Raw genomic sequence first — 56,111 nt, 5'->3', positions numbered from 1 at the left:
GGTCCACAGCCGCTTGTCTTTCCGGTCGAAGTTGTGGCTGATCACCGCGTTCGCCGCCGACAGGATGTTCTGCGTCGACCGGTAGTTCTGCTCGAGGAGCACCACCTTCGCGCCCGGGAAATCGCGCTCGAACTCGCTGATGTTGCGGATGTCCGCTCCGCGGAACGCGTAGATCGACTGGTCGGAGTCGCCGACGACCGTCAGCGACGCGGCTTCCTCGGTCGCCGGCGCGTCGAAGATCATCATTCCGCCCGACGAAGCGATCGGGCCACCGTCGGATCCCGGCGCCCGCGTCAGCTCGTGGATCAGCGCGTACTGCGAGTGGTTGGTGTCCTGGTACTCGTCGACGAGGATGTGCCGGAACCGCCGGCGATACACATCCGCCACCTGCGGGAACGCCCGGAACAGGTACACCGTCTGGGCGATGAGGTCGTCGAAGTCGAATGCGTTCGCGCGCTGCAGCTCTCGCTGGTACGCCGCGAACACGTCGCAGAAGACGCGCTCGGCCGGGTCGTTCATGTTCGCCGACCGGGCGTACGACTCCGCATCGGCGAGCTCGTTCTTGAGCTTGGAGATCTTCCCCTGCACCGCCGACGGGGTCAGTCCGTAGGCATCCGCTTCATGCTCTTTCACCAGTCTCTTGACCAGCGCGCGCGAGTCGCCGGAGTCGTAGATCGTGAACGACTTGGTGAACCCGAACTGCTCGGCTTCACGCCGCAGGATGCGCACGCAGGCCGAGTGGAACGTCGAGATCCACATGCCCTGCGACCGGTCGCCCACGAGCTGGTGCACGCGCTCGCGCATCTCTCCTGCGGCTTTGTTGGTGAACGTGATCGCGAGGATCTGGCTCGGCCACGCCTCTTTGTTGCGCAGCAGCGACGCGATGCGCCGCGTGAGCACGCTGGTCTTGCCCGAACCGGCGCCGGCGACGATGAGGAGCGCCTGACCGCGGTAGGTCACCGCCTCGCGCTGCTCGGGGTTGAGGCCGGCGAGCAGGTCTTCGTCGACGCGAGCGCCCGAGCCCGGTTGGGGCCCGCGATCGCCGTCGACGATGAGAGGGACGGATGCCGCGGGGCGCGCGGCCGGAGAGACGTCAGTCATTGCCCGTCAAGTCTAGGTCGGGCCCCCGACACCCGCCCCTCCCGCGATCGGCTGCGCGGCGGCATCCGGTCCGGGAAGCAGTTGCCCGAGAAGGTCGTCGATCGTGACCACGCCGAGCAGGCGCTGACCGTCCACGACGATCGCCAGCTGCACGCGCCCACGGCGCATCCGCAGCAGCGTGTCGTACGCCGACGCGGCCGGCTCGACCACGAGCGGCTTCCGCGCGATCGCGGCCACCGGCGTCGTCGGGATGAGCTTCAGCGTGTCGCGCACATGCGCAACCGCGCAGTCGGTGGTCGACCCCACGAGGATGCGAAGGTGCCCCGACTCCGCGGCCACGCGCTGCAGGTCGGCGACCGTGGCGTCGGCGGGGACGGATGTCGGCGCCCGGTCGACCCGGACGATCTCCCCCACCGTGCGCGTGCTCATGGCGATCGCCTGCGCGATCGGCTCGGAGTACTGCCGCTCGAGCGTGCCCGCCTCGCGCGAGTGCGCGACGAGTTCGCGGATGGTGTCCGCGTCCTGGCCGCCCACCGCCGCCTTCTCGACGGGCTCGACGCCGGACGCCCTGACGAGGCGGTTGGCGATGTGGTTGATCCACAGGAGGAACGGTCGCAGCGGCCAGGTGAGGGCGCGCGCCAGGATGCCGGTGGCTTTGGCCGCAACCTCAGGATGCGCGATCGCCCACGACTTGGGGGCCATCTCACCGACCACGAGGTGCAGGAAGGTCACCAGGATCAGGGCGAGCATGAACGCGATCACGCCCGAGAGCACCGCGGGCAGGCCCCACGCCTCCAAGACGGGGGCGAGCGCGTAGTCGATCGCCGGCTTGGTGATCGCGCCCAAAAGGAACGTGCAGGCGGTGATCCCCAGCTGCGCGAAGGCGAGCATGACCGTCAGCTCGTTCATTCCTCTCAGGGCCGCGCGCGCCGACGCGCTGCGGTCGGCCTCCTGCTCCAGCCGGTGGCGGCGGGCGGCGAGCAGGGCGAACTCGACGATGACGAAGAACGCGCTGGCGATGATCAGCAGCGTCGTGATGAGAGCGACGGTCCATCCGTTCATCGGTCCGCCTCCGTTTCCGCGCTGTCATCCGCATCGTGCTCGGCGTCGAGATCCCGCTCGTGGAGATGGACGGTCAGACGCGACGGCACGTGCCGCTCGATCTCGAGCACCTCGATCTCGAGCCAGCGCTGGATGTTCAGCCCCTGCACGGCCTCGCCCGCCCGCTCGGGCAGGTCGACCCGCACGACGGCACCCAGGGGTGGGAGGTCGCCGTGCTCGCTGATCGTCAGTCCCGCGACCGTCTCCGCTCCGTCGCGCTCCAGATCGTGCCCGATGAGCCGCTCCAGCTCGTCGAGGTGGACGTCGCCCGGCACCGTCCACGACGCGTCGCCGTCGGAGGTCACCTCGTCGACCTCCAGGTCGTGCTCGTCGGAGATCTCCCCCACGACCTCTTCCGTCAGATCCTCCAGGGTGAGGATGCCGTCGAAGTTGCCGTATTCGTCGACGACGCAGGCCATCTCGTTGCGAGTGCGGCGCATCCGCTCGAGCGCGATCGGCAACCGCATGGATGTCGGCAGGACGACCGCCTCGCGCATCACGCTGGACACCGGCGCGGAGGGGTCGTAGTGCCCGCGGAGCAGGTCGATGAGATTGACGATGCCGACCGGGGTGTCCTCGTCGCCGATGACCGGGTAGCGGGTGTGACCGGTCGACATCAGCGAGAGCACCTCGGCGATCGTGGTGTCGGGGGCGATCGAATCGATGTGGGAACGCGGCACCATCGCGTGCTCGACATCGCGCTGCGGGAAGTCCAGGATGCGGTCGATGATGTTCGACAGGTCGTCGGGCAGGTCGCCACTCGCGCGGGAGTCCTCGATGATCGCTTCCAGGTCGCGGGCGGTCGCGCTCTCGTCGACGTCTTCGAGCGGTTCGATGCGCAGAAGCCGCAGCAGGGCGTTCGCGGCGAGATCGAAGACCGCGATCAGCCAGCCGAACAGCGTCAGGTAGATGCGCGTGGGGACGGCGAGGGCACGCGCGAGCGGATCGGGGTTCGCGATCGCGAGGTTCTTCGGATACAGCTCGCCGAAGATCATCGTCACGATCGTCGCCAGGAGCAGAGCCCCCGTGGTGCCGATGATCACCGAGACCGTCGGGTCGAGTCCGACGCCGCCGAGCAGCGTGCCGATCGACTGTCCGATGAGCGGCTCGGCGACGTACCCGATGAGCAGGCCGGTGACCGTGATGCCCAGCTGCGCGCCCGAGAGCATGAAGGAGGTGCGCTTGGTGATCGAGAGCACCCGCCCCGCCTGCACGTCGCCCTTCTCGGCCTTGGCCGCCATCCGCGAACGATCGACGGACATGTAGGCGAACTCCTGGGCGACGAAGAAGCCGCAGGCGACGATGATCGCCAGTGTGACGATGATCCCCAGCAGCAGGGTCAGTGTCGCCGCCAGCATCCGGATTCACCCCCTCGCGAATGGAGGGGGTACGAAGATCGACCCTCCTGGTCGGTGGAGGTTCGGTGGTGGCGCACGGATTGCTCCCGTGGGTCAGTGGCGGGGATGAATCCACGATACGGGGTCGTCGGCGACCGCCACTCGGCGCCGGCCGTGAATCGACCTACGATCGAGGCATGACCGACTCTGCGCTCGTGCTCGTTGCCAACGCCGGAGACGGCTCGATCAGCGTCTTCCGTCTCGACGGAGAGCGGATGACGCGTCTCGCCGTCACGGAGGGGCTCCCCGCGTGCTCGACCTTCGCCGTCGACGCCGCACGCGACCTCGTCTACGCGGGGGTGAAGGGGTCGAAGGAGGGCGAGCCCGCCGGCATCGTCACCCTCGTGCTCGACAGGCAGACCGGTCGACTGGAGCCGCGCTCGCGGCTCGACCTCCCCGACGGCGGCATGAACTATCTCGCGCTCACGCGCGACGGATCGGGTCTCCTCGGCGCCGCGTACAGCGGGGGGTACGGCATCTCGTGCCGGATCGACGACGGGGTCGTCGGCGAGCCGGTGAGCCGGGTCGAGTTCGCGAACCTGCACGCAGTGCTGCCGAGCGCCGACGGGCGCTTCGCGTACTTCGTCTCACTCGGCGACGACCTCGTCGCGCAGTACGCGCTCGACGACGACCTGGCGCTCGTCCCGCTCGACCCCGAGACCGTGGCGGCGCCCGCCGGCAGCGGCCCCCGTCACCTCGTCGTGAACGCCGCGCAGGATGCGGTGTACGTGTTGACGGAGTTCTCGGGCGAGGTTCTGCACTACGCCCGCGACACGGTCGACGGCGCACTGCGTCTCATCGGTGCGGCGACGGCATTCGACACGACGAAGAACCTCACGCACAGCACGTTCGGCGCCGACCCGATGGCGGGGCACCTCATCTGGGGCGCCGACCTGCACTTCGGGGCCGACGAAGCGTTCGTCTGGGCGACCGAGCGCACCGAGAGCACCCTCGCGGCTGTTGCGGTGGGCGCCGACGGAGGGGTCACGGCGCCGAGCCGGTTCTTCGTGACCGAGCCGCAGCCGCGCGGCTTCGCGCTGAGCGCCGACGGTCGCTTCCTCGTCGCCGCGGGCGAGCGCTCGAGGACCGTGTCGCTGTACGCGGTCGACGGCGACGCGCTCGACCTCCTCCAGCAGGTGGAGACCGGTCGCGGCGCGAACTGGGTCCGCTTCGTCTGACCCCGCGAGGGTGCACTCCCCACCCGCGAGGGTGCACTCCCCACCCGTCCGGGGTGCGCTCGCCCCCGCCGCGACCTCAGCGAAACATCGCTTCGTACTCCTCGAGGGGCACAACCCCGTCCGCTCCCGCGATCAAGAGCGCGTCCTGAGTCACGATCGCGTCGGCCTGCAGCTTCGCGACGGCGAGGTATTCGGCCGGTCCCGTGTCATCCCAGTTCCGCTCGCGTGCGAGCGCGAACGCCGTCGCCCGCGACACCCGGTCGGCCAGCACCCGCACCTTCTGCGATGCGAGCGCCTCGAGCGTCCGCTTTGCCGCACGGTCATCGAGCCGCCCGGCTCGAACGTCGGCATAGACGTGACGCAGGGCGTCGGACCGCATGATCGCGGGCGCGACGAGGGAGTGCCCGCTCCCGACATCCCTCCCGTCAGCAAGAAGTCGTAACGCTGTCGCCGCATCGATCGCGAATCTCATGCGCCGAGCCTGCCACCGGTCGCCGACGCCCGCGAGGGTGCACGAACGGACGCCGGGCCGCCGCGCTCTCCGCAAGACGCGATGTGTCGACCCCGTTTTCCTGCCGACGCCTCGCGGCGTAGCGTCATTCGAGGAGCATCCGGATCGCCGGAAGGCCTGGATCCTCGGAAAGAGAGACACGATGCACACACGCACCCTCGGTCACGGACTTCAGGTCTCCGCGATCGGACTCGGATGCATGGGGATGTCGCAGAGCTACGGCCCGAACCCCGGCAGCCGCGACGACATGATCGGCGTCCTCCGCTCGGCGGTCGACCTCGGCGTCACCCTCTTCGACACCGCGGAGGTGTACGGGCCGTACGTCAACGAGGAACTCGTCGGCGAGGCGCTCGCGCCGGTGCGCGAGCAGGTCGTCATCGCCACGAAGTTCGGATGGGACATCCAGGACGGCAAGAGCGTCGGGGTCAACAGCCGACCTGACCACATCCGGCGGGTCGCCGATGCGTCGCTGCGGCGCCTCGGCACCGACGTGATCGACCTCTTCTACCAGCACCGCGTCGACCCCGAGGTGCCGATCGAAGACGTCGCCGGCGCCGTCGCCGACCTCGTCGCCGAAGGCAAGGTGCGGCACTTCGGCCTCTCGGAGGCATCGGTCGGGACGATTCGACGTGCGCACGCGGTATACCCCGTCACCGCGCTGCAGAGCGAGTACTCACTGTGGACGCGTGACCCCGAGACCGATGTGCTGCCGGTCGTCGCCGAGCTCGGCATCGGGTTCGTGCCCTTCAGTCCGCTCGGCCGCGGGTACCTCACCGGCACGATGGACGCGGCGACGACGCTGGCCGACGACGACATGCGTCGCGCACTCCCCCGGTTCGAGAAGGAGAACCTCGCGGCCAACCGCGCGCTCATCGACCATGTCGCGAGGCTCGCGGAGACGAAGGGGGCGACGCCGGGGCAGGTCGCGCTGGCGTGGCTGCTCGCGCAGCATCCCTGGATCGTGCCGATCCCCGGTACCCGGCGGATCGAGCGCATCCAGGAGAACATCGCTGCGACGACCGTTGCCTTGTCCGCGGATGAGCGCGACGACCTCGACCGGCTCGCGCAGCGCATCGGGGTTCAGGGCGAGCGCTACAACGCGCAGCACTTCCGCTTCGTCGACCGCTGACCGCGCTTCCCGCCCGCCCCCTCGCGAGGGTGCACTCCCTCAGCGCGAGGGTGCACTCCCTGAGCCCGAGGGTGCACTCCTTCCGCCTGAAGGTGCACTCCTTGCGCCTGAGGGTGCACTTCGCGAGCGCAAGGGCGCATTCCCTCGGTCGAGCGCACTCTCCGAGATGGGGGTGCGATTCACGCTGGAGGGTGAGGAACGAGTGCACCCCCGCGGGAAACGAGTACACCCCCGCGTGGCAGGAGTGCACCCTCGCGGGGAACGAGTGCACCCTCGCGGGGAACGAGCGCACCCCCGCGGGAAACGAGTGCACCCTCGCGGCGCGGCGCGGGCGCTATGCGATACGAGTGCCCGGGGGGAGCCGCCGCGACGGCGTGTGCGTCCGCACCGCGGCGCGCCACATCAGCAGCGCCAGGAGCGCCAGCTGCACCCCGAGCCCCACGAACCAGCTCGGCACGGTGCCCGCGACCTGCTCCTCGGCCGTCGGGTACGCCTCACCGGGTTCCAAGGTGGCGGTCTCGCACTCGTCGTAGACCTGCTGCGTCTCCGGCGCGATCTGCGCGGTGCGCACCCCGACCTTGAGCGTCCCGAACGCATCGACCGGGTAGCCGTCGCGCCACACCGTCGGCGTCGCATCGGCGAGGATCACGAACGGGTTCGCCGACAGCAGCCACCACACGCGGTCGAACCGCGGCACGGTGTAGGTCGAGGTCATCCACTCGCCGCACACATAGTCGGGCTCCTCCACCCCGGGCCCGAAACCGAGGTCGACGCACTCCGGCGACGGCGAGGTCGCACCGGGCTCGGCCGTCATGCACTCCTCGGGCACCTGCATCGGCTCCTGGAACACCGGCTGCAGGTACCGCTGCCGCGACTCGATCTCGGTCGGGAAGGCCGTTCCCACGAGCCCGAACGCAATGGGCGTCCCCACGACGAGCGCGGCGACCGTCAGATAGGTCACCGCCACCGAGAAAAGTGGACGAGCGAGGATGCCGCTGAGCGCGACCCCCAGCCCCGCGACGACCGCCACCTCGATGATGAGGATCACCAGCGACACCAGCAGCACGTCGGGCCGCACCTCGCCGAACACGGCGGCGAAGATGAGGAACGGCGCCGAGACGACGAGGAACGCGAGCCCCGTGATCCACGCCGCGAGGAACTTGCCGATGATGATGTCGGTCGTCGTCGCGAGCGTCACCTGCACCGGCGCCAGCGTCGCCGCATCGCGGTCGCCGTTGATGGCGTTGCCGCTGAGGGTGGGCGAGACCAGCACCACCAGCAGCAGCACGAAGAACACGATGATCGAGTACGCGGTGCTCCCCGCCTGCTGGAACGCGTCGCGCGGCACCGAAATGAAGGTCAGGGCTGTCACCCCGAGCAGCAGCAGACCGAAGATCCCGAGCAGCACGTACCAGGCGACGCTCCGCACCCGCTGGGTCAGTTCCAGACGGATGATGGTGGCGATACGTTGAGCGTTCATCGGTCACCCTCCCCCGCGGTCGGGGTATCGTCCACGGCCACCGGCGCCGCCCCTTCCCGCAGGTCGAGCAGGGTCTGCTCGAGCCGGCCGGTCGACGGGGCGAACTCCGCCACCGCGATCCCCGCGCCGACGATCGCCGCGAGCCCCGCCGCAGCGTCGGCGTCGCTCGCGAAGGCGACGAGCGCACCGGCACGGTCGCCCGTGACATCCGTCCTCCCCAGCGCGGTCGCGATCGCTGCTTGCGCTGCGAGCACATCGCCGCCCGCGATCCGCACGCGCCAGTACCGCTGACGCTGCGCCGACGCGGCGACCCGCTCGGCCGAGACCGACTCGCCGGCGATGAGGAACGCCGCGTCGTCGACGAGCTCTTCGAGCTCGGAGAGGATGTGGCTCGAGATCAGGACCGTCCGACCGTCATCGGCGAGTCGGCGCAGGAGCGTCCGAAGGTGCACACGCGATTCGGGGTCGAGGCCCGAGGCCGGCTCGTCGAGCAGCAGCACCCGCGGGTTGTGCACGAGCGCGCGGGCGAGCCCCAGACGCTGCTTCTGTCCGCGCGAGAGCACGCGCGCCGGCGCGGCGGCGAGCGCGCGCAGGTCGAGCAGGTCGATGAGCGCCTCGGCGCGTTGAGCGGCCTCGTTTCGCGGCAGGTCGTACAGGCGCCCGGTCGTGACGAGGGTCTCGCGCACCGTGAGTGAGCCCCATGCGCCGAGCGCATCGGGCATCCACCCGATGACGGCGCGGGCACGCTGCGGCTCGGCGACCGGGTCGATGCCGGCGACACGGATCTCACCCGCATCGGGAGCCAGAAGCGATGACAGCATCAGCAGCAGCGTGGTCTTGCCCGACCCGTTGGGCCCGACGAGCCCGGTGACCTTGCCGGGGAGGGCGTGCAGACTCACATCGCGCACGGCGTGGACGTCGCCGAACGACCGGCGGACGTGCGTGGCGACGATCCCGTCCGAGACGACTCCGCCGGATGCGATCCCCTCCGGGGCGATCCCGTCGCCGCCCCCCGCGGCAGCAGGGTCGGGTGCGGCGCCGTCAGGCATGGTCACGGGCTGGCATCGTCACGGTCAGGCAGGTCACGCGGCTCAGCCTAGGGCGCGGCCCCGACAAACCCGAGGAACCCCGGATGTACGTTTTCCGGGAATCTCACTCAGGAGGCGCACCGGCGCCCGCGCGTCGTCCCGGGACCGCCAGCGCTCCGCCGACGACGCACAGCACGCCGCCGGCCGTCGCCGCCCACCACGCCGCTGCGACCGGGAACTCCAGCCACACGAACGGAGCAGGGGCGAGACCTCCGAGCGGAGCGAGCGACGTCGCCCACGCTTCCGCAACGGTCTGACCGCCGATGATCCCGATGACCAGCGCGGGCAGCGCAAGCCCCGCACCGATCGCCGCGAGCACGAACCCGGTGGCCGCCCTGGGCCCCACCTGCATCACGAGCGCCCATGCCGCCGCCACGAACACCCAGACGAACAGCACCGCCGCGACGAGTGCGTAGATCCAGCGCAGCACCGGCTCGGTCCACAGGGCCGACCACGCCGCCGCCGGCCCGCCGATCGCGACCGGGATGAGTGTCCACACGCAGCGCAGCACGACCGCGCCCCCCGCAGCGGCCAGCACCGGCCACGGCGACCGCGCGCCCACGAGCGCCCTCAGCACGAGGACGGCGACGCACCATCCGCTCATCACGATCAGGAGGTGCACCCACGAGAGGAACGAGGTCTGCACCGCCCGCGTGCCGAGCAGCAGGGCTCCCGGAACGAGGATGAGCAGCCACTTGTCCAGCTGCAGCAGGCCGAGTGTCGACTCCCGGGCCCGCCAGGGCCGGGTCGAGCCGAGCCAGCTGGCGCGTGCGGCCGCGGCTCCCGGCCGACGCACGAGCCGCGTACGTGCGGCGAACATGCCGATCACGCCCCAGACGAGGGCGAGAAGAAGGATGCCGCGGGCCAGCCACGCCATGGACGCGTCGCGTCCGGGGTCGGCAGCTGCCGCACCGGTCAGCTGCACCCCGATCGTGGTGTCATCGACCACCGGGCTCTCTCCGGCGGGAAGCACCTGAAGGGTGGTGAGCACGACCGCGGTCACCAACCCGACGGCCAGCACCCCGGCCACGGCGGCCGCGACACCGGCGAGGATGCCCCGCCGTGTCACCGTCGCCATCCGATAACGCTAACGGATGCCGCGGCCCACCCCCGACCTGTCGCGATCGGCCGCGCTGCGGCATCCTGGAATGAAACAGATGATTCATGCGTTTGCATAGACATCATCCGGCATCGGACTTCAGGAGAGATCATGACCGCCGCCACACAGGGTCTGCACCACGTTACCGCGCTCGCGGGAGACCCGCAGAAGAACATCGACTTCTACATCACCGGGCTGGGGCTTCGACTGGTCAAGAAGACCGTCAACTTCGACGCCCCCGGCACCTACCACCTCTACTACGGAGACGAGGCGGGCCGCCCCGGCAGCCTCATGACCTTCTTCCCGTGGCGCGGCATCGCGCCCGGCCGCATCGGGGCGGGCCAGTCGACTTCGACGGCGTTCTCGGTTCCCGCCGGGTCGCTCGGCTGGTGGGTCGACCACTTCGCATCGGTCGGGTCCGAGGCGAAGATCACCTCGACGAGCTCGAGCGAGGAGCGCCTGCTCGTCCGCGACCCCGACGGGCTGCAGATCGAGCTCGTCGCCACGAACGAGAACGACCCGCGCGACCCGTGGGACTCCAAGAGCGTGCCGGCGGAGTACGCGATCCGCGGGCAGCACTCCAGCGTTCTGACCGTCCGCGACGCCGAGGGAACAGTCGGGCTCATGGTGAACGACCTCGGCATGCGCATCGTCGAGCAGGAGGGCGGGCGCACGCGCCTCGCTGCCGGCCCCGGTGGGCCCGGCGCCCTCGTCGACGTGCACGCCTCCGGTCTCGCGCCCGAGGGTCTGACCGCCGGCGGCACGGTGCACCACATCGCCTTCCGAGTGCCCGACCAGGAGACGCAGCTGGCGTGGCGCAACGACCTCGTCTCACGCGGACACCAGGTGACCGAGATCCTCGACCGGCAGTACTTCACGAGCATCTACTTCCGTGAGCCCGGCGGAGTGCTCTTCGAGATCGCGACCGACACCCCCGGCTTCGACATCGACGAACCCCTGCTCGAACTCGGCCGCTCGCTGAAGCTGCCGCCGTGGCTCGAGCCCTCTCGCGAGGCGATCGAGGCGCGCGTGCAGCCGGTGACGCTGCCGACCGAGAACAACCCCGAGGTCGCCGCGTGAGCGGGGCCGGCACGGCGGTCGACCTCGACGGCTGGCCGCACCTGTTCGAGCCGGGCGACGCCGACGCCCCGGTGCTGCTGACCCTCCACGGCACCGGCGGCAACGAGCGCGAGATCACCGCGCTGGTGTCGCACCTGTGGCCGGGCGCCGGCGTGCTCTCGCCTCGCGGACGGGTGAGCGAGCAGGAGATGACGCGGTGGTTCCGTCGCAGGGGCGAGGGGGTGTTCGACGTCGACGATGTGATCGTGCGGGCGGGTGAGCTCGCCGGGTTCCTCGCCGTCGCGCGGGAGCGGTACGGGCTCGGCGACAGGCGGGTCATCGCGGCCGGATTCTCGAACGGGGCGAACATCGGGCTGGCGACCGCGCTACTGCATCCCGAGACCCTCGACCGGGTCGTGGCGTTCAGCGGGATGTACCCGTTCGCCGACCGCGACCCCGTCGGGGATGCGTCGGCGGTCGAGCTCGTGCTGCTGAACGGCGCCGCGGACCCGATGGCGCCGTCGTCGAGCGTCGACCGTCTGGTCGAGGTGGCGCAGGCGCACGGCGCGGCCGTCGAGCGGCACGTCCGCCCCGGAGGCCACGGCCTCGCCCAGAGCGACGTCGACGCGGCGCGGAAGTGGCTGGCGGCGCGCTGACACGCGTCGCCCCGCGCCCCCCGCATTCGCGGGAGGGCGCCAAGGAGTAGCGTGAGCGACGACGCGAGGAGGCACTGGTGGGCAGGCTCATCTACACGACGAATGTCTCCCTCGACGGCTTCATCGAAGATCCACGCGGGGGCTTCGACTTCCTCCCGCCCGGCGACGATGTCTTCGCCGCGCACACGGAGCTGATGCAGTCGATCGGCACGCTCGTCTACGGCCGGCGCCTCTACGAGAAGATGGCGGTCTGGGAGATCGATCCGTCCTTCGCCGCACAGTCACCCGCTCTCGCCGCGTTCGCGGCGGCGTTCACCGACACCGACAAAGTCGTGTATTCATCGGCCCTGGTCGAGACGCCGACGGCGCGCACCCGAATCGAGCGCGACTTCGATCCGGCGGCGATCCGCGAAAGGAAGGATGCCGCTGACCGCGACCTCCTCATCGGCGGCGCCGACCTCGCGGGGCAGGCGCTGCGCGCAGGCCTCGTCGACGAGGTGCAGCTCTACGTCGCGCCGGTCTCGGTCGGCGGAGGGAAGTCGGGCCTGCCCACCGGCATCCGACTCGACCTCGAGATCCTCGGCGAGCGTCGCTTCGGCAACGGCGTGATGCTGCTGCGCTATCGCCCGCGCCCCGTGTGACCGAGGGGGCGCCCGCTCTCTCCGCCACCGCGCCGCGCCTCCAGCCCATCGAGGATGAGGTCGAGTCCGAACAGGAACTCCTCCGACGGGTCGTAACCCGCGGCGGCCAACGTCGTGGCGGATTCGCTGAGGTAGGGGAACTGCTCTGCCGGAAGCTGCGGCAGGTAGACGTCGTCGATCGCCTCGGCGAAGTCATCCGGGGTGTCCAGCGACAGTCCCCCCGCCTGCAGCGCGTGACCGTACAGGTAGCTGTCGAGCACCCAGTTGGCGTGCGTGGCCATCGCGACCGAGAAACCGGCCTTCCGCAGGCACGCCGTCACGGCCTCGTGATGACGGAGGTTCGCCGGCCCCGGCGCGGTCCGCGTATCGAGCAACCCGATCGCCCAGCGGTGACGAGCGAGCACCCCCCGGGCCGACAGCGCCCGCTCGCGGATCGCTTGCCGCCACTCGACGTCTTCGCGTGGCAACGCGATCTCGTCGAACACGACGTCGACCATCGCGTCGAGCAGCTCCTCCTTGTTCGCGACGTAGTGGTAGAGCGTCATCGCCCCCGCATTCAGAACGGTCGCGAGCCGGCGCATGCTCAGCCCGTGGACACCCTCGGCGTCGGCGAGCCGGATCGCCTCGAGGACCACTCGACGCGTGCTCAGACCCGCGGATGCCGCGGCACCGCCCTCCTCGTCGACTGACACCGCTCTCCCTCCGCCGTCTTGACAACCGTACAGCGTACGGGTCATAGTACAGCGTACGACGTACGGTGTACGACTCACCGCCGTCGCTCATCCACGGGCCGTGAGGCCCGGATCCTCCCAGAGAGAGAAGACACCATGACCACATCGACCTCACCCCGGCCGCTGCTCGACAGCACCCCGATGCCCGTCCGCGCGAAGCTCACCGCCGCCTGGACGAGCTTCGTGTTCCTGTACGTCTACGTCGACATCTTGAACTTCTACAAGCCGGGCGTGATCGATGGGATCACCGATGGATTCATCTGGCGCTTCGACATCAGCTCGACACTGCTGACGATCTTCCTGGTGTCGGTGTCGATCCCCGCCGTGATGGTGATCCTCTCGATGACCCTGCCGGCCCGCGTCAACCGCACGCTGAACCTCGTCGCCGCCGCGCTCCTCATCCCCTACTCGATCTTCAACGCGGCCGGCTCGACCTGGGAGTGGGCGGCGTTCTACGCCATCTCGATCGGGGTCGAGCTGCTGATCCTGGCGTTCATCCTCCGCACGGCCTGGACGTGGCCCCGCGGCACGGCCGTGCCGGTCGCGACCCGAGGGGAGTCCTCCCTGATGCGGGACTCCGCTCGCCGCTGACCGCGGGGACCACGCGCCCCGGCCTCCGTCCTAACTCCTGCAAAATCGGCGCTGAGGAGCGCGAACAGCCCCGCCGGGGCGCCCGCCCACCGATTCTGCAGGAGTTGGGGACACGCCCCGGCTCAGCCGCTCTTGCGCATCCCCCGCACCCCGACCGCGAGCCCCACCGCAGCCAGCAGCAGCGCCGCGAGCCAGCCCCACAGCACGACCGGAGCCGCGAGGTCGCCCGAGAGGAGCGCCCGCTCGGCCTGGACGACCCAGTTGACAGGGTTGACGCTTGCGATCGCGCGCATCCATGCGGGCCCGTCGTCCAGGGGCAGGAGCACGCCGGAGAGGATCAGCAGCGGGAAGATCAGGGTCTGCTGCACCCCCCAGAACAGCCATTCCCGGTCTTTCGTCTTCAGCGCCAGCGCGTACGACAGCGACCCCAGACCGACACCGAACACCGCCAGCAGCCCGAGGCCGACCACGAGCCCCGGCACATTCACCGCGAAGCCGAACGGCAGCGCGATCAACACGATGATGATCGCCTGGATGACGATGGGCGCCACCTCCTTCAGCGCCCGCCCGACGAGCAGCGACCCGCGCGAGATGGGCGCGACGAGGGTTCGCTCGTGCGAGCCTGTCATCATCTCGTACTGCAGGTTCGACCCGGTCGCACCGGTGCCGAAGAGCACGATCATCACCAGCACACCCGGCACGAACCAGCTCAAGGTCTCGCCGACGGGTTCTCCCGACTGCCCGACGAGCAGGGGAGCGAAGAGCCCCAGGAACACCAGCGGTTGCACGAGGCTGAAGATGAGCGTGAACGGGTCGCGCACCGTCGGACGCAGCTCCCGGGTGAGCACGTTCCAGGTGTCGCGCGCCGGGTTGGGCTTGACCGCGGTATCGGGGCGGGGGGAGGTCTCGGCGATGTCCGTCTGCGTGCTCATCGCACTGCTCCTTCGGTCTCGGCTGTCACAGCATCGTTGTCGGGCGCGGCGCTCGCGCCCGCGTCATCCGTCTCTTCGACCGGGTGCTCGGCGTCGCGGAGGGTCCGCCCGGTGAGACTCAGGAACACGTCGTCGAGAGTCGGCGGCACACCGGTCGCCCGCACCACCTCGATGCCGGCGGCGTCGAGTTCGCGCACCGCCCGCGGCAGCAGCGCGTCGCCTTCCGGCACCGCGACGACGAGATCCACGCCGCCTTCGCGTCGCACTTCACGCCGGCTCAGCGTCGCCACCACCGGAAGCGCGCGCTTCGCGGCATCCGCGGTTCTGAACCCCAGGGTCAGCACGTCACCCGCGAGCTCGGCCTTCAGCCGCGCGGCGGTGTCATCGGCGATGACGCGCCCCCTGTCCATCACCATGACCCGTTCGGCGTAGCGATCGGCCTCCTCGAGGTAGTGCGTGGTGAGGAAGACGGTCGTGCCGAATCGCTTACGGAGGTCGAGGATGTGCTGCCACAGGTTCGCCCGGCTCTGCGGGTCGAGTCCCGTCGACGGCTCGTCGAGGAAGATCAGCGGCGGGGCGTGCATGAGTCCCAACGCGACGTCGAGCCGCCGCTTCTGTCCGCCGCTGAGCTGCTGCACGGTGCGGGTCGCGAACCCCGAGAGATCGAGCGATTCGATGAGCTCGTCTGCCCGAGCGGATGCCGCGGCACGGCCCATCCCGTAGAAGGCACCTTGACTCAGCAGCTCGTCACGGGCGCGCTGGGCGAAGCTGCCGCTGGTGAGCTGACCGACGTACCCGATGCGGGCGCGAACGCCCGCAGGGTCTCGCAGGATGTCATGACCGACGACCCGCGCGGTGCCGGACGTCGGCGGGAGCAGGGTGGTGAGCATGCGCAGGCTCGTGGACTTGCCCGCGCCGTTGGGTCCGAGGAACGCGACGAGCTCGCCGCGCTGCACCTCGAACGTCAGGTCGGTGACCGCCGCCACGGTCTTCTTCTTGACGGTGAAGCGCTTGGTGAGCCCCTGCGCTTCGATGATCGGTTGATTCGCCATGGGTCGAAGGTAGAAGCGCACCCGGACAGATCCTGTCCGCAATCACGGGCAGAATCAATGCATGTCCGACACGACGACCCGCGCGCTCGCACTGCTGAACCTCCTGCAGACGCATCGGCACTGGCCCGGCACCGAACTCGCCGCGCGGCTGGGCGTCACCGAGCGCACCGTGCGGCGCGATGTCGAGCGGCTCCGCGACCTCGGCTACCGCATCGAGTCGACGCCCGGCATCACCGGCGGCTACCGCCTTGAAGCCGGGAGCGCGGTGCCCCCGCTGCTCCTCACCGACGAAGAGGCGGTGGCGATGGCGATCGGGCTGCGCGTCGCGGCATCCCAGCGTCTGGTGAGTGGACCCGAGACCACACTCACCGCGCTCGCGAAGCTCGAGCAGGTGCTGCCCGCGCCCCTTCGCCGCCGCGTGAACGCCCTCGCCGACGCGGTGCAGCCGGCGGGCATCCAGACGGGTGCAGCCGTCTCGAGCGAGGTGCTCGGCGAGCTCGCCCTCGCAATCCGCGACCACGAGCGGGTGCGATTCGACTACACCTCGATGACCGGCGCCGAGACCCGCCGCCGGGTCGAACCGCATGCCCTCGCCCCCGCCGACCGGCACTGGTATCTGCTCTGCTGGGACCTCGAACGCGACGACTGGCGCACCTTCCGCGTCGATCGTCTTGCTCGTGTCGAGCACACCCGGGTGCTCTTCGAGCCGCGGCCGCTGACCCCCGACGAGGTGGAGGACTTCATCCTCGTCGCCCGGTCGTGGACGCGGCAGCCCGTCGAGGCCGACGCCGTCATCGACCTGCCGTTCGAGGTGATGAAAGAGCACTTCGGCATCTGGGGGCAGGGCGCCACCGAAGAGGATGCCGCGCACACGCGGTGGCCCGTCGGTGGCGCCGACTTCCGCGAGACCATGTACGGCCTGTCGTGGATCCCGGCGGGGGTGGACTACACGACCGACCTCGCCGAGCCGTCGCGCTCCGAGCTGCGCGAGGTGCTCGAGCGGATGCTGCGCGCCCTCGACGCTCCTGCGCCGCCCGCTCGCGCTCCCGGTCGGTGAGCGCAAACGAAGACGAGGCTCCGGCTCGAAGGACCTCCGGCCCGCATCGTCGAGGTAGGCGGAGGAAGATGAGTGGTGCCATGAGATTCCTCGCGAACGCACCACGGTTCTTGTTCTTCACCGGCAAGGGCGGCGTCGGCAAGACGTCGGTCGCGTGCGCCACGGCCGTCCACCTCGCGACCGTGGGGCAGCGCGTCCTGCTCGTGAGCACTGATCCCGCGTCCAACCTCGGCCAGGTGTTCGGCATCGCGATCGGCAACGCCGTCACGGGGATCGCGTCGGTTCCCGGCCTCGATGCGCTGGAGATCGATCCCGCGCAAGCGGCCGACGCCTATCGGGAGCGCATCATCGGGCCCCTCCGAGGGCTGCTGCCCGAATCGGAGATCGCCGGGGTCATCGAAGGGCTCTCGGGTTCGTGCACCACCGAGGTCGCATCCTTTGATGAGTTCACGCAGCTTCTGACGGACGACGCCGCATACGGGCGATACGACCACATCCTCTTCGACACCGCTCCTACCGGCCACACCATCCGCCTCCTGCAGTTGCCCGGATCGTGGACGCGGTTCCTCTCGACCGGCGGAAACGCGTCGTGCCTTGGTCCCCTCGCCGGACTGGACAAGCACCGGGCAACGTACGCAGCGGCGGTGTCTGCGCTCACCGATCCCGACCGCACCCGGCTGATCCTGGTCACCCGCCCGCAACCGTGCGCGCTCAAGGAGATCGACCGCACGTTCGCCGAGCTGACCGCGATCGGCATGACGAACGCGTTCGTCGTGATCAACGGCGTCCTCCCCGAGAGAGCCGGCGACGAGCCGATCGCGGTGGCGCTGCGTCGTCGGGAGGCCGCCGCGCTGTCGGCCGTTCCGGCGGCGATCGCCGATCTGCCCCGCGATGTTCTGGAGCTCAAGGCCCGCGACGTCGTCGGCCTCGAAGCGGTCCGCACGTTCTTCGACCCCGAACTCGCCGATGAGGCGGTGGGGGATGCCGCCGAGACCGCCGTTCTGCCGGACGCGCCCCTGGTCGCCCTCGTGGATGAGATCGAGCGCGACGGGCGTGGTCTGGTGATGTGCATGGGCAAGGGCGGTGTCGGCAAGACGACCGTCGCCGCTGCCGTCGCCCTCGCCCTGGCCAACCGCGGTCACGAGGTGCTCCTGACCACCACCGATCCGGCCGCCCACCTCGACGACACGCTCGGCGCAGCGGTCGACGGCCTCACCGTGACACGGATCGACCCCGACATCGCACTCGAGCAGTACCGTGCGCACGTCATGGCGACGAAGGGGAAGGAGTTGGACGAATCGGGACGCGCGGCGTTGGCCGAGGACCTGACGTCGCCGTGCACCGCGGAGGTCGCGGTCTTCCACCAGTTCTCTCGGGCGATACACGACTCCCGACGGAAGTTCGTCGTGATGGACACCGCACCGACCGGACACACCCTGCTGCTCCTCGACACCGCCAGCTCGTACCATCGCGAGATCGCCCGCCAGATGGGAGCCGTGAACATGGCCTATTCGACGCCGTTGATGCGACTTCAAAACCCCGCACAGACGAAGATCCTTCTGGTGACGCTCGCCGAGACGACGCCTGTGCTGGAAGCGACGGGGCTGCAGGACGACCTGGAACGTGCCGGCATCCACCCCTGGGCGTGGGTGGCGAACAACTCGATCGCCGCGACGCACCCCCGCTCGCCGTTCCTGCGGACGCGAGCCCGCAACGAAGTCGCGCAGATCGACCGCATTCAGGAACTGACCGATCGCATCGCGATCGTCCCGCTGCTGCCCGACGAGCCGATCGGCGTCGCGCGGCTGTCGGCGTTGACAGGCGGAATTCCGCAGGGCGTCGAAGATCGCCCGACGACACACGCCGTCACACCCTGACACTCTCCTTCACATTCCTGGCCGCTGTCGCCGCCCTCACGTAACGTCGAGGGCATCGCGGCGATCCGGGCGGTCCCGGGCTCCGGCTCATATCCGGCAGCGTTGCGGGTTCGACTCCCGCCGTCGCGTCCACCTCACGCCGGGACTTCCGGCCCACCCGCGCGGTCCACTTGCCGGAATGGTCGAATCAACGGAAACCGGGATTCGATCGAGGAAGACGGTGGCGAGGTGCAGCAGAAGGTGGTGGTCGGGGTCACGGATGCGGCGGTGTCGCGTCGTGCCGTGGACTGGGCGGTAGACAGAGCAGCCGCGCGGGGAGATCGGCTCGAGCTGCTGTCGATCGTCGACGGGGCCGTCGGCGTCGGCGACGAAGGCGACGTGGTCGGCTGGGCGCAGGAGTGGAAAGAAGACGTGCTCAGGAACGAAGCCGAGCGCGTCCGCGCACGCGGAGTACCCGTGGAGATACGCCTCGAACGCGGCAAGCCGGTCGAACGATTGATCGACGCGTCGAAGGACGCGTCACTGCTCGTCATCGGCAGCGACTACCGCGGAACCGAGTCCCAACCGGCGCGGGGTCCGCACGGGATCCGCATCACGGCCGGCGCGCACTGCCCGGTCGCGGTGGTTCCCGATCTCGACCTCACCGGCCGGTCCGGCGTCATCGTCGGGGTCGACGGCTCAGAAGCATCCGAGGCCGCGATCGTCTTCGCCGCCGCCGAAGCGGACCGATCGGGCGAGGCGCTGACGGCGGTGACCAGCTGGTCCCCCATCGCCATTCCCCTGTCTGTCCGGTCGTATCCCGACGGCTATCTGCGGAACATGCAGTCGCTGACCGAAGAGGCGCTCGGCATATCGATGTCCGGGATCTCGCAGCAGTACCCCGACCTGGAGGTGCGCCGTGTCGTGGAGAGCAGCGACAGGCCCGAGACGGTGATCAATCGGCTCGCCTCCGGCGCCCGGCTCACCGTCATCGGTTCGCACGGCCGCAGCCGGCTCGCGCGTTTCCTCCTCGGATCCACCAGCCAGCAGGTGCTCCTCCGGCTCGCCACCGCGACGGTGGTCGTGCGATGACACCCTCACCGGAACGGACGGTCACCATGGAACGCATTCTTCTGGGTTACGACGCCAGCGACGGAGCAGACGCTGCGCTCGACTGGGTCACCGATCGCGCACTGAGCCGTCGGGCGCGCGTGGAGGTCGTCATCGTGACCAACCCGTTTCTCCAGGATCAGCCGCGGGCCGAGGACGACCTCGCCCGCGCCGAGCACCGTCTCCGCGCGGCGAACCCCACACTCCCGATCGAGACGGAGCGCATCGACGGCCTGATGCCGCGCGCCCTGACCGACGCCGCGGCAGACGCGGACCTCCTGGTGATCGGCGTCGATACCGACAGCTCCATCCGCGAAGCACTGCACGGATGGATGTCGCTTCGCGTGAGTGCGACGGCGACCGTGCCCACCTGCATCGTCCCTTCAGGATGGTCCGAGAAGAGCGGACCGATCACGGTGGGCCTCGCGTCGGACCCGTCGAGCGATGCGGCGCTGACCTTCGCCGCATCCGAGTCGGCCGCCGCGGGTGAGAGCCTTCGTATCGTCCACGCATGGTTGGGCCCGATCCCCGCAACGACCGTATCCTCCCAGCGCGACGTGCGGGCGCAGCATATGCAGCTCATGGACCGGGCCGTCGAGCGACTTCAGGAGGTTGCTCCCGACTCCGCGGTCGATCGTGTGCTCATCCACGACAACGCCGCGTCCGCCCTGAGCATCGCCGCGAGTGACAGCTCCCTGATGGTGCTGGGCACCCACGGGCGGGGAGTGCTGGCCGGGGGGTTCTTCGGTTCGGTCGGGCAAGACCTCATCGGCCGTCTCGAGGTTCCCATCATCGTCGTGCCATCGGGTCGCTGATCATCGGGCTTCGCGCTTCGCCAACGACAACCACGTCTCGATGATGCTGTCGGGGTTGAGGGAGATCGATCCGATGCCGTGGCTGACGAGCCAGTCGGCGAGATCAGGATGATCCGACGGGCCCTGTCCGCAGATGCCGACGTACTTCCCTCGCCGACTGCACGCCTCGATCGCCATCTGGAGCACGCTGAGCACGGCGGGGTTCCGCTCGTCGAAGGCCGCAGCGACGAGATCGGAATCCCGATCGACGCCGAGGACGAGCTGGGTCATGTCGTTGGACCCGATGGAGAAGCCGTCGAAGTGGTCGAGGAAGCGATCGGCGAGCAGGGCGTTCGACGGGATCTCGCACATCATCAGGACCTCGAGGCCGTTCTCACCGCGGCGCAGGCCATTCTCGGCGAGCACCCGCTCGACGGCTGCGGCCTCATCGACCGTGCGGACGAACGGGACCATGATCTTCACGTTCGTCAGACCCATGGCGTCACGGACGTGGCGCAGCGCGTCGCATTCCATGGCGAAGCAGTCGGCGAACCGGTCGGTGACGTAGCGCGACGCTCCCCGCCACCCGAGCATCGGGTTCTCCTCCTGCGGCTCGTATCGCTCGCCTCCGAGCAGATGCGCGTACTCGTTGGTCTTGAAGTCGCTCGTGCGGACGATCACCGGTTTGGGTGCGAACGCGGCCGCGATGGTCGAGACACCCTCGGCGAGGCGCCGGACGAAGAACTCCCGCGGCCCGCCGTAGGGGCTCGTGCGGAGCATGATCTCCGCGCGCAGTGGTTCGTCCAGCGCCGCGACGTCCAGCAGCGCCTGCGGGTGGATGCCGATGAGTTCGTTGATGATGAACTCCAGTCGGGCGAGCCCCACCCCGGCGTTGGGGAGCGCGGCGAAGGCGAATGCCTGATCGGGTGCGCCCACGTTCATCATCAGCTCGACCGGAATGGGCGGCATCCGATCGATTCGCGTGTGCTCCTCTGAGAAGTCTGCACGTCCGGCGAACACGTGCCCCTCGTCGCCGTCGCTGCAGCTGACCGTGACGAGCGTCCCGTCGGTGAGCTCGCGGGTGGCGGTGACCGTGCCGACGACGGCGGGGATGCCGAGCTCGCGCGCGACGATCGCGGCGTGACAGGTGCGACCGCCGCGGTCGGTGATGATCGCGGCGGCCTTCTTCATCACCGGCTCCCAGTCGGGGTCGGTCATGTCGGCCACGATCACATCGCCGTCCTGCACCCGTTCCATGTGTTCGGCCGACGACATCACCCGCACGCGCCCCACACCGATGCGGCGACCGATCGCGCGACCCGAGATGAGAAGGTCGCCGTGCTCGCGCAGCACGAAGCGGTCGAGGGTCACGGCATCCTCCCGCGACACGACCGTCTCCGGGCGCGCCTGCAGGATGTACAGGCGACCCTCCTGCCCGTCGCGGGCCCACTCGATGTCCATCGGCCGGCCGTAGTGCTCCTCGATCACGAGCGCGGATCGTGCGAGTTCGGAGACATCGTCATCGGTGATGCTGAACCGCGAGCGCGCGCTGTCGGGAACGTCCTCGAACGACGTGCTGTGTTCGACGGTGCTCTCGGTGGCGAACCGAAGGGCGATGGCCTTCTCGCCGAGGCGCCGGCGGAGGATCGCGGGCCGGCCCGCCCGGAGCCCGGGCTTGTACACCAGGAACTCATCCGGGTTGACCGCCCCCTGCACCACCGCCTCCCCCAGTCCATAGGCACTGGTGACGAGGACGCTGTCGCGGAAACCCGACTCGGTGTCGACGGTGAAGATCACACCCGACGCGCCGATGTCGGAGCGCACCATGCGCTGCACGCTCGCCGACAGCGCCACATCGGAGTGCGCGAACCCCTGGTGCACCCGATAGGCGATCGCGCGATCGTTGTAGAGCGAGGCGAACACCCTCTTGATCGCCGCGAGGATGTTCTCGACGCCGGCGATGTGCAGAAAGGTCTCCTGCTGCCCGGCGAAGGACGCATCCGGCAGGTCCTCGGCGGTCGCCGACGAACGGACCGCCCAGGTGATGTCGGTGCCCCCGGCATCTTCGACGACGACGGCGAAGGCGTCGCAGATGTCGCGTTCGAGATCGGCCGGAAGGGGCTGGGCGCCGATCATCGCACGGATCTCGGCTCCGGCTCGGGCGAGCGCCGCGACGTCGGACACGTCGAGCTCCGCCAGCATCCGCGTGATCCGAGCCGCGAGTCCGTCTGCCGCGAGGAAGGCACGGTAGGCCTGCGCCGTGGTGGCGAACCCGCCCGGCACCCGCACGCCGCTCGAGGCCAGGCGCGAGATCATCTCGCCGAGGGAGGCGTTCTTCCCCCCCACCTGGGGCAGGTCCGCCATCCCGATCTCGGACAGTGGGATGACGTTGCTCACTCCTGCTGCGGCCATCATGTCCTCTTCCGACCTCGTTCGTCCGGTGCAGGGTCAGTGTCGAGGGATGGTCGCGACCAGCCCGGGCCGAAGGTCCTGCCAGGACCCGCCCCGGATGCCGCGGGACCAATGTCCCGGGTCCGGCCAGGGGGCGCCGGGAGACTCCTCCCGACGCCGACGCCGACGCCGACGCCGACGCCGAGAAGGAGCACACCGATGGATGACATCACCGAAGCCCCCGTGTGGAGTCTCAGCGAGGACGAATGCTGGAGCCTGCTCGCACGTGGTCAGGTGGGTCGTCTTGCGGTGTCGATCCAGGGGGAGCCCGACATCTTCCCCATCAACTACGTGACCGACGGGCCGCACGTGCTGTTCCGCACGGCGCCCGGGTCGAAGCTCGCGGAGCTCTCGGCCAACCCCCGCATCGCGTTCGAGGTCGACGAGTACGACGACGACGGTGCCGCGAGCGTGGTGTTCAAGGGAACGGCGACCCGGCTCGAACTGCAGAGCGAGATCGACGCGGCCGAGGCTCTGCCGCTCACACCCTGGATCCCGACCCTCAAATACCGCTGGGTCCGGCTCTCACCGACGTCGATCACCGGCCGGCGCTTCCAGCGCGGACCGGAGCCCGACCGGTACGACGCCGCCGCGAACGACCAGTGGACGTGAGGGCGCGCGTCATCCCCGCGCGCGTGGTGGCCGCTCCCCGGTGCCGCGCTCCATGATCCACGTCGGCAGTTCGATCTGACGACTGAACCCGGTGGGGTCCTCGATCCGCTCGAGCGCCAAGCGGGCGGCCTGCCGGCCGAGATCGACCGGGTCGTACGAGATCACCGTGACCCCCATGAGGTCGGCGGTGTCGAAGTCGTCGAACCCGATCAGGGCGGTGGTGTCGTCGCCTCGGGCACGCAGGGCGCGCAGCGCCCCGATCGTCATGCGGTTGTTGCCCGCGATGATCGCCGTCGGCGGTTCGGCTGCATCGAGCAGCTGGCCCACCAGTCGCTCGGGCGGCTCAGCGGGATCGTCCGCCAAGAGCTCCCACCGTGCGGCGTCATCTATCCCCGCGGCGGCGAGCGCCGCGCGGCGTCCGGCGAGCCGCTCCTCCTGCGAGTACACCGCTGCCGGGTTGCACACGTACGCGATGCGACGGTGGCCGTGGGCGATGAGCCGGGATGTCGCATCCGCCACGCCTGCGCGGTTGGCGAGCACCACCGAGTCGGCGATGAGGTTGCGCGCCGGTCGGTCCACGCTGACGACGGCCGTGCCGAGCTGCCGCTCCCCCTCGAGATAGCCCTGGTCGCGGCTGACAGGGATGAGCAGCAGTGCGTCGATACGCTGCCCGAGGAGCGTCTCGGCGACCTGCTCCTCCCCCTCCTCGGTGTCGTCGGTCGTGGCGAGCACCAGTCCGTATCCCTCCTCGCGCAGAACGCGTTCGATACCTGAGGCGACCTTGTAATAGAACGGGTTGCCGAGCTCGCCGATGATGAGGCCCATGGTGCGCGTTCTGCCGCCGCGGCGCAGCCCCTGGGCGAGGGCGTTCGGGCGGAAGCGCAGGCGCTTGGCCGCCGCGAGCACCCGCTCGGCCGTCTCGGGCGCCACGAGCTCGCGCTGACTGAACACCCTCGACACGGTCTTGGCGCTGACGTGCGCCAACCGCGCCACGTCTTCGACGGTTGCGCGCTGCGACGTCACCGGCTTACGCCCGCGTCAACAACGCCGAAACCGCTCATGTCTGACGTGGACATAAAGTTGGACATCCACTTCCCCTCACCGATCGGATGAAACGCATAAAGCCCCGGTCAAAGGCATTCTGTACCTGCGGATCGTCATCGGTCAAGCCTGGACAACCTTGTCCCGTGGCCTTGTCAACGTAGGACATTGCCATTTATCGTCGACGAGACGCCGCGAGGTCGCGGTCGCACAGACGGATCAACGGTGAATCTGCAAAGGAGATGCACATGAGGCGCAAGACGATTGCGATCGCCTCCCTCGGGGTGGTGAGCGCACTGGCACTGGCAGGCTGCGCGGGTGGCGCGGGGGCCGACGACCCCGACAACACCATCGACGGTGAGGTGCAGGGCGAGGTGACCTTCGTGACCTGGCGCACCGACCTGGTGCAGGACGGCACCTTCGAGGCCTACGCCGAGCAGTTCACCGAGATGTACCCCGACGCCTCGGTCACCTTCGAGGGCATCACCGACTACGAGGGTGAGATGCGCACCCGCCTGTCGACGGAGAGCTACGGCGACGTGCTGGGAATCCCCAACAGCGTGCAGCCCGACCAGTTCGCCGACTACTTCGAGCCGCTCGGCCAGACCGACGACCTCGAAAGCACGTACCGGTTCCTGGCCCCGAAGAGCTTCGACGGGGTGCAGTACGGTCTGGCTCTCGGAGGCAACGCCAACGGCCTGGTCTACAACACCGCCGTCTTCGAAGAGGCGGGCGTCACCGAGGTTCCCAAGACCGAGGAGGTGTTCCTCGCGGCACTGCAGGCGATCGAGGAGAACACCGACGCCATCCCGATGTACACGAACTACAAGGATGGCTGGCCGCTGAGCCAGTGGACCAGCAACATCGGAGCCCCGAGCGGCGATGCCGACGCGATGAACGCGATGACCACGGAGGATGCTCCCTGGACCGAGGGCACCGACATCTACGCCATCGACTCGCTCATCTTCGACGCCGTCGCCGGCGGGTACACCGAAGACGACCCGCTCACCACCAACTGGGAGCAGTCGAAGGTCGACTTCGCCACCGGCAAGATCGGCGTGATGGGACTCGGATCGTGGGCGATCTCGCAGCTGCAGGCCGCCGCGGAAGACAACGGCGAGTCCGCGGATGTCGTGGGCTACATGACCTTCCCCGCCACCGCGTCCGACGGCACCCAGTACGCCATGGTCGGCGGCGACTACAACCTCGGCATCAACGTCAACTCCGACGTGAAGGCCGCGGCGAAGGCCTGGATCGACTTCCTCCTGGAGGAGTCGGGCTTCACCGAGACGCAGGGCATGGTCTCCGCGCTGACGGCCGATCCGCTGCCGTCGAACCTCGGCGGACTGGAGGAAGAGGGCGTCGAGCTGCTCGAACTCAGCCCCGCCCCCGCCGGCGAAGAGTCGCTCGTCAACGACATCGCCGACGGCGCGCAGATCGACCTCTACGGCAACATCTACCGCCAGAAGCTCGTCGACATCGCCCGTGGCGCCGCCGACGGCGACAAGGAGTCGTACTTCGAGGAACTGAACACCGCGTGGGCCGACTCCCGCGCTCAGGTGGGCTGAGCCCGCACACCGACCGTTCCGGCCGGGGCATCCCGCCCCGGCCGGAACCACGGAGGAATCATGTCGTTCACCGCCGCAGCCCCCGACGCTCCCGCCGCGCCGGGCCCCGCCATCGTCCCGATCGCCCCGCGGCCGTCGCGCAGCAGCCGGCGCCGTGGCCGCCGCCCGGCCGGCCGGCGCAGCATCCTGAATCGACTGACGCCCTATCTCTTCATCGCGGCCGCCGTCGGTCTGCTGCTTCTGCTGACCTACCTGCCCGCGGCCAACATGCTCTGGTACAGCCTCACCGACTGGGACGGCATCGACAAAGAGCAGAACTTCATCGGACTGCAGAACTACCTCGAGGTGTTCACCAACCCTCGCGTGTTCGGGGTCTTCTTCGTCAGCATCTATTACTTCATCGGCGCCTTCGTGCAGATGGCGATCGCGCTCTACTTCGCCGCGCTCCTGTCGACCCGCACGCGGTTCTCGAACTTCTTCCGCGGGGTGCTCTTCTTCCCCTACCTCGTCAACGGCGTCGCCATCGGATTCGTCTTCCTCTACCTCTTCCAGCCCGGCGGCACGCTCGACACCGTGCTCGGCTGGTTCGGCATGGCCGACACTCCCCAGTGGCTCGGCGACCCAAACGTGGCGAACTTCTCTCTGGCCGGCACGAGTGTGTGGCGCTACACCGGTATGAACTTCGTGCTCTTCCTCGGCGCGATGCAGTCGATCCCCCGCGAGCTGTACGAGGCTGCCGAGATCGACGGCGCGAACGACTGGCAGCAGTTCTGGGCGCTGACCTTCCCCGGCATCCGTCGGATCATCGGGCTGAGCTTCATCCTCGCCGTCGCCGGCAGCCTCTCGGTGTTCGAGATCCCCTTCATCATGACCGGCGGGGCCAATGGCACCTCGACCTTCGTCATCCAGACCTTGCAGACGGCGTTCACATTCCGGCAGGTCGGGCTGGCGTCGGCCATGGCGATCGTTCTCCTGGCGATCGTGCTCATCGTGACCTGGGTGCAGCGAAGAGTGTTCCCCGACGAGAAGGTGGACCTGACATGAGCGCGACCGCCCTCCGTCCTCCCCGCGCCGGCCGCTCGATCGGCGCGACTGTGAAGTACCTGTCGCTCATCGCCGGGGTGGTGGTCACGCTCGTGCCCCTGTCGGTCGTGCTGATCGCGAGCCTGAAGACCTCGCAGGAGATCGGCACGACCGGGCCCTTCGAGGCGCCGGGGTCATGGTTCAACCTCGAGAACTTCGTCATCGCCTTCGAGCAGGGCGGCATGGTCGAGGGGTTCATCAACACCACGATCGTGCTGGCGTTCTCGCTGGTGGGCACCATCTTCATCGGCACCACCGCCGCGTACGCGCTCGACCGCTTCCGCTTCCGAGGAAAGAAGCTGGTCGTCGGGCTCTTCCTCGTCGCCACGCTGATCCCCGGAGTGACGAGTCAGGTCGCGACGTTCCAGATCATCAACGGTCTGGGGCTCTACGACTCGATGGCGGCGCTCGTGCTGCTGTTCATGGGCACCGACATCATCTCGATCTACATCTTCATCCAGTTCATGCAGTCGATCCCCGTCTCCCTCGACGAGGCGGCGATGATCGACGGCGCGAACCGGTGGACGATCTACTGGCGCATCGTGCTGCCGCTGCTCAAGCCCGCGATCGCCACGGTCGTGATCATCAAGGGGATCGCCATCTACAACGAGTTCTACCTTCCCTTCCTGTACCTGCCGTCGGAGGGCCTGATCTCCACGTCGCTGTTCCGATTCAAAGGACCGTTCGGCGCGAACTGGGAGATCATCGCCGCCGGCACGATCCTCGTCATCATCCCCACCCTCGTCGCGTTCCTCGCTCTGCAGCGCTGGATCTATCGCGGCCTGACCGCCGGAGCCGTCAAGTGACCCTCACCCCTCTCATCCGCCGCCCGATCGCCGACGGATGGACCCTGCAGGCCACCGCGGGCCCGGTGCCCGACGCGATGCGGACGCAGGTGGTCGACGCGCCCGTGCCGGCGGAGGTTCCCGGCTGCGTGCACACCGATCTGCTTGCCGCGGGTCTCATTCCCGACCCGTACCTCGATGACAACGAGGCGCTTCTCGCCTGGATCGGCCGCGTCGACTGGTCCTACCGCACGACGTTCTCGTGGGCCCCCGACGGCCACGAACGCCACGACCTCGTCTTCGACGGCCTCGACACCGTCGCCCGCGTCGAGGTCAACGGGCGCACCGTCGCCGAGACGGCGAATCAGCACCGCTCCTACCGCATCCCGCTCGACACGGCCGGGCTGCTCCGCGATGGTGAGAACGACCTCGTGGTGCACTTCACCGCGCCGGTGCCCTACGCCAACGCGCAGAGCGTCGCACTCGGTGCGCGCCCGCGGCCCTATCCCCTCCCCTACGAAGCGATCCGCAAATCGGCCTGCAACTTCGGCTGGGACTGGGGCATCGCCACCTTCACCTCCGGCATCTGGCGCGAGGTGCGCCTGGAGTCGTGGTCGACCGCGCGGCTGGCCGAGGTACGCACCCACGCCACGCCCGAAGGCGAGGGAGGGCGCGTCGCCGCGACCGTGCGGATCGAACGAGCGGATGCCGCGGCGCGGCCGGCAACGGATGACCTGCGCGTGCGGCTCCGTGTCGGCGGTGCCGAGACCGTCGCCTCGGTGCCGGCAGGCGGCGACGAGGTCACGGGTCAGCTGAACCTCGACCAGGTCGAGCGCTGGTGGCCTGCCGGCTACGGCGAGCCCCACCTGTACGAGGTGGCGGTCGACCTGCTCGAGGCCGAGGAGACCGTCGACACCGCCGAGCGCCGTGTGGGCTTCCGCACCGTGGAGTGGGACACCGCGCCCGACGACGCCGGCACACCGTTCACCCTCGTCGTCAACGACCAGCCGGTCTTCGTCAAGGGGGCGAACTGGATCCCCGACGACGCCCTGCCGGTTCGGGTCGACCGTGCCTGCTACGAGCGACGGCTGCGCCAGGCGCTCGAGGCGAACCTCAACCTCATCCGGGTGTGGGGCGGCGGCATCTACGAGAGCGACGACTTCTACGACCTGTGCGATGAGCTCGGCCTCCTCACCTGGCAGGACTTCCTCTTCGCCTGCGCCGCGTACCCCGAGGAGGAGCCGCTGCGCTCCGAGATCGAGGCGGAGGCACGCGAGAACATCGTTCGTCTGGCATCCCATGCCTCACTCGTCCTGCTCACCGGCAACAACGAGAACCTCTGGGGTTACGAGGACTGGGACTGGAAGCGCCGACTCGACGGCCGCACCTGGGGCGCGTACTACTATCACGACCTCTTCCCTCGTCTCATCTCCGAGCTCGCCTCGCACGTGCCGTACGCGCCGGGGAGTCCCTTCAGCCCGGGCGGACAGCACCCGAACGCCGAAGAGCACGGATCGATGCACCTGTGGGAGCAGTGGAACCGGCAGGACTGGCTCACCTACCGCGAGCACCGGCCGCGCTTCGTCGCCGAGTTCGGCTGGCAGGGCCCGCCCGCGTGGACGACCCTTCGCCGTTCGGTGTCGGACGACCCGCTCACGCCCGAGTCGCCGGGCATGATCGTGCACCAGAAGGCGATGGAGGGCAACGTCAAGCTCACCGCCGGTCTCGTGCCGCACCTGCGCGTGCCCGACGACATGGAGACCTGGCACTGGGCGATGCAGCTGAACCAGGCGATCGCGGTGCGTACGGCGCTGGAGCACTTCCGCTCGTGGGCGCCGCACACCATGGGGGCGATCGTGTGGCAGCTCAACGACTGCTGGCCGGTCACCTCGTGGGCGGCGATCGACGGAGACGAGCGACCGAAGCCGCTCTTCCACGCGCTGCGACGCGCTTTCGCGGCGCGCACCGTCTCTTTCCAGCCGCGTGAGGGCGGGCTGGCAGCCATCGTGACGAACGACACCGGCGAGGAGTGGTCGGGCACGCTGCATGTGCGTCGTCTCACTTTCGGCGGTGACCTCCGCGCGGACGAGTCGCTCGGGTTCGCCGTCGCCGCGCACGGGACGGCGACGCTGGCGTTGTCGAGCGAGCTGGCGCAGACGGATGCTGCGAACGCCGAGTTCCTGATCGCCGACGCCGGTGAGGTGCGCGGCACGTGGTTCTTCGCCGAGGCTCGCGACAGCGCGCTTCCGCCGGCGGAGTTCGACCTCGAGGTCTCCCCCGTCGAGGGCGGCAGCATGGTGACCGTCACCGCGACCTCGCTGGTGCGCGACCTGACCTTCCTCGTCGACAAGGTCGACCCGGCCGCGCACGCCGAGGAGGGCCTCATCACGCTCCTTCCCGGCGAGCGCACGACCGTGCGCATTCGCCACGAGGGCACGCTGGATGCTGCGCAGCTGGCCGACCCGCGCGTGGCGCGCACGCTCAACGAACTGGTGAGCCCGTGACGATCGAGGGCGGGCCGGTCTGCGGCATGACCTGGGGCTGGGTCGGCGTCCGCGGCGAGTGGGACACCCCCGAGGCCGAGGCCTCGATGACCGCGATGGCCGAGCACGGGGTCACCTGGACGGCGCTGGCGTATGCGGCCGAGCAGGCGACCGCGTTCTCCACCGACATCCCTTTCGAAAACGACCCCACGGTCACCGACGATGAGATCGTCGCCGCCATCCGTCGCGCCCACGGGCTCGGGCTGAAGGTGGCGCTCAAGCCTGTGGTGAACGTCGCCGACGGCACCTGGCGGGCGCACATCGGCTTCTTCGACTGGGAGGTGCCGGGCGAGCCGTCATGGACGCAGTGGTTCGCCTCGTACCGGCGGTTCCTGCTGCACGCCGCGCGGATCGCCGAAGCGGAGGGTGTGGCGATGCTCTGCATCGGCTGCGAGATGGTGCGTGCCGACGGGCAGGAGGCGCACTGGCGGGCGCTCATCGCCGACATCCGTGCGGTGTACTCCGGCCTCCTCACCTACAACTGCGACAAGTACCAGGAAGACCACATCACCTGGTGGGACGCCGTCGACGTGATCTCGTCGAGCGGCTACTACCCCACCGGCACCTGGACGCAGCACCTCGACCGGATCGAGGCCGTGGTGAAGCGCGAGGGCAAGCCGTTCTTCTTCATGGAGGCGGGGTGCCCGAGCCGTGAGGGGTCGGCGCGGTTGCCGAACGACTGGAGCCTCGCCGGGGCGCCGTCGGGCGAGGAGCAGCGGGCGTACTACGCCGAGATGTTCGAGGCGTGCGAGGGCCGCGACTGGGTGGGCGGGCTGATGTTGTGGGATTGGCCGGCACGACTGTACGCGCGTGAAGACGCGGTCGAGAACGACGACTACTGCCCGTACGGCAAACCCGCGGGTGAGCTCATGCGCGAGACGTACCGGCGCTGGCAGAGGGAGGCGGCACGATGACTGCTGCGAGCGCGGTGGTCGCGATCGATGCCGGCCAGACGGGGATGAAGGTGCGCGTCGCTCCGCACGGTTCGGCGCCGGTCGATCAGGTCTTTCCCGGTATCCGCACCCATGAGCCGCTGCTTCCGCAGCTGGCGTCGGTGGCGATCGCCGCCGCCCGCCATCACCGGGTGCAGATCGACGTGCTGGCCGCCGGGGTTTCGGGGCTCACCGAGGCGGAGTCGGATGCCGCGTCGCTTCGCGCCGCGGTCGCCGCCGAGTCACCCGATCGGGTGCTCCTCGCCCACGACTCGGTCACCTCCTATCTGGGGGCGCTCGGCGATCGTCCGGGCGCCGTCGTCGCCGCCGGAACCGGAGTGGTCACGCTCGCCGTCGGCCGGCACCGCGTCGCGCGGGTCGACGGGTGGGGCAACATCATGGGCGACGCCGGCAGCGGCTATTGGATCGGCCGCGAGGCCCTCGAGGCCGTGATGCGCGCCTACGACGGACGGGGTCGGCTCACCGCGCTGTCGACGCTGGTCGCCGAGCGGTGGCCAGAGGTCGAGAGCGCCTACATCGAGCTGCAGGGGGCCGACGACCGGGTCGCTCAGATCGCCGCGCTCGCGCGCGGTGTCGCCGAGCTCGCCGCGGATGACGCGGTAGCGGCCGACATCTGCCGCCGCGCCGCCGCCGAGCTGGCGCTGTCGGTCGCGACGGCGCTCGATCGGGTGGCCGACGACCCAGGGGCCGAGGCCCAGGTCGCCGCGATCGGCGGCGTGTTCCGCGCCGAGGTCATCCGCGAGGGTTTCGCGCGCGAGCTCGCCCTGCGGCACCCTCGGGCCGTCGTCCGCCGTGCGCAGGGCGCCGGCGTCGACGGCACCGCCGAGCTTGCCCGGCTCGGTCCGGGGCACCCGCTGCTGTCCCACGTATCGGTGGCGTGACCCCGGTCGTCGAGCGAGCGCAGCGAGACGAGCCGCCCGGTGTCGGCGCGGCGCTCTACCCTTCGACCATGGTCGCCACCTCCGCCAAGCCAGAGCTGCACGTCGACACCGTCGAGGAGTGGGAGCGCTGGCTCGCCTCCGACCCCGGTCCCGACGGCGTGCGGCTGCGTGTGCGCAAGACGGCGTCGCGCCGGCCGGGCATCACCTATGCCCAGGCGCTCGAGGTCGCCCTGTGCTTCGGCTGGATCGACGGCCAGAAGCAGTCGCTGGACGCCGACTACTTCCTGCAGGTGTTCACGCCACGCAGGCCCCGCGGAGTGTGGTCGAAGGTCAACATCGAGCACGCCGAGCGCCTGATCTCCGAGGGCCGGATGCGCCCCGCCGGCCAGCACGAGATCGACCGCGCCAAGGCCGACGGCCGCTGGGACGCCGCGTACCGTCAGAGCGACGGCGACATTCCCGCCGAACTCCAAGCGGCTCTCGACGCCGACCCGGAGATCGCTGCCGCCTTCGCTGCGCAATCGGCCCAGAATCGGTTCGCGATGACGTTCCGCATCAGCAACCTCAAGCGTCCGGAAACCCGTGCCGCGCGCGTCGCCCAGTACGTCGCCATGCTCGAGCGGGGCGAGACGATCCACTAGCGCGAAGGCCGGCTCGACACCGTGACGGCGGGAACGCGCCGGTGGATCGTCGACGTCGAGGAACGCTCGCCGACGCGGAATCATCTCGCGCGGATGATGCCCCCTGGCGGCTCACGGTCCACGGTTGCCTGAGTGGGCCACCGGCGGACCGCTTGGGCCCCTGGGAGGTGAACGTGCGGAAAGCGACGAGGAACCGTACCGGGGGGTTCCTGCCGATCGTGCAGTGGTTGCCCCGATACGAGCGACGGTGGTTGCGCCCCGACCTCATCGCGGGCGTCGCCGTGGTGGCGATGATCGTGCCGAAGAACCTCGGATACGCCGAGATCGCGGCGGTGCCGGTGCAGAACGGCCTGTACGCCGCGGCGGCGGGTGCTGTCATCTACGCGCTGTTCTGCACGTCGCGACAGATCTCAACCGGTCCGAGCTCGGCACTGGCGACCGTGGCGGGGGGCGCGGTCATCGTGACCGGCGTGACGGGCGGCGATGCCGCACAGCTCGTGGCCGCGATCACGTTGGTCACCGGCATCCTCCTTCTGCTCCTCGCGCTGTTCCGGATGGGTTGGATCGCCCAGTTCCTCTCGCGGGCTGTCGTCACAGGGTTCCTCGCCGGGGCTGCCATCGACGTCGTCGCCGGCGAACTGCCGAAACTGACCGGAACCGCGGCAGACGGTGACAACGTCTGGCGAGAACTCGCGTCGTGGGTCATCGGTCTCGGCGATACCCATCTCCCGACCTTGCTGGTCGGCGCCGCAGCTCTCGCTGTCATCCTGGCGTTGCGATTCTGGGCGCCGAAGGTGCCGGGCGCCCTGGTGCTCGTGGTCGGGGGCCTTCTCGCCTCCGCCCTGCTCGATCTGGGCGAGCGAGGCGTTGCGCTGGTGGGCACCGTGCCGAGCGGTCTCCCTCTTCCTCAACTGCCGAGCCTGGACGTCGTGCGGGAGAACATCCCGGAGATCGCGATCGCGGCGCTGGCCCTGCTGCTGATCGGTTTCTCGCAGACGGCGGGTGACGCCCGGTCGTTCGCGACCCGACACCACTACCGGATCGATGCGAACCAGGAGGCGGTCGCGCAGGGCATGGCCAACGTCGGCGCCGGCCTCGTTCAGGGAATGCCGGTCTCCACCAGCCTGTCGGCCAGTTCGCTGAACGAATCGGCCGGCGCCAGGACTCCTGTTGCGTCGCTGACCACCGGGGGGTTGGTGATCCTGACACTCGTCTTCCTCGCACCTCTCTTCGCCGACCTGCCGAAAGCGGTGCTGGGAGCGGTCATCATCGATGCGGTCGTCTTCGGGATGATCGACCTCAAGGAGTTCTCGCGCCTGCGGCGCGTGTCGAGATTCGACTTCTGGATCGCTGTGGCCGCGACGGCGGGCGTGCTCTGGTCAGGGGTGCTCTTCGGGATCGTGATCGGCATCGCCCTGTCGCTTCTGTGGCTGATCTACGTCTCGACCCGGCCCGCCATGCCGCTGCTCGGCCGCGAGCCCGGAACGCAGGTCTTCCGCGACATCGTCCTCAACCCCGCGGATGAGACGTTCCCCGGCATCGCCGTGGTCCGGCTCGACGGCGGCCTGTTCTTCGCCACCGCCGAGGCGTTCGACGAGCGCGTGCGCGAACTCATGCTCGGAGAGCCACCGATCACGACCGTCGTGATCGACCTCGAAGGCGTGGCCTTCGTCGACTCGCAGGGCGCGGCAACGCTCACCGAACTCGTCGACCTCGCCGAAGAGAGGGGAATCGCCCTTCGACTGGCGCGGATGAAGCCTCAGCTGATCCCGGCGCTCGACGCGGAGGGTGTCCTGGATCGGATCGGCGCCGATCGCATACACGGCAACGTCCACCGCGCCGTTCAGGCCCAGCTCGCTCAGGGGGCGGGCGATGACGCCCTCAGCTGACTTCCACCGCCACCCCGTCAGGTAGCCACCGCACCCTCGCGCCCGCTCCACGCGGAGCAGCCGCCAGAGCCCGACGCAGCCCGTCCTCCCCGTCGCGGAAGTGCGACCACCCGTCGTAGTGCGCCGGCACCACGACACCCGCCCGCAGCGCCTCGATGAAGCGCACGACGTCGCGCCCGGTCATCGTGTACGTCAGCGGCCCCGTCGCGGGAAATCCGACCCCGCCGGCGTGGACGATGGCGACATCCACTGTCATCCCGCGAGCCACCCGCAGAAGCTTCCGCGTGAGCACGGTGTCACCGGTGATCCACAGATCCGGATGCGGGCGGTGCTGCCGCCGCAGAGTGAACCCGATCACATCACCGACGATCGCTCTGCTGAGCGGCGGCCCATGACGCCCGGGCGTCGCCAGCACCCGGAGCGCCTCCTTGCCGTCAGCCTCGAGCAGGATCGACTCGTCGGGCCGCAGGCCATGCGCCGCCGGGAGCCCCAGTCGCCGTGCGCCACTGTGCGTCGTGATGACGTGCGTCGCTCCGGGAAGGAGCGCGCGGCCCGCGTCATCCAGATTGTCGGCGTGGTGATCGTGACTGAGCAGGATCACATCGATCGGCCCGATGTCCGCGGCCGCCACGAGAGGACCTTTCGTCTTCGTGCTCGAGGTGCCGAGAGCGAAGGCGTACCGCCGCCCCGGCGGGTCGAAGGTGGGGTCGACGAGGATGCGCCACCCGGCCAATTGGACGAGCACGGTCGGCCCGCCGATCCGCGTGAGGCGCATCCCCGTTCCCCGCCGGTCCGCGCCGCTCAGGCGTCCGACCGGGCCGACAGCGGCCGCGCGTGCTGCAGCGCCCAGTCGAGGGCGTAGTCGGCGACGGCCTCCCATCCGGGTTCGCCGCAGGTCCAGTGGCCGCGTCCCTCGAACTCGTAGTAGTCCGTCAGCGCAGGGGACTTGCCCCAGTGCTTGGCGTTGGACTTGTTCACCGCCGGGGGCATGATGTGGTCGATGCTCCCCCCGATGAAGAGCAGCGGCGCGCGGTCGACCGAGTAGTCCACCCACGTCTCCTGGTGCCCGGGCTGGAAGTTCGCCAGCAACCCGTAGGCCCACACCCAGTTGCCCGGTGCCGGGATCGCGTAGCGCTCCCACGCGGCATCCGATTCCTCCCGGCTGAGAGCGTTGGCGAACGCGTAGTGCCACTCCTCCTTCGTGAAGCCGACGGCGCGACGGAAGTTCGCGGGATTCTTCAGCGCCGGGAAGAGCGATCGCGCCTGCGACAGCGGCGTGACCCGTACCCCCTCGGTCGGTGCGGAGTCGATCGCGAACCCTGCGGCCCCGAGCCCGCGGGCGAGAAGCATTTGGGTGAGAAGCCCGCGCGACCCCGCCGTCGTCGGGCTCCGCAGAGTGCTGATCGCCGAACAGCCTCGGCACCCGTCACTTGCCGCAACCTGGCGTTCGGCGACAGTTGATGCGACCGTCGAGGAACTGACCGCCCACTTCACGGCCCTCCAACGGCGCGGCCTGCTGCGCACCTTCCCTGCGGCGAGCGTCGCAAGGCAATTTCTCTGGATGTTGATCGGCGATGCACTCGACGTCGGACTCCTCGACCCCTCAGCTCGGCTACCCCCCGCGCGTTCCACGGCGGAGAACGCGGTGAAGATGCTGCTGGCGGCGTACCAGATCAGCGCGGAGGAGCGCGCCTGACTCAGGGAGACCCGTGCCAACGGGGCGAACGACAAGAGAAAGACCCGCTCGGCGCCCCCGCTCTCGACGCCGATGTTCACGCCGTATACATTGGGGCTGTGCCCAGCGTCATCCTCTACGCATCGATATCACTCGACGGGTTCGCCGCTGGCCCCGATGGCGATGTGTCGGTGTTGCACGGGTGGGCGTTCGGAGATTCGTCGATGCAGATGCACCCGCAGGTGACCGGCGAGTTCTTCGCGGCAGGAGCGGTCGTCTTCGGCGCCCGGACGCTCCGTGCCGGCGATGCCGCGTGGGGCGACGATGCGATCTTCTCGATGCCCGTCTTCATCCCCACGCATGAGCGCCGCGAACCGGTGACGAGAAACGGGGCACTCTTCACGTTCGCCCCGTCGGCCGCCCAAGCCCTGCACCTGGCACGGGACGCGGCCCGCGAACGAGACGTCTATGTGATGGGGAGCCCCACCGTTGCACGACAGCTCTTCGATGCCCACGCTATCGATGAGATGGAGCTCGCCATCACGGGGGTGGTTCTCGGCGCCGGAATCAAGCTCTTCGATGAGCTCGCCGACATACCGATCCGGATGACGCCGACGCGCGTCATCCCGTCTCGAGGGATCACCCACGTCAGGTATCGGGTGGAGCGATGACGGGGGAATGACGGCGCGCGCTCGCAGAGGCATCCGGCCCGCCGTCGTTCGAAACACAATGTCGGAGGATGGTGCCATCATTCATACATGCGTTCGAACCCGCGGCTCACCCTCCTCAGCGAGGAGGACCGGTCTGAGCTGACGGGTGTGCTGACGCGGGTGGAGGCTGCGCAGGTGGCGTTGGCGGCGGCGGAGGCGGAGCAGACGCGTGCGTTGGCGGAGGCGGGGGCGTTCGCGGCACGATTGGCGGAGGGGTCGACCGCGGTGGTGCGGGACAGGGACATGGCGCTGCGGGGTGTGGCAGCGGAGATCGCGGCCGCGGTGCGACTGTCGGACCGGTCGGTTCAGCGCCAGATCGACACCGCGCACGCGCTGGTGAACGACTACCCCGCGACGGTGCACTGCCTCGAGAAGGGGCTGATCACGCGGGCGCATGTCGCGGTGGTGGAGGATGTCGGGCGACGCCTGCCGCCGGAGGTGAAGGGTGAGTTCGATCAGCTCGCGGCGGAGATCTGTCTCGACGAGACCCCGGGGCGTGCGCGGGCGGATCTGGAGATCCTCGCCGAACGGATGCACCCCCGGACGCTCACGGAGCGGCACGCGGGGGCGTTCCGCGAACGGAAGATCACCCGGTACACGATCGGTGACGGGATGTCAGAGCTGCGGTCGGTGCACTCCACGGCGCTGGTGGAGGGGATCTTCCAGCGGATCACCGATCAGGCGAACGAGGTCATCGCCTCTCGGGAACCGGGAGCCGGTGACACCCGGTCTCTGGACGAGGTCCGCGCCGACCTGTTCGCCGACATGCTCCTCACCGCTGTCCCGAGCCTGGACCCCACCGGTCACGGCGACCTTCCGGGCCGGCTGGGGACGATCACCGCGAAAGTGCAGGTCGTCATCCCCGTCATGGCGCTCATGGGTCAGAGTGACGTCCCGTGCGATCTCGCCGGGGTGGGACCGATCGACGCGGACACCGCCCGGCTTCTCGCGGGGAACACCGACGGGACGTGGGAGCGGCTGCTCGTCCATCCGATCACCGGGTTGACGATGGCGGTGGATCAGTACCGGCCGACCGGGGCGATGATGCGGTTCCTCAAAGGCCGGGACAAGCACTGCCGGTGGCCAGGATGCCGGATGCCCGCCCGCACCTGCGAGGTCGACCACAACCACGACGCCGCCCTCGGTGGAAGAACCGAGATCTGCAACCTGTCCTGCCTGTGCCAACGGCATCACAGCATGAAACAGTTCACCGCCTGGAAAGTGAAGCAACTCGACGGCGGGGTCATCGAGTGGACCTCCCCCACCGGAAGGGTCTACACCGACAACCCACCCGGCCACGGGGTGCACTTCTCACCGGAAGAGGATCTCCCCGACGACCTTTGGGTGAAATGGACCACCCCCGGCACCGAATTCCGCATCCTCGACGAACCCGTCGACGACCCACATGCGCCAGCACCCTTCTGACCGCGACGCGCTCGCGCCTCTCGTTCGACGTCACGCGGCCGTCTACCGGGTCGGCCACGTGGCCCGGGCCACCGCAGGCTTCGCCGCTCCTCGGCACAGGTGTCCTGGATCACCGAGGACTCAGTGCTGCCTGGATCTGCCGGATGTGCGCTGCGAGATCACCGCGGGCAAGCAGGCCACTGCCGAGCGGCCCTGCCGCGTCGGCGCCGAGCGGAGGCAACCGACGAAGAGCCGCTCGCGCGTCGGGTGCGACAGCGGCGAGCTGCCAGCGGATCTCATCGGCAGCGGCATACGGACGATCTGCCGCCGCCAGTCGCACTGCCCGCACGGCGTAAGCCGCCGCGCCGAGCGCGTGCGCGCCCATGTGCGCCACTCCGGCCGCCTGCCCAGCCGCGCGGGCTGCGGCGACCGCAGCCGGATCGGCGAGTCCGCCCGCGGCACGCCCCGCCTCGAAGCGGCGCCGGATCTCGCCCGCCGCATCCAGCTCGCCGCGCGCGAAAGCACGGGTCCGCGCGATCGCACCGCGGGGCCGCGGATCATCGGGCGCTACACGCTCGAACAGCGGCAGCACGCGCTCGGCGCAATCCGCCGCCCACGCTGCGACCAGGCGGCGGTCGATCTCACTCAGAGTCTGCGGCGAGGGCACGCCTCAGCTCCCGGACAAGCGACGGTTCGCGCGGGCCCGCGCGGCAGCATGCGCGTCACGAAGCAGAGCGATCACGCGGTCGGAGGTCATCGGACCCGGGTTGACGACAGACACCCAGCCCGCGTCGCCGTAGAGCGGGTGCGGCACGAAGGCATCCTTCGTCCTGGGCTCCGCGCCGGCATCCGTCAGCATCCCCACCTGATCACGACCGACGTGGATGTTCACGCGGAAGCGATCGGGCTCGTCGAGCCGAGACGCCACATCGTCGGGGTAGTTCTTCGTCACGATGGTCGCGTACGGCTGCGTGCGCTCGGGCATCACGCCATCTGGTGCGTAGTAGAGGAACACATCGCCCCAGGCGAGCTCGGGCATTCCGCTCCCCTCGTCGGGGATGACCACGAGCACGCCGTCGAAGGCTCGGACGGCGTCGACGATCTCTTGAATCTCCATCTCTCCATCGTGAGCTTGATGTGCTTGTGTGGACTTCTCGGCGAAAGGTGCAGTCACAGAGGTGCGAAACCCTCAAGAGCGATTCGTCACGACCGCGGCAGCCGGCCGACAGGTGGGCTACTCCACGCAGCAGGTTCGGGACCTGGAGCGGCTCGGCGTCATCCCTGTCGCTGAGCGCGGAGAGAACGGCTATCGGCGCTACGGGCCCTCTCACATCCTCGCGCTCCGCGCCTATCGCGCACTGGCCGCCGCGATCGGACCCGTCCCTGCGCGCCGGCTGATGCCCGCGCTGATCCACGACCCGATCGAAACAGCCGCCGAACGCATCGACGACCTCCACGTCGACCTCGCGCGATCACGCGGACATCTCCGAGAGGCCCTCCGAGGCCTGGACGCCGTCCTCGCAGACCGCGCTGCGGTGTTCGACGAGCGCGATGCGATGACGATCGGCGAACTGGCCGACGCGCTCGGCGTCCGCACCTCGGCGCTCCGCCACTGGGAAGAGGAGGGCCTGATCGCCCCCGATCGCAGCGCGAGATCGGGCGCTCGTCGATACGGGGCGCGAGCCGTCAGCGAGGCGCGGATCGTCGCGGCGCTGCGAAGCGGCGGGTACCCATTGCCGCCCATCGCGCGGGTGCTCGGGCAGCTCCGTACGGACGGGATGACCGATGACACCCGTGCTCTGCTGGAGGAGCGACTGGCCGATCTCACCCGCCGGAGCGTGGCGCTGCTGGAAGCGGCGGGGTACCTTCACGAGCTGCTGCGCGATCGGGCGACCCGGCAGCCCTAGCCGGCGGCGGCGGGGTCGGTCCGCGCGCCGGAAGATGAACGTCCCGAGCACCACGCGATAGACCAGGACGTCCACCAGATCGATCGGACGGATCCGCAGGACGTGAGTGTATCGACGTGCTCTCCCGGCCGGAACGGGACCACCCGTCAGGCGTCGCGCGACCGCCACAGCAGCCAGACGAAGTACGGCGCACCGATGAGCGCGACGACCAGGCCCGCCGGCAGCTGCGCCGGGGCGATGACGGTGCGACCCAGGGTGTCGGCGACGCCGACCAGGACGGCGCCGAGCAGCACGGCGACCGGAATCGACCGACCGTGTTTTGCGCCGACGAGCGCCCGCGCGGCGTGGGGCGCGACCAGCCCCACGAACCCGATGACGCCCACCGCGACGACGCCGAGCGCCGCGAGCACCGCCGCTGTCACGAGCAGCGCGAGGCGCGTGCGCTCGAGGCGGATGCCGACGAGCTTCGGGGTGTCCTCATCCATGGCGAGGATGTCGAGGTCGCGGCGGCGCGCGAGCGCGAAGGGCAGGGCGATCGCCAGCACGATCGCGAGCGGGACCACCTGCTCCCAGATGCGCCCGTATGTGGTGCCCGACAGCCACGTGTAGATGCGCGGGGTGTCCCACGGGTTCGCGCGCAGGAGCACGAAGGTGGTCAGCGCCACTGCGCCGTACGAGACGCCGATGCCGATCAGGATGAACCGGTCGGCGCTCAGCCCACCGCGCCAGGCCAGCGCGTAGACCAGCCCGAACGCCAGCAGCCCCCCGACGACGGCGGCCACCAGCATCCCGAGATTGCTCGCCGTCGCACTCGTGACGACCAGCACGGCACCCAGGCCCGCGCCCCCGGTGATGCCGAGGAGGCCGGGTTCAGCGAGCGGGTTACGGCTGACCGCCTGCGTGATGCTTCCCGACAGACCGAGCGCAGCGCCCGCGACGACGGCGGCGACGACGCGCGGAGCGCGCTCATCCAACGCGAACGCCACGAGCGGCGGGGCGGAGTCGGTGAGCCACAGCACGATGTCGCCGGTGAGAAGGCGCGTGCTGCCCAGCAGCAACCCGGCGAGGACCGTCGCGCCCAGCACGAGCGCCGAGACGGCGACGACCACGACGAAGCGTCGCTGTGTGCGCACGCCGATACGCATCGTCGGGGGCCGGCGCGTGGGACCCGAGTCGCGGAGGCGCCGCGCCATCAGCACGAGCACGATCGCCCCGAACACCGTTGTCGCCACGCCCGTCGGAACGGCGATCGCGTCCTCCGCGCCGATGAGCGCGCGCAGCAGAGCGTCGGCGAGGATGACGACGATCGCGCCGATCAGTCCCGACAGCGGGATCAGCAGCAGGTGCCGCCCGAGCGCCGGCACTACCCGCACGAGCAGCCGCGCGAGCACGGGGGCGCAGAGGCCGACGAATCCGATCGGGCCGGCGAGGGTGACGGCGGTCGCGGTGAGGAGCACCGAGATGAGGATGCCGGCAACCCGCGTCGAACGGATCGGCACCCCGAGCGACGAGGCGGTGTCATCGCCCAGAGCGAGCACGTCGAGGCGGCGAGAGAGCACGAGGGCGAGGATCACCGCGACGACGACGACCGGCGCCGCCCGAAGGAAGGCCTCGAGCCCGAGCTGCGAGAGGCTGCCGCTCCCCCACGCGAGCAGGCCCTTCGTCTCCTCGGAGAACAGGACGAGCAGCGCCGACGTCCCGGCCTGGAAGGCCAGCGCGAGCGCTGAGCCGGCGAGCACGAGACGCGTGGTCGAGGTGCCCGCACCCCCGGCGAGGCCGAGGACGATCACAGCGGCGACGAGCCCGCCCACGAACGCGACGACGCCCGACGCCCAGATCGGCACGACGATGCCGAACGCCGCGATGGCGGTGACGGCGAGGTACGACCCGGCCGTGACGCCGAGGGTGTCGGGCGAAGCGAGGGCGTTGCGCGAGAGAGACTGCATCAGGAGCCCCGCAACCCCCAGCGCGACGCCGACGGCGACCCCCGCTGCCAGACGCGGGATGCGCGACCCCCAGAGCACGTCCGGGTCGGCGAAGATCGCGCCGCTCGTCCCCTGGGTGAGGTGCCACCCCGCCGAGAGGACGAGCACCACGAAGAGCGCGGCGAGCACGCCGAGCGCTACCCCTGTCGAGGAGCGCTCGGCGATGCGCGTGCTCACTGCGTGATGGCGGCGACGTACGCGTCGATGATCTGCTCGGCCGAGCGCGGTCCTCCGAAGGTCCAGATGCCGGCGGGGAACGCGGCGATTCGGCCCTCGGCGACGGCCGGGATCGACGCCCACGCCGGGTTCGACTCGGCCGCGTCGATGAAGCTCTCCGACTCGGGGTCTTCGGTGCCGGTGTAGAAGAGGTGCGCGCCGCCCACCGTGGTCATGCCCTCGATATCGGTCTGACCGAGGCCGTAGGCGGGGTCGACCTCGCCGGTCCAGGCGTTGGTCAGGCCCAGTTCTTCGCCGAGCTCGCCGACGAGCGACCCCTGTCCGAACGGGCGGATCGAGACGTTGCCGCCGTCGACCCAGCCGTCGAAGTAGACGAAGTCGGTGACCTCGGGGCTTGCGCCCTCGACCTCGGCCTTGGCGTCGGCGAGGTGCTGCTCGAACTCCTCGGTGACGACCTGGGCGCGCTCCTCGCGGCCGGTCGCCTCGGCGATGAGACCGAAGGTGTCGAGCATCTGCGCGATCGGGTCTTCGGCGTTCGCGCCGACGGTGGCGAGCACGGGCACGCCGTACTCCTCGAGCTGCGCGATGATCGCGTCATCCCGGGTGTAGGCCTCGACGACGACGAGGTCGGGCTCGGTGGCGAAGAGCGCGTCGAGGTTCGGCTCCTGGCGGGTGCCGACGCTCTCGACGCTCTCAGGCAGTTCCTCCGCGGAGTTCCAGGTGCGGTATCCGTCGGCGTCGGCCACGGCGACCGGGGTGAGGCAGAGGCTCAGCACGTCTTCGATCTGCTGCCACTCCAGCACCGCGACCCGCTCGGCAGGCTGGTCGAGGGTGACGGTGCGACCGAAGGCATCGGTCAGCTCGACCGGGCCGGTCGAGGTCGTTGTGGTGTCGTCGGCGCAGCCCTCGCTCGTCGAGGTCGCGGGTGCGGCGCTGCCCTCGGCCGCCGGAGTGGTCTGCGTCGTACCGCAGCCGGTGAGCGCGAGGGCGAGGGCGGCCGCTCCGGCGAGGGCGGCGAGGGGCTTCTTGGTCATGACGAACTCCATCGATGAAGGGTGCGGTGAGAGAGAAGAACGGATGCCGGGGCGCGACGCTTTCGCCGCGGCCGACGTCAGGCGGAAACGGCGTGCAGGTGGGCGCGACTGCGGGCCTTGGCCCGTGCGTGGTGGCGTCCACGCGGTATCACCCGGACGCGCCCCGTTGCGGCATCCAGTTCTGTATCGATGGCGAACTCGTAGACCTCGGTGAGGTTCGCAGCCGTCAGCACCTCGGCGGGCGAGCCCGTCGCGTGAACCCGTCCGCGGCTCATGAGCACGACCTCGTCGGCGATGAGCGCGGCATGGTCGAGGTCGTGGAGCACGACGCCGACGGCGGTGCCGTGATCAGCGAGATCGCAGATGAGATCGAGGGTCTCGACCTGGTAGCGCAGGTCGAGGTGGTTGGTGGGCTCATCGAGGAGAAGGATGCCGGTGCCCTGCGCGAGCGCGGTGGCCAGCCACACGCGCTGCAGCTCGCCCCCCGAGAGCTCGTCGACGGGGCGGTGCTCCATCGTGAGGAGGCCGGTGAGGCGCAGCGCATGGTCGATCGCGGCGCGGTCGGCGTCGCTGAGCCCGGCGAAACGGCTGCGATGCGGGTGGCGTCCGTGGGCGACGATGTCGCGCACCTCGAGACCCGAAGGGTGAGGGCGCGACTGCGAGAGCATGGCGACAGCCTTGGCGAACTCCTTGGCCGAGAGCGATGCGGCGTCGCGGGAGCCATCGGGGCCGTTGAGGTGGACGGCGCCGCCGTCGATGCGGTGGAGGCGTGCGAGCGCGCGGAGTGCGGTGGACTTGCCGCTGCCGTTCGGACCGATGAGCGCGGTGACGACGCCGGGACGGAGATGGAGCGACACGTCGTGCACCACTCGGGTGCGACCGTAGCCGAGGGCCAGCGCGTCGCCGCGCAGCTCGCTCGCCGGCTTCGTGTTCTCCATTGTGGTCCTCACGTTAGGTGAGCCTAACCTAGGGTCGCGAACGGTTCAAACGGATTTCTCTCGACGGTGAGACAAGGCCGCAGGACCAACGCCCCTTTCCCTCCGGGATGAATCCGACACGGTGAAATCGCCGGCCGGCAGCGCTCGAGCGAGGAGGGGCCGCCATGACCACCAGGGCGACGCCGACTGCGACGACCCGCTCCCTATCGCCGTTGGCATGGCTGTGGTGCGCATCCCTCGTGCTTGCATCGGCCTTCCAGCTGTTCCGGGGTGCCTACGTCGACGCCGGCATCTTCGCAGCCGCCGCGATCGGGCTCGTCGCGGCCGAACGCACCGGGTTCGACGGCTCGCAGAGCGCGTCGATCACCCCGGTGCGGTCGAGGATACGCGTCATCCTTCTATGCAGCCTTGTTGCCTGCGGTGTGCTGCTCGCGCTGCCGCTGACCACGCTCGTGCATATCGGGGCGATGTCGCTGCTCGCCGTCATCGCGGTGTTCGCCATCGCCAGCGGGGTCGTGCGACGGCCACCCCGCGATGCGCCGCTCCGCCGAACGGAGATCGGCTGGGCGGCCCTGCTCGTTCTCCTCTGCCTCTGGGAGGTCACCGCGTTCTTCCTGGCGACATCCGGTCCGGCGGCGGCCACCGAGCATCCGACGATCTCGGCGCTCGTCACACCCGTTGTCGAATCGGATGTCGGACGCGTGGCCTTCACCGCCGTCTGGCTGTTTGCGGGTGGCACGCTGCTCCTGCGCCGATCGAAGAGCGACTGATGCGCGAGGCGACGATCGCGGGGTACCTGCTCCTCGTGTGCGGGGCGGTGGCGATGACCACGCTTCCCCGCGTGCGTCCGCATGGGTTCGCGCCCGCGACATCCGTCCTCGACGACACCCTCGCGTCGATGCCCGCCCGCATCACCGTCATCACCTTCTGGTGGTGGCTCGGGTGGCACTTTCTGATCGGATCGTGACGCATCAGAATGCGTAGCGCACGCGGCAGTACGGGAGCCTCTCGGCGATGAGCGCCTCGAGCTGGGCCACCGCCGCGCTCTTCAGGCCGTAGCGATACCGAACGTTGACGGCGCCGTTCTGCGAGAGCTTCGGTTCCTGAGTCTCGGGGGTCCACAGCAGCTCCTCAGCCTTCGGGTGCCATCCGAGATTCACGTCGTGAAGCTGCTCGTTGTGGGTGAGGAAGATCACCTCGCAGGCGAGCTGGGCCTTCGCGCGGGAGTGCAGTGTCTCATCGAGCTCATCGAAGAGAGCAGTCCACTCCTCCACCCAGCCGGGCGTGAGGATGACGGGCGAGAAGTTCACGTGCACCTCGAAACCGGCGTCGACGAAGTCGTTGATCGCGGCGATGCGCTCGCTCATCGGGGACGTGCGGATGTCGGTGACCTTCGCGACCGCGTGCGGCATCAGGGAGAAGCGCACGCGGACCCGCCCGGAGGGATCCCAGTCGAGCAGATCGCGGTTGACGAACTTCGTGGCGAAGGACGCCTTCGCCGTCGGTGTCATCCGGAACAACTCGCAGAGGTCGCGAACGTTCTCGCTGAGCATCGCGTCGACCGAGCAGTCGCTGTTCTCGCCGATGTCGTACACCCAGGCGTCAGGGTCGCACTGGTTGGGCGTGGCCTTCTCGCCCTGCTTGGCGATGTGACGCGCGAGGTGACGGGTGATCTGGTCGATGTTGGCGAAGACTGTGACGGGGTTGCTGTATCCCTTGCGGCGCGGCACGTAGCAATAGGCGCAGGCCATCGTGCATCCGTTCGCCGTGGACGGCGCGATGAAGTCGGCCGACCGGCCATTCGGGCGGGTGACGACGCTCTTCTTCACGCCGACGACGAGCGCCTCGGTCTTGATGCGCACCCAGCGGGCGACGTTGGCCTCGTCGCCGTGCACCTCGGGGATCTGCCAGTGAGAGGCGATCGGCACGATCTCGGCGTCAGGCCAACGCGAGACGATGTCCTGGCCGCGCGGCAGTTCGAGTGCAGCGTCCTCCGCGTAGATGCGGCTGATCTGCAGCAGGGGCGCGGCGGTCTTCGGCATCGCTCCTCTCTACTCGGGGGGTCGGACATGGAGGCGGTGTGAGTGATCTGGGGTCGCGCCGGATGGATGGGAATGGGTATCAACCTGGGGTTGAAGGTTTCGATGACGAATGTCGGAGGTGGGTGCCAGCATTCATACATGCGTTCGAACCCGCGGCTCACCCTCCTCAGTGACGAGGACCGGTCTGAGCTGACCGGGATCCTCGCCGAGGTTGAGGAGGCGCAGAGTCTGCTGGCAGCGGCCGAGGCGGCACAGACCCGGGTGCTCGCGAAAGCGGGGGCGTTCGCGGCGCGGCTGGCGGAGGGGTCGACCGCGGTGGTGCGGGACCGGGATATGGCGCTGCGGGGTGTGGCGGCGGAGATCGCGGCCGCGGTGCGGTTGTCGGACCGGTCGGTGCAGCGCCAGATCGACAGTTCTTTCGCGTTGGTGAACGACTACCCCGCGACGGTGCACTGCTGGGAGAAAGGGCTGATCACCCGCTCGCACGTGGCGGTGGTCGAGGATGTCGGGCGGCGCCTGCCGCCGGAGGTGAAGGGTGAGTTCGATCAGCTCGCGGCGGAGATCTGCCTCGACGAGACCCCGGGCCGTGCGCGGGCAGACTTGGAGATCCTCGCGGAACGGATGCACCCCCGGTCGTTGACGGAGCGGCATGCGGGGGCGTTTCGGGAGCGGAAGATCGTCCGCTATACGATCGGGGACGGGATGTCGGAACTGCGCGCGGTGCAGTCCACGGTGCTGATCGAGGGGATCTTCCAACGCATCACCGACGAAGCCACCGCGGTCATCACCGCCCGCGAACCGCAGCCGGGCGATGATGTGGCGCCGGACACCCGGTCCCTCGACGAGGTCCGCGCCGACGTGTTCGCCGACATGCTCCTCACCTCCGTACCGAGCCTCAACCCGACCGGCTCTGGTGACCTACCGGGAGGGTTGGGCGCGATCACCGCGAAGGTGCAGGTCGTCATCCCCATCATGGCCCTCATGGGGCAAAGCGATGTCCCGTGCGATCTTGCCGGGGTCGGGCCGATCGATGCCGAGACGGCGCGGTTGCTTGCGGGGAACAGTGACGGGATGTGGGAGCGACTCCTCACCCATCCGGTCACCGGGTTGACGATGGCAGTGGATCAGTACCGCCCGACCGGGGCGATGGTCCGGTTCCTCAAGGGCCGCGACAAGCACTGCCGGTGGCCGGGATGCCGGATGCCCGCCCGCACCTGCGAAGTCGACCACAATCACGACGCCGCCCTCGGCGGCAGAACCGAGATCTGCAACCTGTCCTGCCTGTGCCAACGACACCACAGCATGAAACAGTTCACCGCATGGAAAGTGAAACAACTCCCCGGCGGCGTCATCGAATGGACCTCCCCCACCGGCAGGATCTACACCGACAACCCACCGGGCCACGGGGTGCACTTCTCACCGGAAGAGGATCTCCCCGACGACCTGTGGGTGAAATGGACCACCTTCACCGGCGAATTCCGCATCACCGACGAACCCGCTGACAACCCCCACGAACCCGCACCCTTCTGAGGTCGAACCGGCGCGGCAGGTGACGCGACGACTCGACCCCAGCGGCCGGGCCCGGGGTACGGGGACCACTCAGATCGTGGTGACGTTCAGGCTCCAGGTCACGCCGAAGCGGTCGGTGAGCATGCCGAATCCGGCGCTCCACGCCGATGCGGCCAGCGGTTCGACGATCGCGGCTCCGGCGGACAGCTTCTCCCAGAAGCCCTGCAGTTCATCGAAGCTGTCGGAGCCGATGGACACGAACATCGCCTGATCGGTGAGGGTGGTGTTGTCCTCACGGCGAGTGGAGCCTCCGCCGGCGATCGAACCCCCGGTGCGACCCGGGATGTCGTAGGCCATGAGCCGGAAGCCGTTCTCGGCGGTGACGAGACCGAAGACGACCTTGTCCGCGCCGGGCACCGCAGACGGCATCCCAAAATCGGCATAGCTGTTGATGACGACGTGACCGCCGAAGACGGACTGGTAGAACTCCAGCGCCGCGCGCGCGTCGCCGCAGAAATTCAGGTGGGTGGTGGTCTGGATCGACATGCCTACTCCTCAGGGGTGGTGCCTGGCCTCGCGCCGGCGACATCCAGCCTTGCAACCGTGTAGGTCAGTTTCCGGCCTAGATGCGAACTAATCTCGACCCATGCCCCCCACGACGACCGCTCGGCTACTTCGCCTCCTGTCGCTGTTGCAGACCGGTCGCGAATGGCCCGGCTCCGTCCTCGCCGAGCGACTCGAGATCGCGCCCCGCACCGTCCGCCGCGACGTCGAGCGCCTTCGGGAGATGGGCTACAACATCGAAGCGACGATGGGGCCGATCGGGGGCTACCGCCTGGATGCCGGCAGCGAACTCCCACCCCTCCTGTTCGACGACGATCAGGTCGTCGCGCTCGCGATCGCCCTTCAGACGGCGACGGGCACCGGTGCCGGGATCGACGAAGCGGCGCTTCGGGCCCTCGCCACCCTCCGTCAGGTGATGCCCTCTCGGCTGCGCCATCGGCTGAACGCGCTCGACTTCACTGTGATCCCGCGCCGCCCTGGCACCACGACACTCGACACGGTCTCGCCGGAGGTCCTCATCGCGCTGTCGTCCGCTGTCCGCCTTCGACACGTGGTCCGGTTCGACTACCGCGATCACCTCCGCCGGGTCGAACCGCACCATCTCGTGTCGGCCGAGAGCCGTTGGTACCTCGTGGGGTGGGATCTCGAGCACGGGGACTGGCGCATCTTCCGCGCCGACCTCATCGAACCCCGCACCCCCACGGGTCCGCGCTTCGCGCCGCGCGACCTTCCCGAGCGCGATGTCGCCACCTTCGTGGCCGCCCGGTTCAAGGGTTCCGAGCAGGGCGACCAGTGGCCGCGCGTCGGAAAGGTCATCCTCCACCGACCCGCCCGAGATGTTCTCCCCTTCGCGGGCGACGCCATCGTGGAAGACCTCGGCCATGACCGGTGCAGCATCGAAGTCGGCTCCTGGTCGTGGATCGCCCTCGCCGCATCTCTCAACCGATTCGACACCGAGATCGAGGTGCTCTTCCCGGCGGAGCTCACCGAGGCCTTCCGAACGCTGGCCGCCCGGAACGCCGCGACAGCGCGTTCGTGGCGCGAATGAAGCGTCGCCGTCGTCATCTCCGGAGTCCCGGCACCGGCAAATCGGCCGTCGCGCCCCCTGGCGCCGCGCGAGCGCGGTGGCGGGGGCCGCACGAGCGGATCGCTGCGTCAGCGTCGATCGCCGCGGTCGCGGCATCCGCTCTCCATCGCTTGGAATCAGCCGAGCCGCACACGCCGTAGAGTCCGTTCGCGCGTAGGGTTTCGAGCATGGCCGCCGACCCGCCCGTAAAGAAGCCGCAGATCGACCAGCGGCCGTTCCTCGAGGCGACCTCCGAAGCGAAGGCGCGGTACGGCCGCTTCAACCTGGCGGTCATCGGCAACACCGGCGTCGGCAAGTCGTCGCTGGTCAATGCGGTCTTCCAGCGCGACTGGGCCGCGGTCGGCAAAGGCCTGCCCGTCACCAAGGGCGTGCGGTATTACCACGACGACTCCCTCGGCATCTGGGACATCGAAGGCTTCGAGATCGGCTCCGCGGTCCCGCCGCGTGAACAGCTCCGCGACCACCTGAAGACCATCGAGCAGCACCCGCGCAACGAGCAGATCGCCGTGGTCTGGTACTGCGTGAAGGCCAACGACGACCGGCTCACACGCGCCGACATCGAGATGATCCAGGAGCTGGATGCCCGCGGTCTGCCGGTGATCCTCGTGCTGACGAAGGTCGACTGGGAACGCAACGCACTCAAGGGGAGCCGGCGTCCGACGAAGGGCACCCGGGAGTTCATCGAGTGGCTCGAGAACCCCGTCGACGAAAGCGGCCGGCCCATCACGATCCCCTTCGCCCGGGTCATGCCCACCTCCACGCGCGAGAAAGACGGAAAGGGCACGGGCCACGGGCTCGGTGATCTCGTCGCGGAGACCCTCGCGCTGTCGCCCGCCGACGCGAAGGATGCGTTTCGCATCGCCCAGCGACTCAACCTCCCCTGGAAACGCGAGATGGCCCGGCCCATCATCACCGGCGCCGCAGGGCTCGCCGCCGGCGTCGCGGCGACGCCGATTCCCGTCGGTGACGCGCTGGCCCTGGCGCCGATCCAGCTCGGGATGATGGGGCGCATCGCCGCCATCTACGACCTCGAGCTGAAGACGATGATGTCGGCCGGTGCGCTCGCCCAGCTCGGCGTGCAGATCTCCGGCCAGGCGCTCGCGTGCAGCTTCCTGAAACTCATCCCCGGCGCCGGCAATGCCGTGAACGCCAGCGTCGCTGCCGCGCTCACGGTCGCGATGGGCGAGGGATGGATGCGCCTGTGCGAACAGGTCCACACCGGCAAGCTCGACCTCGCCAAGGTCGGGGATGCCTGGGGCGAATACGTTCCCGGAGCGCTCGACGTCGTGCGAAAGATGGCCGAGCAGCGGGTCGGGAAGAAGAAGCTCTAGCGAACGGCGGCGTCGGCGGGTCGCATCCGGATCCCCGACGACTTCAGCTCCAGCGCCGCGAGCTGCGCGAGGACGGCGGGGTCGCCGCGGCGCCACGCTCCCGAGGCGTCGGCGTGCACCGCCGCCAGACTCGTGAGCTTCTGGTTCGCCAGCGCGCGCAGCGCGAGCAGGTCCACGCCCGCGCCGCTGCGAAGCACGACTCTCGCCCGCCGCGCACGCCGGATGAAGCGCATGCGAGGCAGCAGCCAGATGGCCAGCACGAGCATCGTCGGAATCAGGGCGATCCCCAGTCCCAGCGTCAGCGCCAGCTGCTGCACGAGCGCCTGCTGACTCTCGCCCGCCTGCTCGAGCGCCGTCCCCGCCGAACTCGCACCGTCGAACGGCGCACGGACGGTTCCGCCGATGAGCGGGATGCCGGCGAGCTGATCGCCGATGTCGGTCATCGACTCCTGGAACCCGCTCCCCGCCCGCTGCATGTCGACGCCGAACGAGGCGAGGGCCGCGACGGCGGAGTACACGGCGATGCCGAACCAGATCCAGAGGATGATCGCGGCGAGCGCGAGCGTATCGGCGATGATCTGGCGCGTTCGCTGCGGCGCGAAGTCAGAATAGAGTTTCACGGCCCCACCCTGGCATGCGTACAGGAAAACGCGGGGCGGGGCGGTGTCGATCGAGGGAGATACGCATGCCGACAGCCGGAGAGGTGCTCACCCCGACGGCATGCGCGCACATCGCGGCCATCCTGCACAACGACCCCCGTGCCCGGCTCGACGAACCCGGCGGAGTGCATCAGATGCGCGTCGCGACGCGCCGCCTGCGAAGCCTGCTGCAGACCTTCGCGCCGATGTTCCGAGCCGAGGAGGTCGCGCCCCTTCGCACCGAACTGAAATGGCTCGCCGGCGAGCTCGGTGTCGCGCGCGACGCCGAGGTGATGCAGGCGGAGATCGCCACGGCGATCCGTGACGAGGACGCGCCGGCGGACGCCGGCGCCGGCATCGAAGCGAAGATGGATGACGCCCATCGGGCGGCGCACGCGCGGCTGTGCGGCGCGCTGGACTCCGACCGCTACCACCGGCTCGTCCTCGATCTGGATCGCTTCGTCGACGATCCTCCGCTGAGCGCCAAGGCCGGTAAACGCGCTCGACGCGTGCTGCCCCGACGGGTCGACAAGGCCTTCGCCCGCGTGCGGTCCGCCGTCGCGCACGCCCGCGAGGCGGACACACCGCAGGAACGCGACCGTGCGCTCCACGACGCGAGGAAGGCGGCGAAGCGCGCCCGATACGCCGGGGAAGCGTTGACGGAGGCCTTCGGAGAACCCGCGGCTCTCTTCGCGTCGCGGATGGAGGACGTGCAGGAGCAGCTCGGTGAGTATCAGGACAGCGTGGTCATGCGCGCGCGACTGCGCGAGTTGGCGGCCGCCGAGACGACGCCGACGACCGCATTCCTCTACGGCCGCCTCGATGCCCGCGAAGAGCGGCGGGGGGAGCTTGCGCTCGAACGCTTCGATGGGGCGTGGGAGGCGGCGAACGAGGAGTCGGTGACAGCCTGGACGCACTGACCTCAGGAGAAGCGTGACGCGGCCTCGACGAGCACGTCTTCACTGCCGGCGTAGATGCCGTCGGGCCGCGGCCAGTGCGTGATGACATCGGTGAACCCGAGGGAGGCGGCGCGGCCGGCGGCGTCTTCGAACTTCTGCACGCTCTCGAGGAAGTACGTGCTCTCGGAGTCGAGCGACAGGTACCGATCGAGCGTCTGCGGGTCGCGTCCCTGAGTGGCGAGGGCGTCGTCGAGACGTGCGCCCAGGGCGGCGATCGCCCGCCACCACTCCTCCTCGGGCTTGCCCTCGGGCCCCGTCGTCACCCACGCATCACCGCGCTCGGCTACCAACGCCAACCCCTTGGGTCCGTTCGCCGCGAGGATGAGGGGCACGCGCGGATGCTGCGCGGGCTCCCCCACCATCCGTGCGTTGTGGGCGGTGTACCAGTCGCCGTCGAAGCTGATCCCACCCGACCCGGGCGTTTCGAAGCGGAGCAGCTCATCGAGCGCGGCGACGAACTCGACGTAGCGTTCGTGGCGCTGACGGGGCGTGTACTCGGGCTGGCCGAGGACGAAGGCGTCGAACCCGGTGCCGCCGGATCCGACGCCCAGCAGCATCCGTCCGCCCGAGATCTCATCGACGGTCGCCACCTCTTTGGCGAAGGGCACCGGATGCCGGAAATTCGGCGACGCCACGAAGGTGCCGAGCCTGATCGTCGTGGTCGCAAGAGCCGCGGCCGTCAGCGTCGGAATCGTCGCATGCCAGGGCTGGGCGGCGAGCGAGCGCCACGAGAGGTGGTCGTAGGTCCAGGCGTGGTCGAAGCCGAGGTGTTCGGCGGCTTCCCACTTGCGGCGGGCCTCGGCCCAGGGCTCCTGCGGGAGGATGACGATGCCGTGGCGCATGAGCCCGAGTGTAGGAGGCAGAGCGCAGGGTCAGGCGAACTGCGCCGCGGTGGCGCGGACGAAGGCGGCGTAACCGCCGGGCGTCCGCCCCTCGACGCGGCCCGACGTGGTCACCTCGGCGGCATCGCTCGCCGTGACGATCGCGCCGAGCGCCCGCGCCGTCTCGACGAGCCGGACGTCTTCATGCTCGGGCACGTCGGTGAACCCTCCCGCGGCGCGGTACACACTCCCCCGCACCCCGAGGTTGGCGCCGTGGGTGTTCCCAGCCGGTCGACCACGGTGGTGAGTCGCTCGCCAATACGCGACGTGTGCCGGCGCGAGGTCGGCGAAGTCGGGCCGCACGGTACCGAGCACGATGTCGGAACCGGCGCGCATCAGCGCGAGCTGGTGGGTGAGCCAGTTCACGGGCACCGCCGAGTCGGCGTCGGTGTTCGCGATCCACACGTCGGCGAGGTCGACCGAGTCGAGCAGGCGGAGCGCCTCGGCGACTCCCGCTCGGCGGGCGGCGCCCACCCGTGCGGCCGTGACCGCGACCGTCGTCACCTCGAACTCGGCGGCGATGGCGGACGACCGGTCAGTGCAGGCATCCAGCACCAGGACGACCTCCACGCGCGCCCCCACCCCCTCGGCGGCGGCGACCGCGACAGCGAGCGACTCCAGGCAGCCCGCCAGCAGCTCCTCCTCGTCGTGGACGGGAACGACCACTGCCACGGCGGTCACAGCATGCCCGTCTCGCGCGCGACCGACGGCGCCGGCGGACGCGCGAACACCTCGAGCAGGAAATCGTCCTCCTCGTGCCGCACCACCACCGCGAGATCCTGCTGGGTGCGAAGTGCGATGTGGACCCCGTCGCCACTCACGGGATTGGTGTCGACCGGATGCCGCCAGTGGCATGCGACGAGGTGCCCGTCGGGCCGGAGCGAGGCGATCGCCTGCGCGATGGCACGTTCGAGGTCAGGGGCGTCCCAGAAGTAGCCGACCTCCGACATCACGATCAGGTCGAACGTGCCCGCCGGCCATTCCGCCGGAAGCGTCGCCCGCACGAGCTCGACGTTCTCGCGCTCGCCCAGCCGACCGCGCGCGGTCTCGAGCGCCGCCTCGGCGAAGTCGACGGCGACGAGTTCGTCGCACCGTTCGGCGAGCTGCGCGGTCAGCACCCCGGTCGCACTCCCGAGCTCGACCGCCCGCGCGTACTGTGGCCGCGGCAGCGACGCGAGCAGCACGGCGCGCTTGCGCTCCTCGTACCAGCGGGTCTCGAATCCCCAGGGGTCGGGGCGCCGGGCGTAGAGATCGGCGAAGTGCTCTTCCGGCGTCGACCCGTGCCACGATTCGTCGCGTGCCGGATCGTCGTCGACGCGGATGAGGGTCTCGAAGCCGCGGGTGAAGTGTCGCAGCATCCGTCCGCTCACGATCGCCTCGTCGCCGGGCGCGGCAGACAGCGCCGCTGTCTGGCTGCGGTGGGCGCCGAGCGCCTCGGTCTTCGCCCGGCGGGCCTCGGCATCCAGAGGCACCAGTTCGATGTGACCCCACGGCGGATCATCCGCCGTACCCCAGTGCCAGAGCCAGATCGGGTAGGCCCGGTATCGAACGCCCAGGTGACGGGCGACGGCGTGCGCGGCTTCGCCGGCGATGCGGTGGTCGCGGTGGCCGTCGCCGGTCCATGGTGAGACGACGAGCGTACGCGAGCGCGGTGAGCCGACCGTCCGCACGAGCGCCTCGATCTCGCCGGTGAGACGCGTCTGCACCGCATCGAGGCCACCGTCGGTGTGGCCGAGGAAGGCCACGGATGCTGCGGGGCAGACCTTGTCCAGCGCTTCGCGCACTTCGCCGCGGCGCACCGAACGCAGGTCGTCGGGCGTGTGGGTGGGTGAGGCGGGGTGGGAGTTCTCGCCGTCGGTCGCGACGACGACGATCACGCGACCGCCACCCGCGGCGACGGTGTGCATGAGCCCGGCGACCCCGAGCGTCTCGTCGTCGGGGTGCGCCGAGACGACGACGAGGGCGTCGACGTCGAGGTCGGCGTTCGGCAGCCGACGCGCGTCGAACGCGGCCTGCCAGCGCTCCTCGTCGGTGCCGGCATCGAGGTGGCTGAAGGTCACCACGGCTGCTCCGATGCCGTGAGGTCGCGCCCCATCCGCGCCGCGTCGCGCGCGCCGTGGTGCTGGCGGAGGTAGAGGTGCAGATCGGCCACGCGCCGCGCATGCGTCTCGTCGGCGACGAGCGGCAGCGGGCCGAGCGCGAGGTCGGCGGTCTCGAGCGCGGTCGTGGCCGCGCGGGCGGTGACGGTGCGGGCCCGGTT

At 69.6% G+C, this 56,111-nt stretch carries 55 protein-coding genes and 1 tRNA gene (2 of these 56 running past the window's edge); 30 read left to right on the top strand and 26 right to left on the bottom strand.

The window, feature by feature from the left end; translation table 11 throughout:
* The 3 genes in view from V6S02_RS02270 to V6S02_RS02260 are tightly spaced (at most 12 nt apart) and all read right to left on the bottom strand, a layout consistent with a single transcriptional unit that may run on beyond the window.
* On the bottom strand, positions 1-1,101 hold the 5' end (the start) of the coding sequence (locus V6S02_RS02270) for an ATP-dependent helicase (protein WP_336399714.1). 1,368 nt of this gene lie to the left of the window's left edge; the window shows 1,101 of its 2,469 coding nt (coding positions 1-1,101); its start codon is at positions 1,099-1,101; its stop codon lies off the left edge, out of view.
* Between the two features lie 12 nt (positions 1,102-1,113).
* Positions 1,114-2,163, bottom strand: coding sequence for a CNNM domain-containing protein (locus V6S02_RS02265; protein ID WP_336399713.1), 1,050 nt, complete (start codon positions 2,161-2,163; stop codon positions 1,114-1,116).
* Positions 2,160-3,560: a hemolysin family protein gene (locus tag V6S02_RS02260; protein ID WP_336399712.1), complete on the bottom strand. Its 1,401-nt coding sequence runs from the start codon at positions 3,558-3,560 to the stop codon at positions 2,160-2,162. Before V6S02_RS02260 ends, V6S02_RS02265 begins: the two co-directional genes overlap by 4 nt.
* Positions 3,561-3,736: 176 nt before the next feature.
* On the opposite strand from V6S02_RS02260, the gene V6S02_RS02255 reads away from it, so the two are divergent.
* Positions 3,737-4,777 (top strand): lactonase family protein, encoded by a 1,041-nt coding sequence (locus tag V6S02_RS02255; RefSeq protein WP_336399711.1) that lies wholly within the window; start codon positions 3,737-3,739, stop codon positions 4,775-4,777.
* Between the two features lie 76 nt (positions 4,778-4,853).
* Here V6S02_RS02255 and V6S02_RS02250 read toward each other — a convergent pair whose 3' ends face one another.
* Entirely contained in the window at positions 4,854-5,249 is a 396-nt protein-coding gene (locus tag V6S02_RS02250; protein WP_336399710.1) for a hypothetical protein, read from the bottom strand.
* 181 nt (positions 5,250-5,430) lie between these two features.
* Between V6S02_RS02250 and V6S02_RS02245 the strand changes: the two genes are divergently transcribed.
* Complete coding sequence (locus V6S02_RS02245; protein ID WP_336399709.1) at positions 5,431-6,417, top strand: aldo/keto reductase; 987 nt, start codon at positions 5,431-5,433, stop codon at positions 6,415-6,417.
* A gap of 334 nt (positions 6,418-6,751) precedes the next feature.
* Here V6S02_RS02245 and V6S02_RS02240 read toward each other — a convergent pair whose 3' ends face one another.
* The 3 genes from V6S02_RS02240 to V6S02_RS02230 all read right to left on the bottom strand — a co-directional run bounded on the left by V6S02_RS02240 (position 6,752) and on the right by V6S02_RS02230 (position 10,063).
* A complete protein-coding gene (locus tag V6S02_RS02240; RefSeq protein ID WP_336399708.1) occupies positions 6,752-7,897 on the bottom strand; it encodes an ABC transporter permease in 1,146 nt (381 codons plus the stop codon).
* Positions 7,894-8,946, bottom strand: coding sequence for an ABC transporter ATP-binding protein (locus V6S02_RS02235; protein WP_336400763.1), 1,053 nt, complete (start codon positions 8,944-8,946; stop codon positions 7,894-7,896). The genes V6S02_RS02240 and V6S02_RS02235 overlap by 4 nt, the downstream gene beginning before the upstream one ends.
* Before the next feature lie 103 nt (positions 8,947-9,049).
* Positions 9,050-10,063, bottom strand: coding sequence for a hypothetical protein (locus V6S02_RS02230; protein WP_336399707.1), 1,014 nt, complete (start codon positions 10,061-10,063; stop codon positions 9,050-9,052).
* A gap of 132 nt (positions 10,064-10,195) precedes the next feature.
* On the opposite strand from V6S02_RS02230, the gene V6S02_RS02225 reads away from it, so the two are divergent.
* The 3 genes from V6S02_RS02225 to V6S02_RS02215 all read left to right on the top strand — a co-directional run bounded on the left by V6S02_RS02225 (position 10,196) and on the right by V6S02_RS02215 (position 12,440).
* Positions 10,196-11,164, top strand: a complete 969-nt coding sequence (locus tag V6S02_RS02225) for a ring-cleaving dioxygenase (protein WP_124292590.1) — start codon at positions 10,196-10,198, stop codon at positions 11,162-11,164.
* Entirely contained in the window at positions 11,161-11,799 is a 639-nt protein-coding gene (locus V6S02_RS02220; RefSeq protein WP_336399706.1) for an alpha/beta hydrolase, read from the top strand. Before V6S02_RS02225 ends, V6S02_RS02220 begins: the two co-directional genes overlap by 4 nt.
* A 77-nt stretch (positions 11,800-11,876) precedes the next feature.
* Positions 11,877-12,440 (top strand): dihydrofolate reductase family protein, encoded by a 564-nt coding sequence (locus V6S02_RS02215; protein ID WP_336399705.1) that lies wholly within the window; start codon positions 11,877-11,879, stop codon positions 12,438-12,440.
* Here the strand turns inward: V6S02_RS02215 and V6S02_RS02210 are convergent.
* Positions 12,419-13,132, bottom strand: a complete 714-nt coding sequence (locus V6S02_RS02210; RefSeq protein ID WP_336399704.1) for a TetR/AcrR family transcriptional regulator — start codon at positions 13,130-13,132, stop codon at positions 12,419-12,421. The two genes, V6S02_RS02215 and V6S02_RS02210, sit on opposite strands and share 22 nt — an antisense overlap.
* Before the next feature lie 135 nt (positions 13,133-13,267).
* Between V6S02_RS02210 and V6S02_RS02205 the strand changes: the two genes are divergently transcribed.
* A complete protein-coding gene (locus tag V6S02_RS02205; protein ID WP_336399703.1) occupies positions 13,268-13,762 on the top strand; it encodes a DUF6326 family protein in 495 nt (164 codons plus the stop codon).
* Between the two features lie 122 nt (positions 13,763-13,884).
* Here V6S02_RS02205 and V6S02_RS02200 read toward each other — a convergent pair whose 3' ends face one another.
* Both V6S02_RS02200 and V6S02_RS02195 read right to left on the bottom strand, forming a co-directional pair.
* Positions 13,885-14,694, bottom strand: coding sequence for an ABC transporter permease (locus V6S02_RS02200; protein WP_336399702.1), 810 nt, complete (start codon positions 14,692-14,694; stop codon positions 13,885-13,887).
* Positions 14,691-15,746, bottom strand: a complete 1,056-nt coding sequence (locus tag V6S02_RS02195; protein ID WP_336399701.1) for an ATP-binding cassette domain-containing protein — start codon at positions 15,744-15,746, stop codon at positions 14,691-14,693. Before V6S02_RS02195 ends, V6S02_RS02200 begins: the two co-directional genes overlap by 4 nt.
* Positions 15,747-15,807: 61 nt before the next feature.
* Between V6S02_RS02195 and V6S02_RS02190 the strand changes: the two genes are divergently transcribed.
* The 5 genes from V6S02_RS02190 (at position 15,808) to V6S02_RS02170 (ending at position 20,584) form a co-directional block, all read left to right on the top strand.
* The gene (locus V6S02_RS02190) at positions 15,808-16,803 is read left to right on the top strand and encodes a helix-turn-helix transcriptional regulator (protein WP_336399700.1); all 996 of its coding nucleotides are present in this window, start codon (positions 15,808-15,810) and stop codon (positions 16,801-16,803) included.
* An 80-nt stretch (positions 16,804-16,883) separates the two neighbouring features.
* Entirely contained in the window at positions 16,884-18,680 is a 1,797-nt protein-coding gene (arsA, locus tag V6S02_RS02185) for an arsenical pump-driving ATPase (protein ID WP_336399699.1), read from the top strand.
* Between the two features lie 56 nt (positions 18,681-18,736).
* Positions 18,737-18,812: transfer RNA gene (locus V6S02_RS02180), tRNA-Met, on the top strand.
* Between the two features lie 96 nt (positions 18,813-18,908).
* Entirely contained in the window at positions 18,909-19,751 is an 843-nt protein-coding gene (locus V6S02_RS02175) for a universal stress protein (RefSeq protein ID WP_336399698.1), read from the top strand.
* The gene (locus tag V6S02_RS02170; protein ID WP_336399697.1) at positions 19,748-20,584 is read left to right on the top strand and encodes a universal stress protein; all 837 of its coding nucleotides are present in this window, start codon (positions 19,748-19,750) and stop codon (positions 20,582-20,584) included. The genes V6S02_RS02175 and V6S02_RS02170 overlap by 4 nt, the downstream gene beginning before the upstream one ends.
* Here V6S02_RS02170 and ppsA read toward each other — a convergent pair whose 3' ends face one another.
* Positions 20,585-22,975 (bottom strand): phosphoenolpyruvate synthase, encoded by a 2,391-nt coding sequence (ppsA, locus tag V6S02_RS02165; protein WP_336399696.1) that lies wholly within the window; start codon positions 22,973-22,975, stop codon positions 20,585-20,587.
* Positions 22,976-23,173: 198 nt separating this feature from the next.
* Here ppsA and V6S02_RS02160 point away from each other — a divergent pair, with 198 nt between their 5' ends.
* Positions 23,174-23,626: a pyridoxamine 5'-phosphate oxidase family protein gene (locus V6S02_RS02160; protein ID WP_124292581.1), complete on the top strand. Its 453-nt coding sequence runs from the start codon at positions 23,174-23,176 to the stop codon at positions 23,624-23,626.
* A 9-nt stretch (positions 23,627-23,635) separates the two neighbouring features.
* Here the strand turns inward: V6S02_RS02160 and V6S02_RS02155 are convergent, their stop codons facing one another.
* Positions 23,636-24,649 (bottom strand): LacI family DNA-binding transcriptional regulator, encoded by a 1,014-nt coding sequence (locus V6S02_RS02155; RefSeq protein ID WP_124292580.1) that lies wholly within the window; start codon positions 24,647-24,649, stop codon positions 23,636-23,638.
* A gap of 266 nt (positions 24,650-24,915) precedes the next feature.
* Between V6S02_RS02155 and V6S02_RS02150 the strand changes: the two genes are divergently transcribed.
* The 8 genes from V6S02_RS02150 (at position 24,916) to V6S02_RS02115 (ending at position 35,010) form a co-directional block, all read left to right on the top strand.
* A complete protein-coding gene (locus V6S02_RS02150; RefSeq protein ID WP_336399695.1) occupies positions 24,916-26,235 on the top strand; it encodes an ABC transporter substrate-binding protein in 1,320 nt (439 codons plus the stop codon).
* A 60-nt stretch (positions 26,236-26,295) separates the two neighbouring features.
* Entirely contained in the window at positions 26,296-27,279 is a 984-nt protein-coding gene (locus V6S02_RS02145; RefSeq protein WP_336399694.1) for a carbohydrate ABC transporter permease, read from the top strand.
* Positions 27,276-28,124 carry a carbohydrate ABC transporter permease gene (locus V6S02_RS02140; protein ID WP_336399693.1) on the top strand — a complete coding sequence of 283 codons (849 nt, stop codon included), beginning with the start codon at positions 27,276-27,278 and terminating at the stop codon, positions 28,122-28,124. The genes V6S02_RS02145 and V6S02_RS02140 overlap by 4 nt, the downstream gene beginning before the upstream one ends.
* Complete coding sequence (locus V6S02_RS02135; protein WP_336399692.1) at positions 28,121-30,607, top strand: glycoside hydrolase family 2 protein; 2,487 nt, start codon at positions 28,121-28,123, stop codon at positions 30,605-30,607. The genes V6S02_RS02140 and V6S02_RS02135 overlap by 4 nt, the downstream gene beginning before the upstream one ends.
* Entirely contained in the window at positions 30,604-31,560 is a 957-nt protein-coding gene (locus tag V6S02_RS02130) for a glycoside hydrolase family 113 (protein WP_442927887.1), read from the top strand. The genes V6S02_RS02135 and V6S02_RS02130 overlap by 4 nt, the downstream gene beginning before the upstream one ends.
* Positions 31,557-32,480 (top strand): N-acetylglucosamine kinase, encoded by a 924-nt coding sequence (locus V6S02_RS02125; RefSeq protein ID WP_336399691.1) that lies wholly within the window; start codon positions 31,557-31,559, stop codon positions 32,478-32,480. Before V6S02_RS02130 ends, V6S02_RS02125 begins: the two co-directional genes overlap by 4 nt.
* A 68-nt stretch (positions 32,481-32,548) precedes the next feature.
* Positions 32,549-33,121 (top strand): YdeI/OmpD-associated family protein, encoded by a 573-nt coding sequence (locus V6S02_RS02120; RefSeq protein WP_336399690.1) that lies wholly within the window; start codon positions 32,549-32,551, stop codon positions 33,119-33,121.
* 167 nt (positions 33,122-33,288) lie between these two features.
* Positions 33,289-35,010, top strand: coding sequence for a SulP family inorganic anion transporter (locus tag V6S02_RS02115; protein WP_336399689.1), 1,722 nt, complete (start codon positions 33,289-33,291; stop codon positions 35,008-35,010).
* On the opposite strand, the gene V6S02_RS02110 is transcribed toward V6S02_RS02115, so the two are convergent.
* Together V6S02_RS02110 and V6S02_RS02105 are read right to left on the bottom strand one after the other, a co-directional pair.
* Positions 35,003-35,785, bottom strand: coding sequence for an MBL fold metallo-hydrolase (locus V6S02_RS02110; RefSeq protein ID WP_336399688.1), 783 nt, complete (start codon positions 35,783-35,785; stop codon positions 35,003-35,005). The two genes, V6S02_RS02115 and V6S02_RS02110, sit on opposite strands and share 8 nt — an antisense overlap.
* A 26-nt stretch (positions 35,786-35,811) precedes the next feature.
* A complete protein-coding gene (locus tag V6S02_RS02105) occupies positions 35,812-36,360 on the bottom strand; it encodes a hypothetical protein (protein WP_336399687.1) in 549 nt (182 codons plus the stop codon).
* Here V6S02_RS02105 and V6S02_RS02100 point away from each other — a divergent pair.
* The 3 genes from V6S02_RS02100 to V6S02_RS02090 all read left to right on the top strand — a co-directional run bounded on the left by V6S02_RS02100 (position 36,287) and on the right by V6S02_RS02090 (position 38,820).
* The gene (locus tag V6S02_RS02100; RefSeq protein ID WP_336399686.1) at positions 36,287-36,706 is read left to right on the top strand and encodes a TetR/AcrR family transcriptional regulator C-terminal domain-containing protein; all 420 of its coding nucleotides are present in this window, start codon (positions 36,287-36,289) and stop codon (positions 36,704-36,706) included. The genes V6S02_RS02105 and V6S02_RS02100 overlap by 74 nt on opposite strands.
* A gap of 98 nt (positions 36,707-36,804) precedes the next feature.
* Positions 36,805-37,356, top strand: coding sequence for a dihydrofolate reductase family protein (locus V6S02_RS02095; RefSeq protein ID WP_336399685.1), 552 nt, complete (start codon positions 36,805-36,807; stop codon positions 37,354-37,356).
* 87 nt (positions 37,357-37,443) lie between these two features.
* Positions 37,444-38,820: an HNH endonuclease signature motif containing protein gene (locus V6S02_RS02090; RefSeq protein WP_336399684.1), complete on the top strand. Its 1,377-nt coding sequence runs from the start codon at positions 37,444-37,446 to the stop codon at positions 38,818-38,820.
* Positions 38,821-38,929: 109 nt separating this feature from the next.
* Here V6S02_RS02090 and V6S02_RS02085 read toward each other — a convergent pair whose 3' ends face one another.
* Both V6S02_RS02085 and V6S02_RS02080 read right to left on the bottom strand, forming a co-directional pair.
* Positions 38,930-39,466: a putative immunity protein gene (locus V6S02_RS02085; RefSeq protein WP_336399683.1), complete on the bottom strand. Its 537-nt coding sequence runs from the start codon at positions 39,464-39,466 to the stop codon at positions 38,930-38,932.
* Between the two features lie 3 nt (positions 39,467-39,469).
* Positions 39,470-39,916, bottom strand: a complete 447-nt coding sequence (locus V6S02_RS02080) for a DUF6194 family protein (RefSeq protein WP_336399682.1) — start codon at positions 39,914-39,916, stop codon at positions 39,470-39,472.
* A 61-nt stretch (positions 39,917-39,977) separates the two neighbouring features.
* Between V6S02_RS02080 and V6S02_RS02075 the strand changes: the two genes are divergently transcribed.
* Positions 39,978-40,706, top strand: a complete 729-nt coding sequence (locus V6S02_RS02075) for a MerR family transcriptional regulator (RefSeq protein WP_336399681.1) — start codon at positions 39,978-39,980, stop codon at positions 40,704-40,706.
* A gap of 146 nt (positions 40,707-40,852) precedes the next feature.
* On the opposite strand, the gene V6S02_RS02070 is transcribed toward V6S02_RS02075, so the two are convergent.
* The 3 genes from V6S02_RS02070 to V6S02_RS02060 form a co-directional block, all read right to left on the bottom strand.
* Positions 40,853-42,868, bottom strand: coding sequence for an iron ABC transporter permease (locus V6S02_RS02070; protein WP_336399680.1), 2,016 nt, complete (start codon positions 42,866-42,868; stop codon positions 40,853-40,855).
* A complete protein-coding gene (locus tag V6S02_RS02065; protein ID WP_124292563.1) occupies positions 42,865-43,902 on the bottom strand; it encodes an iron-siderophore ABC transporter substrate-binding protein in 1,038 nt (345 codons plus the stop codon). The genes V6S02_RS02070 and V6S02_RS02065 overlap by 4 nt, the downstream gene beginning before the upstream one ends.
* Before the next feature lie 77 nt (positions 43,903-43,979).
* Positions 43,980-44,840: an ABC transporter ATP-binding protein gene (locus tag V6S02_RS02060; RefSeq protein WP_336399679.1), complete on the bottom strand. Its 861-nt coding sequence runs from the start codon at positions 44,838-44,840 to the stop codon at positions 43,980-43,982.
* A 164-nt stretch (positions 44,841-45,004) separates the two neighbouring features.
* Between V6S02_RS02060 and V6S02_RS02055 the strand changes: the two genes are divergently transcribed.
* Together V6S02_RS02055 and V6S02_RS02050 are read left to right on the top strand one after the other, a co-directional pair.
* Positions 45,005-45,610, top strand: coding sequence for a hypothetical protein (locus V6S02_RS02055; protein ID WP_336399678.1), 606 nt, complete (start codon positions 45,005-45,007; stop codon positions 45,608-45,610).
* Complete coding sequence (locus tag V6S02_RS02050) at positions 45,610-45,807, top strand: DUF6186 family protein (protein WP_336399677.1); 198 nt, start codon at positions 45,610-45,612, stop codon at positions 45,805-45,807. The genes V6S02_RS02055 and V6S02_RS02050 overlap by 1 nt, the downstream gene beginning before the upstream one ends.
* Positions 45,808-45,811: 4 nt before the next feature.
* Here the strand turns inward: V6S02_RS02050 and V6S02_RS02045 are convergent, their stop codons facing one another.
* Positions 45,812-46,882 carry a spore photoproduct lyase family protein gene (locus V6S02_RS02045; RefSeq protein WP_336399676.1) on the bottom strand — a complete coding sequence of 357 codons (1,071 nt, stop codon included), beginning with the start codon at positions 46,880-46,882 and terminating at the stop codon, positions 45,812-45,814.
* A gap of 138 nt (positions 46,883-47,020) precedes the next feature.
* On the opposite strand from V6S02_RS02045, the gene V6S02_RS02040 reads away from it, so the two are divergent.
* Complete coding sequence (locus V6S02_RS02040; protein ID WP_336399675.1) at positions 47,021-48,412, top strand: HNH endonuclease signature motif containing protein; 1,392 nt, start codon at positions 47,021-47,023, stop codon at positions 48,410-48,412.
* Between the two features lie 69 nt (positions 48,413-48,481).
* Here V6S02_RS02040 and V6S02_RS02035 read toward each other — a convergent pair whose 3' ends face one another.
* Positions 48,482-48,937 carry a VOC family protein gene (locus tag V6S02_RS02035; RefSeq protein WP_336399674.1) on the bottom strand — a complete coding sequence of 152 codons (456 nt, stop codon included), beginning with the start codon at positions 48,935-48,937 and terminating at the stop codon, positions 48,482-48,484.
* A gap of 100 nt (positions 48,938-49,037) precedes the next feature.
* On the opposite strand from V6S02_RS02035, the gene V6S02_RS02030 reads away from it, so the two are divergent.
* Positions 49,038-50,003 carry a helix-turn-helix transcriptional regulator gene (locus tag V6S02_RS02030; protein ID WP_336399673.1) on the top strand — a complete coding sequence of 322 codons (966 nt, stop codon included), beginning with the start codon at positions 49,038-49,040 and terminating at the stop codon, positions 50,001-50,003.
* Positions 50,004-50,209: 206 nt separating this feature from the next.
* Entirely contained in the window at positions 50,210-51,373 is a 1,164-nt protein-coding gene (locus tag V6S02_RS02025) for a GTPase family protein (RefSeq protein WP_336399672.1), read from the top strand.
* Here the strand turns inward: V6S02_RS02025 and V6S02_RS02020 are convergent.
* Complete coding sequence (locus V6S02_RS02020) at positions 51,370-51,993, bottom strand: hypothetical protein (RefSeq protein ID WP_336399671.1); 624 nt, start codon at positions 51,991-51,993, stop codon at positions 51,370-51,372. The two genes, V6S02_RS02025 and V6S02_RS02020, sit on opposite strands and share 4 nt — an antisense overlap.
* 65 nt (positions 51,994-52,058) lie before the next feature.
* On the opposite strand from V6S02_RS02020, the gene V6S02_RS02015 reads away from it, so the two are divergent.
* Positions 52,059-52,931, top strand: a complete 873-nt coding sequence (locus V6S02_RS02015; RefSeq protein WP_336399670.1) for a CHAD domain-containing protein — start codon at positions 52,059-52,061, stop codon at positions 52,929-52,931.
* 2 nt (positions 52,932-52,933) lie between these two features.
* Here the strand turns inward: V6S02_RS02015 and V6S02_RS02010 are convergent, their stop codons facing one another.
* The 4 genes in view from V6S02_RS02010 to V6S02_RS01995 are tightly spaced (at most 30 nt apart) and all read right to left on the bottom strand, a layout consistent with a single transcriptional unit that may run on beyond the window.
* Complete coding sequence (locus V6S02_RS02010) at positions 52,934-53,812, bottom strand: LLM class flavin-dependent oxidoreductase (protein WP_336399669.1); 879 nt, start codon at positions 53,810-53,812, stop codon at positions 52,934-52,936.
* Between the two features lie 30 nt (positions 53,813-53,842).
* Complete coding sequence (locus V6S02_RS02005; protein ID WP_336399668.1) at positions 53,843-54,532, bottom strand: glycosyltransferase; 690 nt, start codon at positions 54,530-54,532, stop codon at positions 53,843-53,845.
* The gene (locus V6S02_RS02000; RefSeq protein WP_336399667.1) at positions 54,529-55,911 is read right to left on the bottom strand and encodes a bifunctional PIG-L family deacetylase/class I SAM-dependent methyltransferase; all 1,383 of its coding nucleotides are present in this window, start codon (positions 55,909-55,911) and stop codon (positions 54,529-54,531) included. Before V6S02_RS02000 ends, V6S02_RS02005 begins: the two co-directional genes overlap by 4 nt.
* Positions 55,908-56,111 carry the 3' portion of an acyl-CoA dehydrogenase gene (locus V6S02_RS01995; RefSeq protein ID WP_336399666.1) on the bottom strand. 828 nt of this gene lie beyond the right edge of the window, so the window shows 204 of its 1,032 coding nt (coding positions 829-1,032); its start codon lies off the right edge, out of view; the stop codon is at positions 55,908-55,910. Before V6S02_RS01995 ends, V6S02_RS02000 begins: the two co-directional genes overlap by 4 nt.

It is taken from the genome of Microbacterium sp. CCNWLW134, assembly GCF_037083565.1.
Taxonomy (GTDB): Bacteria; Actinomycetota; Actinomycetes; order Actinomycetales; family Microbacteriaceae; genus Microbacterium.
This window is presented reverse-complemented; position numbering and strand designations above follow the sequence as displayed.

Excerpts from the sequence above, each read along its gene's own strand:
- V6S02_RS02265 (WP_336399713.1), bottom strand. The coding sequence starts at position 2,163 with ATGAACGGATGGACCGTCGCTCTCATCACGACGCTGCTGATCATCGCC.
- V6S02_RS02260 (WP_336399712.1), bottom strand. The coding sequence starts at position 3,560 with ATGCTGGCGGCGACACTGACCCTGCTGCTGGGGATCATCGTCACACTG.
- V6S02_RS02255 (WP_336399711.1), top strand. The coding sequence starts at position 3,737 with ATGACCGACTCTGCGCTCGTGCTCGTTGCCAACGCCGGAGACGGCTCG.
- V6S02_RS02250 (WP_336399710.1), bottom strand. The coding sequence starts at position 5,249 with ATGAGATTCGCGATCGATGCGGCGACAGCGTTACGACTTCTTGCTGAC.
- V6S02_RS02245 (WP_336399709.1), top strand. The coding sequence starts at position 5,431 with ATGCACACACGCACCCTCGGTCACGGACTTCAGGTCTCCGCGATCGGA.
- V6S02_RS02240 (WP_336399708.1), bottom strand. The coding sequence starts at position 7,897 with ATGAACGCTCAACGTATCGCCACCATCATCCGTCTGGAACTGACCCAG.
- V6S02_RS02235 (WP_336400763.1), bottom strand. The coding sequence starts at position 8,946 with ATGCCTGACGGCGCCGCACCCGACCCTGCTGCCGCGGGGGGCGGCGAC.
- V6S02_RS02230 (WP_336399707.1), bottom strand. The coding sequence starts at position 10,063 with ATGGCGACGGTGACACGGCGGGGCATCCTCGCCGGTGTCGCGGCCGCC.
- V6S02_RS02225 (WP_124292590.1), top strand. The coding sequence starts at position 10,196 with ATGACCGCCGCCACACAGGGTCTGCACCACGTTACCGCGCTCGCGGGA.
- V6S02_RS02205 (WP_336399703.1), top strand. The coding sequence starts at position 13,268 with ATGACCACATCGACCTCACCCCGGCCGCTGCTCGACAGCACCCCGATG.
- V6S02_RS02200 (WP_336399702.1), bottom strand. The coding sequence starts at position 14,694 with ATGAGCACGCAGACGGACATCGCCGAGACCTCCCCCCGCCCCGATACC.
- V6S02_RS02195 (WP_336399701.1), bottom strand. The coding sequence starts at position 15,746 with ATGGCGAATCAACCGATCATCGAAGCGCAGGGGCTCACCAAGCGCTTC.
- V6S02_RS02190 (WP_336399700.1), top strand. The coding sequence starts at position 15,808 with ATGTCCGACACGACGACCCGCGCGCTCGCACTGCTGAACCTCCTGCAG.
- arsA (WP_336399699.1), top strand. The coding sequence starts at position 16,884 with ATGAGATTCCTCGCGAACGCACCACGGTTCTTGTTCTTCACCGGCAAG.
- V6S02_RS02170 (WP_336399697.1), top strand. The coding sequence starts at position 19,748 with ATGACACCCTCACCGGAACGGACGGTCACCATGGAACGCATTCTTCTG.
- ppsA (WP_336399696.1), bottom strand. The coding sequence starts at position 22,975 with ATGGCCGCAGCAGGAGTGAGCAACGTCATCCCACTGTCCGAGATCGGG.
- V6S02_RS02160 (WP_124292581.1), top strand. The coding sequence starts at position 23,174 with ATGGATGACATCACCGAAGCCCCCGTGTGGAGTCTCAGCGAGGACGAA.
- V6S02_RS02150 (WP_336399695.1), top strand. The coding sequence starts at position 24,916 with ATGAGGCGCAAGACGATTGCGATCGCCTCCCTCGGGGTGGTGAGCGCA.
- V6S02_RS02145 (WP_336399694.1), top strand. The coding sequence starts at position 26,296 with ATGTCGTTCACCGCCGCAGCCCCCGACGCTCCCGCCGCGCCGGGCCCC.
- V6S02_RS02140 (WP_336399693.1), top strand. The coding sequence starts at position 27,276 with ATGAGCGCGACCGCCCTCCGTCCTCCCCGCGCCGGCCGCTCGATCGGC.
- V6S02_RS02125 (WP_336399691.1), top strand. The coding sequence starts at position 31,557 with ATGACTGCTGCGAGCGCGGTGGTCGCGATCGATGCCGGCCAGACGGGG.
- V6S02_RS02120 (WP_336399690.1), top strand. The coding sequence starts at position 32,549 with ATGGTCGCCACCTCCGCCAAGCCAGAGCTGCACGTCGACACCGTCGAG.
- V6S02_RS02110 (WP_336399688.1), bottom strand. The coding sequence starts at position 35,785 with ATGCGCCTCACGCGGATCGGCGGGCCGACCGTGCTCGTCCAATTGGCC.
- V6S02_RS02105 (WP_336399687.1), bottom strand. The coding sequence starts at position 36,360 with ATGCTTCTCGCCCGCGGGCTCGGGGCCGCAGGGTTCGCGATCGACTCC.
- V6S02_RS02090 (WP_336399684.1), top strand. The coding sequence starts at position 37,444 with ATGCGTTCGAACCCGCGGCTCACCCTCCTCAGCGAGGAGGACCGGTCT.
- V6S02_RS02080 (WP_336399682.1), bottom strand. The coding sequence starts at position 39,916 with ATGGAGATTCAAGAGATCGTCGACGCCGTCCGAGCCTTCGACGGCGTG.
- V6S02_RS02065 (WP_124292563.1), bottom strand. The coding sequence starts at position 43,902 with ATGACCAAGAAGCCCCTCGCCGCCCTCGCCGGAGCGGCCGCCCTCGCC.
- V6S02_RS02060 (WP_336399679.1), bottom strand. The coding sequence starts at position 44,840 with ATGGAGAACACGAAGCCGGCGAGCGAGCTGCGCGGCGACGCGCTGGCC.
- V6S02_RS02055 (WP_336399678.1), top strand. The coding sequence starts at position 45,005 with ATGACCACCAGGGCGACGCCGACTGCGACGACCCGCTCCCTATCGCCG.
- V6S02_RS02050 (WP_336399677.1), top strand. The coding sequence starts at position 45,610 with ATGCGCGAGGCGACGATCGCGGGGTACCTGCTCCTCGTGTGCGGGGCG.
- V6S02_RS02045 (WP_336399676.1), bottom strand. The coding sequence starts at position 46,882 with ATGCCGAAGACCGCCGCGCCCCTGCTGCAGATCAGCCGCATCTACGCG.
- V6S02_RS02040 (WP_336399675.1), top strand. The coding sequence starts at position 47,021 with ATGCGTTCGAACCCGCGGCTCACCCTCCTCAGTGACGAGGACCGGTCT.
- V6S02_RS02035 (WP_336399674.1), bottom strand. The coding sequence starts at position 48,937 with ATGTCGATCCAGACCACCACCCACCTGAATTTCTGCGGCGACGCGCGC.
- V6S02_RS02030 (WP_336399673.1), top strand. The coding sequence starts at position 49,038 with ATGCCCCCCACGACGACCGCTCGGCTACTTCGCCTCCTGTCGCTGTTG.
- V6S02_RS02025 (WP_336399672.1), top strand. The coding sequence starts at position 50,210 with ATGGCCGCCGACCCGCCCGTAAAGAAGCCGCAGATCGACCAGCGGCCG.
- V6S02_RS02015 (WP_336399670.1), top strand. The coding sequence starts at position 52,059 with ATGCCGACAGCCGGAGAGGTGCTCACCCCGACGGCATGCGCGCACATC.
- V6S02_RS02010 (WP_336399669.1), bottom strand. The coding sequence starts at position 53,812 with ATGCGCCACGGCATCGTCATCCTCCCGCAGGAGCCCTGGGCCGAGGCC.